The organism is Terriglobus roseus DSM 18391 (assembly GCF_000265425.1).
Taxonomy (GTDB): Bacteria; Acidobacteriota; Terriglobia; order Terriglobales; family Acidobacteriaceae; genus Terriglobus; species Terriglobus roseus.
On the sequence record NC_018014.1, the window covers coordinates 287,522 to 344,854 of the forward strand.

The window sequence follows — 57,333 nt, forward strand, 5'->3', positions numbered from 1 at the left end:
CTGATTGATGGGGTGCAGCAGGTCCGGCGTGTCGACGATCTCAAAGCCAGCTACGCCAGCGATGCCATTGATAACACTGGTCGTGTACAGTCGGCGCTTCCGCTCAGGATGCAGCGCCATGCAGTCGTTGCCGGGGAGCTTTGCGGCCATCTCCGGCTGCGAGAAGGCGCCTGTCTTGGGATCGAAGTAGGTGGAGAAGATGCCCTGCGCCTCTTTGCCGGTGCTGCCGACGAAGGCGCGTTGCGTGCCCAGCGTGGGCGGCGTCATCTGGCTGAAGGATGTGCGCGCCAGAAGCGCGGCGGCGGGCAGCGTGGCAAGGAAGCTTCGACGATCAAGCATGAGCACTCCGCGGAACGCTGACCAGCATACTCCACGGTGCCGACCCGGGCTTAGCCCTCGGCCGGCAGGTGTCCCGCGTACTCTTCGGGCTTGACGTCGTTATTGATGACCGGCAGGGGAGGCAGGTTGAGCGTGCTGCCCGCCTGATCGACTACGGCCTTCACGTTCGTCAGAACCTCTTCAACGGTCATGGTGTACATCTCGCGGCCGTTGTCATAGCCGTTCTCGACGATGGTCTTCAGGTAGCGTCCGGCGGCCTGCGCTGCGGAGTAGTCGGTGATGACGTAGCCGGTGGAGCGCTTCATCTGTACCCACGCGACGTTCGGCATGGCGATCCACATGGGGCGGCCGTTCACGTCGAACCGGATATCCGTGGCGTCGGCGTGACGCGTTGCAATGGCGACGATGGTCGCCTTCCAAACGCAGTGCAACTGCTCGCCGGTCCATTTGTCGACTACGCGAAAGTCCTCATACATGCCTGTGCCCATCCTTCAACGGTGCTGTCTTCAGAGTATGGTTTCGCGGAACGATGGGCAAGCGGAGGGGGCTGAGGGCGTTCCTTTTGCCCCTCCCGGACGCCGCTGCTAGACTTACGGGTGGCGCACGTATCTGCGGATTCCGCATCTGCGCCGGCTCATCTGCGGCCATTCGCGCCGCCAAAGGATTCATGACCGTGGATACACCCACCCGCACCAAGCCGCTCGCCATCCGTGAAGACGGCCCGCTCGCCGTCAACACCAACAGCAGCAGCACCGCATTCGCCGACCGTATTCAGAACAACCGGCCGCTCGCCATCCGCCTGGCGGTTGCCGTGGTTGTGCTGATCGTCATCGCCGGTGTCTTCGCGTTCCTCAGCAGCCACCGGTCTGAGGCTGCCAGCAATGCCCTGGCCGAGGCAATGCAGACCTACGACGCGCCCATCGCGACGCCCCAGCAGCCTGTGCCCGCGGGCACTCGCAGCTTCAGCAGTGTGGAAGAGCGCGCCAAGGCAGCGAACGTACAGTTTGCTGCCGTTGCCGACAAGTACAGCAGCACCGACGCGGGCCGTAACGCTCTCTATCTGCAGGGCGTAACAGCCATGCAGACCGGCCAGAATGAGACTGCGGAGAAGCTGCTGAAGAAGTCTGCCGATAGCTGGAACCACGACGTCAGCACGCTGGCAGAGATGGCACTTGCAGGTCTGTATCGCGGCACCGCGCGTGAGTCGCTGGCCGTCGAGCAGTACAACAAGGTCATTGCAAAGCCCAGCACGCTGGTGCCTGCGGGCCTGGCACAGCTTGAGTTGGCCGATATGTACGAGGCCAATGGTAAGCAGGCTGAGGCAAAGAAGATCTATGCGCAGATCAAGGACAAAGATCCGAAGAGCGCATCGGCTGAGATCGCAACGCAGAAGCTGAGCGGACCTGCCGCGCGGTAACGCAGAAGGGCTTCGCAGACACCATGGCGGCTCCGGAAAACCCACCAGCATCGCTCGCTCAGTTGATCCGGCGCAGAGCAGCGACTGGCAGGTCCTCCGGGCCGCCATCGTCGCTCAAGCCGAAGCCTGACCGGCTTGGACAGTTCGGCCTGCTCTTCTCAGAACCCGAGGTTGCTGCGGACGATTCTGCTGTCACCATCGCGGATGTGATCGCCGAGCGCGAACGCATCGAGGCGCCTGCATCGCCGCCACTGGTGCCGCAACAGCGCAAGCTGTGGGCGGTCGCGGAGCTGGTGAGTGCGCTGCGCGGCAAGGTGGAACGCGAGTACAGCGATGTGTGGGTAGAGGGTGAGATCTCCAACTGCCGCCCCGCACCCAGCGGCCACCTGTACTTCACATTGAAAGATGGCAACGCACAACTGCTTGTCGTGCTCTTCCGGCGCGAGGCAGCTCTGCTGCGCTTCAAGCCGACCGATGGACTTGCAGTGCTGGCGCGTGGTCGCGTGTCGGTCTTTGAGAGTCGCGGACAGCTGCAACTGATCGCGGAAACACTGGAGCCGCGCGGCGCCGGTGCGCTGCAGCTTGCGTTCGAACAACTGAAGGCAAAGCTCCGTGCCGAGGGTCTGTTTGAGCTGGAACGCAAGCGGCCGTTGCCTGCCTTCCCGCGCACTGTCGGCGTCATCACATCGACGAAGGGCGCGGTGTTGCGGGACATCGTCACCGTGATTCGTCGTCGTCATGCCTGCCTGGACATTCTTGTCTTTCCTGCGGCCATGCAGGGCGTGACATGCGCCGGCGACGTGGCACGTGGGCTGCGTTACTTCAACGCGAATCCGCAGCACAACGTGGACGTCATCGTGATCGCGCGCGGTGGTGGATCGGCTGAGGATCTTGCAGGCTTCAACGATGAGGCTCTTGCGCGCACCATCGCCGACAGCGAACTGCCGGTGGTCTCGGCCGTCGGGCATGAGACGGATTTCACCATTGCGGATTTTGTTGCGGACCTTCGCGCGCCCACACCGTCTGCCGCTGCAGAACTGGTCACGGCTGCGCAGCATCGTGTGGAAGAGCGTGTGCAATCGCTTGCGGCCAGGCTCTTCCGCGCCATGCGCTATCAGCAGATGCATGCGCAGCAGCGCTTCACGCGTGTCTCGGCTGCCAGTGCATTTGCGCGTATACGCGACAGTATCGGTCGTCGCCAGCAGCGCGTGGATCAGGATCGCTTTCGTCTTGAGGCTGCGACCGAGGCGCTGTTGCGTGAGCGTGCTGCGCGGCTGCGCATGTTGACGGAACGTTTGCAGCGGCAGGATGTGCATCGCAGTGTGCTGCGTGCGCAGGCGAAGAATGAGCGGCTGCGTGAGCGTTTGTTGCGTACCGGTTCGTCGTTGCTTCGGACGCCAGCGCAGCGCGTGACGCGTGCGGAGACACGGCTGCAGGCGTTGTCACCCACTGCTGTCTTGCAGCGTGGCTATGCGCTTGTCTTCAACGCGGAAGGTAAGTTACTGCGCAGTGCCGATGATGTAACGGCGGGCGATGAGATTCGCACCAGGCTGGGCCAAGGCGAGCTGCGTTCGCGTGTGCTCAGCAAGAACGAGAACGATACTGCAGGACCAACGGGGACAGACACCGCATGAGAAAGCTCTTTGGAACGGACGGCATTCGCGCCGTCGCCGGCGAAGCACCACTCGATCGCAAGACCATCTTCGCGGTTGGCGTCGCACTGGCGCACCATGTTGCCAGGGCCGGTGAGCAGCCGCGCGTGATCCTGGGTATGGACACACGTGAGTCGAGCGAGTGGATCGCCGCGACGATCACGGCGGGTCTGCGCAAGGGCGGCGCAAGCGTTGAGAGTGCGGGTGTCATCACGACGCCGGCCATTGCGTATCTCACGCGTTCCCACGGATTCAGCGCGGGTATTGTGATCAGCGCATCGCACAATCCATGGCAGGACAACGGCATCAAGGTCTTCGGTCCCGACGGCTACAAGCTGCCGGATGCGACCGAGCTTGCCATTGAAGACGAGATCTTCAAGCAGCTTGCGAACAATCACATTGAGACTGCAGATGATGAAGCTGCGCCTGCAGTGGAAGAGAGCGATCGTGCGGAGTATGTGCGGTCTCTGCTGGCTGCTGTGGATGGTTTGAGCCTTGATGGCAAGCGCATCGTGATCGACTGCGCGAATGGTGCTGCATCGTCTGTTGCGCCGCAGCTTTTTGCGGGTCTTGGTGGTGAGGTTCGCATTCGGAATGCAAGCCCCGATGGCCGCAACATCAATGTTGACTGTGGTGCGACGAAGCCTGAGGTGGTTGCGAAGTATGTGATCGAGGACAAGGCTGACATCGGCATCACGTTCGATGGCGATGCGGATCGCGCGATGTTCGCCGATGAGAATGGCCGTGTGATCAATGGGGACGCGGTGATGCTGCTGGCCGCACGCGATCTGCAGGAGCGCGGGCTGTTGCATGACAACACAGTTGTGGCTACAACGATGTCGAACATGGGGCTTGAGGCTGCGTTGAAACGCAGCGGAATCCGCATGTTGCGGGCGCCGGTGGGTGACAAGTATGTGTTGCAGCAGATGCAGGAGACGAAGGCTTCGCTGGGCGGTGAGCAGAGCGGACACATCCTGTTTACGGGCCGCAGCACGACGGGTGACGGGCTTTTGACGGCGCTGTTGCTGCTCGACATTGTGCATCGCAGCGGCAAGTCTCTGGCGGAGTTGACGGCGGATTTGAAGACGTTTCCGCAGGTGATTGTGAACGTCAAGGTGCGCGAGAAGGTGCCACTTGAATCGATTCAGTCGATCGTTTCGACGATCCGTGACGCAGAGACCGCCCTGCTCGATAGCGGACGTGTCGTGATCCGCTACAGCGGCACGGAAGCGCTCGCTCGCGTGATGATCGAGGCTGAGGATGAGTCTGCTATGCGACACCACGCGGACGCGATCGCCTCCGCGATCCGTTCTGAGCTTGGTGTCTAGTCTGGGGCCGGGATGGTCAGGTAAAGATTGCCTGCGGCCCGGCCATTCTCTGTGTCCGCTGAGTGGCATATGATCGATCCACCGCGAGGACTCCTCTTTCGGGATGAGGAGCAGCATGGAATCGTTTGAGGCTCCGGCCCATGGATATCGCAACAAGATCCTGCAGCGACTTTCGGCGGAGAGCATTAGCCGCCTGAAGTTGCGGCCGGTGGAGCTGGCTGTCGAGCGGCCGCTGGAGCAGTCGCAGCAGGCGATCGGGCACCTCTACTTCATCGAGTCGGGAGTGGGGTCGATGACGACCACCTTCAAGGACGGCGGGCAGGTGGAAGTTGGCCTGTTCGGGAATGAGTCGGTCATCGGAGTCTCCGGCTTCATGGGCGTGAAGCGCAGCCTGAACCGCATTTACATGCAGATGCCGGGCAGCGGGTATGCGTGCCGGATGGATCTGGCCGAAGCGGAGTTCCATCGCGGCGATGAGTTCCAGAGGCTGGCGCTGCGGTATGTGCAGATGCAACTTACGCAGGCGACGCAGTCGGCCGGATGCAATGCGGTCCACGAAATCACGCAACGGCTGGCGCGATGGATCCTGCTGTGTTCGGACCGGTCAGGACTGAACGAGATGGCGCTGTCGCAGGAGTTTCTGGCGATGATGCTGGGCGTGCGGCGCACGACCGTCTCCGCAATGATGAGTTCGTTCAAGGAGCGCGGTCTGCTGACGTATACGCGCAGCAACATCCGCCTGCTGGACCGTCCGGCGCTGGAGGCGCAGGCGTGCGAGTGCTACGCCGTGCTGCGCGATCATCTGGAGAACTATCTCGAGTTTGACACCGGCTTCTCCGTCTAAGCGAGGCCGTTACGGAACGACGATGCGTGGGACGCGGTCGCTGATGCCGCACAGGATCTCGTAGGCACTGGTGCCGGCGGTTCTTGCGTGGTCGTCTGCGCCGATGCGATTGCCATTGGATTCGCCGAGGAGGATGGCTTCGTCGCCGATGTTGACTTGGGGGACGGCGGTGACGTCGACGATGGTGAGATCCATGGAGACGCGGCCTACGATGGGTGCGCGCCTGCCGTGGAGCAGCACGGATCCGCCTGGCTGTGTATTGGAGGCGGAGAGGCTGCGGCGGAAGCCGTCGGCGTAGCCCACGGGTAACAGAGCGAGCCGCATGGTCACCGGTGCGACGAAGGTGGCGTTATAGCCGATGGTGTCGCCGCACTGGACTTCACGCAGGCTGACGATGCGGGTCTTCCACGTCATGACCGGCTTGAGCTTTGGGGACAGGCGCGGGCTTAGAAAGTCTTCGGTATGTGCGTGGACGTGGGACACCCGGTTTTGAGGCTCTACGGATTCGAGTGGAAGGGCGTAGCCGTAGAGGGCGAGGCCGGCTCGGGTCATGGCCTGTGCGCCGAGGCTGGCGGCGAGTGCGGGCAGGTCCTGCGGCATGTAGCCGCTGTCGGTTGAGGAGGTGTTGCCGGCGTGGACGTAGTCGGGGCGCAGGCCCGCTGCGGCCACCTGCTGGAGTGCCGTGGCGAAGGCGATCATCTGGACCTGGTTCTGCGGGTCGTCGCCGATCTCGGTCGATGCGAGGTGGGTCATCACGCCTTCGAGCTTCAGGGGCGAATCGGGTGCGAAGCGCTGGAGCAGACGGTCGAGCAGCGGGCCGGGTGCGACACCCTGGCGGGCCATGCCGGTGTCGATCTCGGCGTGGACGGCGACGGATTGCGGCGGCAGGTTGCGGCGGCGGGCTTCGGCTTCGAGCAGGTCGAGGTGGTAGGGCTCCCAGACGACGGGCGTGAGGCCGCGGTCGAGGATGCCGGCTTCTTCACCGGGCCACAGGCCGCACATGACGAGGATGCGCGGAGCCGTCATGCCCTGCGGCAGGATGGCGAGTGATGCGCGGACGGCGAGGCCTTCTTCTGCCGAGGTGACGCCGAGCCACTGGGCGCCTGCTGCGGCGAGGATCGGTGCGCACTCGGTGGCGCTGTGGCCGTAGGCGTCGGCTTTGACGACGGCGAGCACCTGAACCTGCGTGCCTGCGGCTGCCTGCAGGGCGTGGAAGTTATCGCGCAGGCGTGAGGCCGAGATCTCAGCCCAGATGGGACGTGTGTGGTTGGGAGGGGTGGGACGCATGTTGCCTTTCAGATGCGGTGGGTGCCTGTAATCAGTTTGTCATCCCGCGGCGTAGGGGTGCGCGCCAGCACTTCCACCCCAGTGGGCTTGTTGGTGGCTGGTTCGCGCTTTGCGCGGACGGATGTACGTCTTTGCCCGCTGACATGGGATTGACGCACCGGCTTACATGCAGATCCCTCCGCTTCGCTACGGGATGACAGTCGCTCAAGGGAACAAGCTTCCGAGCAAACACAAGCTCAGAAGCTAGTAGTCGCCGGCCTTGTTGCTGACGATCTCTTTGCCGCCGCCTTCGGCGATGACGTAGGTCTTGCCGGGCAGTTTGGGTAGCTTGGCCGGGTCGGTCCACAGGAAGATGCGCTGCGGTCCCAGCCAGCGTTCGCGCATGGCGAGGTCGGTTTCGAAGATGCCGGGTGCGTCGGTGAAGAAGGAGCCGTACCAGAGGTTGGCGGAGTGGCCGTGCCAGATGTGAATGTCGCTGCGCTTGAGGTAGAAGCCGAGCGTGGATCCGGCCTCGTATTCGTCGTTGATGCAGATCATGTTATTGGGCTTGACCAGCGGAGCGATAGCGCGGGCGAGCTTCGCAGAGGAGAGGACCGGCGCGAAGATCGTCAGGCCCATGTGTGCGGCGAGGAGGAAGAGGAGCGTGCCAGCGGCGAGTGCGATGTTGGCTTCGTGCGGGCGGAAGCTGCGGCGGAACCACCAACTGCCGAGGGTGCCGCCGAAGAGGGCGATGACGGTGAAGGTGAGCGGCCGGCGGAAGGCGCCCATGGCGGTGCCGTTGAGGTCCAGGAAGTGGCCGAAGGAGAGGGCGTAGTCGCCGGGGTTCTGCTGCAGCAGGGAGGCCAGGTCCACGTTGGGTGGCGGCGCTTGCGTATGCAAGAGGAAGAAGACGCATGCGAGTGAGGCGATGGTGCCGCCAACGAGCAGCACGACGGAGATGCGCTGGCCTGCGCGGGTGAGCACGGGCGGCACCGTCATGGTCTCGGCTTCGGTGGCTTCGCGGTCGAGCCAGCGGGCGATGAGGATAGCGAAGAAGGGCAGCGAGGGCAGGACGTAGTACTCCTGCCGTGTGGAGAAGGAGAAGAAGACGAGCGGCAGCAGGCCGGCGATGGCGAAGAGCAGAAGGGTGCGGGCTTCGCCGTTGAGCTTTGTCGCTGTTGCGCGGCTGCGGAGTGCGCGCCAAGGGGCTGCGGCGACGGCCTTGAAGAGGAAGCCGCTCCACGGCATCATCCACACGAGAACGAGGCCCCAGAAGAGCAGCAGCGGCACCGTGTCATAGTCGCGCGGGACGCGCAGGTTCAGATAGCGCAGCAGGTGCTCGTTCATGAAGTAGAACCAGGTCCAGCCGTGAACGCTGCCCACCTCGGGCGAGCCGACCTGCCAGCCCTTCCAGAAGATCCAGGCGTGGCCGGTGTGGGTCAGGCCTGCGGGATGGCCCTCGGTAGGGTTCGCGAGACCGGCGAGGATGTGCCATGGCGCTGCGATGGCGAGGAAGGCGAGCGCTGCGAAGAGGGGATTGAGCTGGCCGATGCGGCGCAGCGTTCCCCGAAGGCCGCGGGTGGCAATCAGGTAGAGCAGCACCGTGCCGATGGGGAAGACGAGGCCGATGAGTCCCTTGGTGAGGATGTTCATGGCGCATGCCGCGGCGAAGCCGAGGCAGGGCAGAACGGGGGCGTGGCCTTCTCCGTGGCGCTCGGTCAGCCAGAAACAGAAGATGGCGGCGGTGAGCCACAGGCAGACGATGGCATCGGGGATGAGGATGCGCGTGAAGATGAAGAGGCCGAAGCTGAGCATGAGGCCGACGCCTGCGTAGAGGCCGGTGCGTGCGCTGCCGAAGGCACGACGGGCAAAGCTCTCCGTGAGCAGGAAGAGCAGGAGCGCGAAGATGGCGAGGGGCAGCCGTGCCTGGGGTGTGCCGACGCCGAAGACACGCATGCTGGCGGCCATGGACCAGTAGAGGACGGGCGCCTTTTCGAGATAGCGGATGCCGTTGGCGTAGAGGGTGACGGGGTCGTGGCGCTGGATCATCTCGCGCGCGACTTCGGCGTGGACGGAGTCGGCGTCGTCGAGGAGCGGCGGGGAGAGCAGGGCGAAGGAGGCGTAGAGAAAGAACCACAGCGCTGCGAGGATGAGGCGGTTGCGGCGGGGGGTGAAGGCTTCAGGCATGCTGACGTAAGCCTATCGTGGGTGGTTTTGTTGTTCTTTGGGAATTGGGTGGTGCGACGTTAGAGCGGTTCGCGCTCTGCGCGAATAACCCACCCTTTCGCGATGAAGCTGCGAAAGAATGGGGCACCCGGCTGAGCTGAGCCCTTCCGATCAAGCTACATCCTGGACCAAAAGAGAAACCCCACATCCCTTCAGGATGTGGGGCGCTCGATCAGTGTACCGATCCTTTGCCTGGCTTAGTAGGCGCGGGGGTACATGCGGGAGATGCGGTCGTGCCAGCCGAGTTTTTCTTCGTCCATGCAGGCCCATACGAGGCCGAGGCCGATGGGTGCGCTGGCGAGGAGCAGGGCGAGGATGCGGCGGCGCATCTCAGAGCGGGTTGGGTTCTCGTCGTTGAAGGTGCAGAAGGCGATGCGGGCGTAGCGCATGCCGGGCGTGATGCCGGAGAGCGAGAAGAAGAGCATCAGGTACATCAGCGCGAAGGCGAAGAGCGAGCCAGCGGCGGCGATGGCTGCGGTGATGCCGGTGGGGAGTGCGGGCGATGCGTAGGCCGCGGCGGCGACTGCCATCAGGAAGCCCGTGGCGATGCAGCAGGCGTCGACGGTACCGGCCATGATGCGCTGAGAGACGGGCGCGACGTAGAGCGGGATGGCGAAGGAGATCTGCGAGTCGGGATCTTCCGCGGTGAAGGTCTGCGGCGTCTCGAGCCGGATGGTGCTCCATTCGGGCAGGACGCTCTCGGTCATGGGCTCGATGGAGACGGAGCTTGCTTCAACCTCAAAGATGCGGAGCTGTGCGCGTTCGGGCGAGTTATCGGCTTCGTCGCGCAGCGGACCTTCGGCGAGGCGTGGGCGGGCGCGGCGTGCGGCGACGAGCTGGCGCGGGAACTCGATGAGGTTGGCGTGCAGGCCAACGGATGGCTCGACCGGCTCCGGGACGTACTCTTCGGCGGTGCCGTCGCCGATGGATGCGACGTAGACGGTGCGGACGGCGGAGGGTGCTGCATCAGCGAAGGCGCCGGTGAAGCTGCCGGAAACGGTCGTGGCAGTGGAGGCCGGTGCGCTGAAGGTCGTTTCGGAGGCGTGGAGTTCTGCTTCGATGCGGAGAGCGTCGGCGACTTCACTGCGCAGGGCGAAGGTCGCCTCGCTGCGGAGTTCGATGGGAGCTTCGCTGCGCAGCGGTGAGGAAGCTTCTTCCGCGGTGCCGGAGAAGGTGATGACCTCGGCCGGGCCTGTGGGCGTGGCGCTGGGTTCGGGGTGCCACTGTTCAATCTCGTCGAGCAGTTGCTGTTGCGCGGCGGTAATGGCTTCGGCGCTGCGGCGTGCGACTTCGGCGGCGGCTTCTGCCTGGCGGATGGCCTGTTCGGCCTCCTGCTGCAGGAAGTCGCGGTAGGAGACGGTGCGTGCGAAGCGTGCGGCGACCTGGTCTGCGACGCGGTGGCGCGAGAGGGAGACGTTCTCAGGCGGGAGCGCGGGCTGTGAGTCCTGGGTGCGCGGACGGCGCTGGCGATGCTCGGCGAGGCGGCTGGCGACCTGCTGTTTGAGGGCGCGGGCTTCGTCTTCGGAGAGGGTGGACGTCGGCAACGGCTGCAGTGGGAGAGGGCTGGCGGTGCTCAAGGCGTCTCGCTTTCGTAGAATAGAAACTTCAGTGGTCAACAGAGGCACATTCGGTCGAGTTACGCGGGTGGAACGTACACGCCGAGGGGGCCGGAGCATGGTCCTGGGGCAGTTTGCGTTCGCTCGCCCAGAAGCCTGTATCTGCTGGTGTATCACGGTGGGCATGGCACTTGTAGCGCCGGCACACGCGCAGCAGGTAACGACTTCGGCACCCGTCGTACACGTCAGCGCAAACGCGCCGGCCGTGGGGGATGGTACGGCCTCTTCGGGTGTGGACCGGACGCGTGCGGACGAGGCTGCCGGGCTGCCGGATTCGCCCGGTGCAGACCTGTATCCGGTGGCCGTGCCTGTGCCGGAACCGGCCGGAACGAAGGTCGTGATCGAGAGCATCTCGCAAAAAAGCAGTGGCGACAACCTGCTGTTGGAGGGCAATGTCGCCATCACGTATGGCGATTATCGGGTCGAGGCAGACCGCATCGCTTATAACCAGGCGACGGGCGACCTGGAGGCGACGGGCCACATCGTGGTGACGGGGTCCAATCGCAGCGAGAATATCCAGGCATCGCGCGCGACGCTGAACATCAAGAGTGAGACGGGCAAGTTCTACGACGTGAGTGGATCGGTGGGTGTGCGTTTTGCGACGCCCAGGAACAATGCCCCGATGAGCAGTGTCTTGGGCAGCACAGCGGGCGACCTGATGAGCGGTCCGAACGTGCGTGGCACGGTGTACACGACGAGCAATCCGTTCCTGTTTACGGGACGGATGGTGGTGAAGAACGGACCGGCGGAGTTCGATATTTATGACGGCACGGTGACGACGTGCCAGTTGCCGAGGCCTGACTGGCAGTTGTCTGCGGGTCACTTCAGTGTGCGCGATGGACAGGCTCGCGCATCGAAGACGGTCTTTCGATTGTTGAATGTGCCGGTGTTCTTTCTGCCCTATGCAACGCACCCTACGGGCGAAGGTCAGCGGCAGAGCGGCTTTATGATTCCGGTGATCGGCAACTCGACGTTGAAGGGTATTGTGATCGGCGAGCAGATCTACTTTGCGATGAGCCGGTCGTCGGAGCTGACGGTGGGCGCGCAGTACTATTCGCGGCGCGGCTGGGAGCAGTCTGCGACGTTTCGGATGCGCGGGCGCGGGTTGGACTTTATCCAGAGCCACTACTCGGGGCTGCTGGATCGTGGGTTCTACCAGAACCAGACGACCACGGACGCGAGCGGTGTGACTACGACGAAGAATGTCTACGTGAACCAGGGCGGCGAAGACATGACGCTGAGCGGGCGCAGGGATATTGGCGAACACACGCGCGTTGCGGCGAATGTGGAGTACCTGAGCAGCTACATCTATCGGCAGGCGTTTACGGATACGTTCAACCAGGCGGTGTCGTCCGACATTACGTCGTACGCGTATGGCACGCATGCGCGGAACGGGTATGTGGCTTCGCTGGAGGCAGATCGTTATCAGGGCTTGAAGATTGTGAGCACGGGCGAGCAGATCCGCATCTTCCACGCGCCGGTACTGCAGGGCGAGGTGATGGAACGGCATGTGGCGAATACGCCGTTTGTGTGGAGTGCGACGGCGCAGTTTGCGGATCTGAAGCGGACGCAGGGAACGCCGCTGGCACAGACGGGGTTTGCTTCAGACTTTACGGGCCGGCTGGATCTGCATCCGCGGCTGTCGCTGCCGTTTGCGCTGGCGGGCTTCCACTTCCGGCCAACGGTTGGTGTGCGCGACACGCTGTATCAGCACTCGCGTGCGACGTCTCCGCTGCCGGGGCCTGCGCCTTCGGAACGAGCGACTGCGCTGAACCGCACGGTGACTGAGGCGGAGATGGAGGTGCGCCTGCCGGTGCTGGAGCGCACGTTCAATACCGGCGCCTTCAGCAAGCTGCTGGGGCGCGAGGCGAAGCACACGATTGAGCCGGAGCTGAACTATCGGTATGCGAGCGGTGTGGAGGACTTCTCACGCACGCTTCGCTTTGACGATACGGATGTGGTCGCGAACAAGAACGAGCTGGAGTATGGGTTTACGCAGCGGCTGTTTTTGCGGCCGACGAAGACGCGTGCGTGCGAGACGGGCGAGACGCCTCCGGAGACGGATGCAAGCTGCGGCGGAACGCGCGAGACGATTCGCTGGAAGCTGCTGCAGCGGCACTACTTCGATGAGAGCTTTGGCGGGTACCTGACGCCGACGACGCCGAATGGTGTGCTGGTGCTGAATCGGCGCAACGTTCTGGATAGCACGCTGGACCTGAGCGGCGTGGCGTTCTTAACGGATCGCCGCAGCGCTTCGCCGATCGTGAGCCAGATGAAGCTGAGCGCGACGGACCATGTCGACATCGAGTGGGACATGAACTACGACCTGCATGCGAATGCGCTGCGGCAGAGCAATGTGTTCGTGGATGTCCACCAGGGCAGCTTCTTTGGTGGGCTGAGCCACGCGCGGCTGTACGCGCCGGGGCGCTTCACAACGGACACCGGGACGGGCACGACTGCGACGTCGCTGATTTCGGACTTCAGCCAGTTGCGCGTGCTGCTGGGTTATGGGAATCCGACGAAGCCGGGTTTGAGCATTGCGGCGAATGCCGGCATCGATCTGAAGCTGTCCCAGGTGCAGTATGCGACGGGGCAGTTCAGCTACAACTGGAACTGCTGCGGCTTCAGCGCGGAGTATCGCAAGTATGAGCTGGGCAGCGTGCGTAACGAGAATGCGTACCGGTTCAATTTCTCGCTGGCGAATATCGGGACTGCGGGAAATCTGCGTCGGGCTGAGCGGCTGTTCTAGCTTTCTTGGCGGTTGCAAAAGCAAAAGCCCGGCGCGAGGCCGGGCTTCTCCAATCTTGATCGCTGCAAGAACATGTGAAGCGTCGAGAACGCCACGAAGTGGTCAGACGGTCATCAGTTCCTTTTCCTTCACCTTGAACATGTCGTCCAGTGTCTTGATCTGGGCGTCGGTCATCTGCTGGGTCTCTTCGGTGGCGCGCTTTTCGTCGTCGGCACTGATGAGCTTGTCCTTGGTGGCCTTCTTGATGGTGTCGTTGCCGTCGCGGCGGATGTTGCGGATGGTGGTCTTGTGGTCTTCGAGGATGCCGGCGAGCTGCTTGACGGCTTCCTTGCGACGCTCTTCGGTCATGGGCGGAATGGGCACGCGGATGGTCTTGCCGTCGTGCATGGGGTTGAAGCCCTGACCGCTGGTGCGGATGGCCTTTTCGATGAGGCCGACGACGCCGATGTCGAAGGGCTGTACGACGATCTGCTGCGGCTCCGGTGCGGAGACCTGCGCGAGCTGATTGATGGGCATCTCGCTGCCGTAGTAGTCGACGCGGATGTTATCGAGCATGTGGACGCTGGCGCGGCCTGTGCGTACCGCGATCAGGTTCGCGCGGAAGTCCTCGACGGTCTTCGTCATGCGTGCCGTCAGCTGGCCCTGCAGGTCCTTCAGGGCGGGGATGTTTGCCATCTGTGATGCCATTGGTGCTTCCCTCAAGCGCGTTTGCGCGACTTGTCGATTCTATCGGATGGGGCGGCGTGCGCCATGGCGTACCTGCAGGATCGTCACCTTTCCTGCCGTGTCATTCACCACATAGATGACTTTGTACACGTGCGGTTTCGATCCGTAGAAGAGCTGCCGTCGACCTGATTTTCCCGCCACGAGAGAACCCCGTTTGGGAAGATGCCGCAGGCTGAGGATCGTATCCGTCAGGCCTACGAACCAGTCACTCGCAGCCTGGTGCAATTGCACTTCAACAAATTTCGCGATGTGGGCCAGATCACGCTCGGCGCGCCGAGTCAGTTCTATCGGAAAAGCCATGGCGCTGACGTATCTCCTTGAAGACTTCCTCTGCTGGTCTGGTGCGTCCGTTCTTCAGATCGTCAAGCGCTTGCCGCAGCCCTTCTTCTTCACTGGCTTCCGATGCAAGGTCGAGCAGTCGCTCGTAGTCCTCAATGGTTTGAATCACTGCCTGCGGCCTGCCGCTCACAGTTAACACGACGGCGCGCTTTGTCTTCTTCATCTGGCGCAGCATCTCGGCGGAGTTATTGCGGAACGTGGTCAGCGGCTGGATATCTTCGGAAAGCTTGATTCTTGGCGGCATGCCCGATACCTCTGGAGGTACTTTATCGTACCTCCACCCGGTTTAGTGCTTCGATCTGTCGAAACGATTGCCGCTGCTGCGGCTGCTGTACCGGGTCGTGGTGTCGCGGACGGAACGCGTCGGGAGCCTGTTGTTAGCGGGAAGGGCGAGTTAGATTGTCTGGACGCTGCCGACAGTGCCGGATGGCCAGGACCTCGACGTATCGGTCCTCATCGTTTACACGGTATGTGATCCGGCACGTATAGGAACGCCTGCCATAAAGAATGGAACGTATGTTGGGCTCTCGGTAAAGACGTCCACGATTTGGCATCCACTGCAACCCTCGAATAGCAGAGTCGAGACCGTCATACCACCGCGATCCGTGCGGACTGTAGTCTGCCTGAACGTAGCCACGGAGCCCGCGCAGGCTTGCAAGCGCTGACGCGCTCAGGCTGACAGTGTACTTATCCGGCAATGCGATAGGTCCGACGGGCTTCGGCGAGCGCTTCTTCCAGCGGAAATACACGACCCATTCGAATGTCCTCATCGGCAGCAGCGATGTCGGCGTCCAATTCGGCCATTTCCTCCGGCGTCATCTCGTAATCCTGGTCCGGGTAGACGTGATCAGGTTTGGTCGGCTCCAAGTCAGCGGGATCAATCTCAGGATGCATGCGCTCACCCTCCTTTTCGGAATTCTAGCGAAGAACTAGTGCTTCGATCTCTCGAATCGGTTGCCGTTGCCGCGGCTGCTGTACTGGGTCTTGGTGTCGCGGACGAAGACCGTGTTGTCGTTGCCTTCGACGGGGATGATGGTGAAGCGGTCGACCCATACGAAATTGCGATTGCCCCGGATGCGGACGGCGCCGCAGTCTCCGTGCACCTGCACTTCGTTGTGCTGGCCTTCGACGTAGACGGAGTTGCCGTTGGTGCAGGTCACGTCCTTTGCCAGGTCGTTGCCGCCGATGACGATGTCATTCGGCGTGGACTTCACGAAGTCTGTCGGTGTGATTTCGCGCTGGGCGTGAGCGATGGCTGTTGTGAGGAAGAGCGATGCGGCGACAAGAAGTTGAGACGACTTCGTCATCGGGTGGAGACTCCCAGAGATTCGGACTTACCGCAGGCCTGTCGACTGTGCCTGTTCGTGCGCGTGGTAGCTGCTGCGGACGAGAGGGCCGCTCTCCACGTGGCGGAAGCCCATGCGCAGCGCTTCGATCTTCAGGAACTCGAACTCTTCCGGCGTGTAGTAGCGCTTCATCGGGATGTGATCCTTGGATGGGCGCAAGTACTGGCCGATGGTGAGGATGTCGACCTTGATGGCGGCGAGATCGCGGAAGACGTCGAGCAGTTCGTGCGTCTCTTCGCCCATGCCGACGATGATGCCGGTCTTGGTCACCTGGTTCGGGTTCAGGTCCTTGGCGAGCTTCAGGTAGCCAATGGACCGCTCGTAACGGCCGCCGGACTTGGCGACGCGGTAGAGCCGCGGCACGGTTTCAATGTTGTGGTTCAGGATCTCGGGCTTGGCGGCGACGACGAGGCGGATCGCCTCTTCGGTGCCCTGGAAGTCGGGGGTGAGCACTTCTACCTGGCAGCCGGGCGCCTGTGCGCGGATCTCGCGGATGACTTCGACGAAGGCGCGGGCGGCGCCGGTATTGTCGTCGTCGCGGTTCACGCTGGTGATGACGGCATGCTGCAGGCCAAGCTTGGCGACGGCATAGGCGACGCGGCGCGGTTCATCGAAGTCGATGGGGTCGGGCTTGCCGCTGGGTACGGCGCAGAAGCCGCAGCGGCGGGTGCAGCTGTTGCCCAGCATCATGAAGGTGGCGGTCTTGTGGTTCCAGCACTCGCCGATGTTGGGGCAGTGCGCGCTTTCGCAGACGGTATGCAGGCCCAGTTCGCGGGTGAGCGCCTTCAGTGCGTGGAAGGTCTCGCCCATGGGGGCGCGCGCCTTCAACCATTCCGGCTTGCGCTCGGGCTTTTTGGGCGACAGATCGATCTGGATCAACTCGGCTGCGGCGGCTGGTGTCACGCTTTCTATTGTAAGCTTCGGCGACGGCTGACTGGTTCCTTGTCTGGCGGGCGAGCGCTCTGTGACTTGCCGATAGCAGGGCAATCGTGATTTGATTTCGCCCACGAACTAAATCGTACCGATTCGCGCTGTCTGAGGAGATGATGCCCATGAGGCCAAACCGCCGCACCTTTTTGCTTGCCACGGGCATGTCTGCTCTTGCTTCGCGCTCGGCCTTTGGAGCCAATGAGCGACTTCGCCTTGGCATCATCGGTGCGGGCGGCCGTATGCGTTCGCTGGTGGGTGCTGCGGAGAAGACGGGCGTCGACTTTGAGGTCGCTGCCGTCAGCGATGTCTATGCGCCGCATCGGGAGCAGGTGAAGACGCGCCCCTGCGCCACGAACGCCACGCTGCACAACGACTTCCATGAGCTGCTGGACAACAAGTCGATCGACGCGATTCTGATTGCGACGCCGGATCACTGGCATGTGCGGGCTGCGGTTGCGGCGCTGGCTGCGGGTAAGGATGTGTACCTGGAGAAGCCGGTCAATCACACGATGGAAGAGGGCGTGACGCTGAAGAAGGCAGTTCGCTCAAGCAAGCAGGTGTTGCAGTGTGGGATGCAGCAGCGTAGCTGGGCACACTTTCGCGATGCGGTGAACCTGATCCAGAGCGGTGCGATCGGCCGTGTGACGCAGATCCGCACGTACTGGTGGCAGAACTACAACACCACGTGGATTCCGGAGAATATCGACACATCCAAGCTCGATTGGAAGATGTGGCTGGGCGGCGCGCCGGATCAGCCGTTCGACACGGAGAAGTACAACCGCTGGCGCTGGTACTGGAGCTTTGGCAGCGGCGCGATGACCGACCTGTTTGCGCACTGGGTTGATGTGGCGCACTGGGCGATGAAGGAGAATGAGCCGACGACCGCGTTCATGCTGGGCGACAAATTTGTGCAGCAGAAGTGGGAGTGCCCAGACACGCAGCAGGCCGCGCTGCGCTACCCCAGCTATGACGTGGTCTATGAGGGATCGCTCAATTCGTCGATTGATGACGGCGGGCTGGAGTTCCGCGGCTTCGACGCGACGTTGAAGCTGACGCGCAGCGGCATGACCGTCTATCGCGAGCGTGTGAAGAAGGAGCAGAACCCTGTGCTGAAGGCGGACAGCTTCCAGGACGGGACCGTGGATCACATGCAGAACTTCTTCGATTGCATGCGGTCACGCAAGGAGCCGAACGCTCCGGTGGAGGCTGGTGTCGCTTGTGCGAATGCGGGGCATATTGCCAACCTGGCTTATCGGCAGGGTGGTATGTGGACACCGAAGCACGCCAGCTAGTTGAGTCGGCGGGCACCCCATTCTCCGTGCCGCGAAGGGTGGGGACGCGTTTCGTCCCTGATTTCTCTGAGCCCCGCAAACCCACCCTTTTGCTTCGCAAAAGAATGGGGCAGCCGGCTGGAGCCGGTCGTCCTAGTGGACGCGTTCGCGGATCTCGGTGCGGACGAGGTAGAGAAAGAAGACCATGCTGAAGGCGGCGGGCAGCAGGTAGCCCGGGGCACGTGTCTGCGCGAAGAGTACGACGTTGCCGAGCGAGTAGAAGAAGCAGCCGCCGAGCAGGAGTGCCCATCCCCAACGGCGCAGGCGCAGAAAGCCGAAGACGCCGAGCACGATCATCGTGGAGACGAAGAGGATGGCATAGGTGGCGCTGGGCCGCGTGGTGGCGCGGTGCGCGATCACGTTGACCGAGTTGGCCAGTGCGATGAAGAGCATGAAGATGGCAATCATGGCCATGCCGGGCAGCATGCGCGGGCCTTCGAAGGTGTTCGGCGGCGGCACGGAGCCGGGGGGCAGCTTGATGCGTTTTGGTTCGGGTGTGGGTTCGGTGCTCATGCTTGTCCCAATCGTATCGGAGTAGCCGGTGGCTACAGGGTTTTCAGGTAGGCGAGGATGTCTGCGATGTCGTCGCGGCCCACCTGTGCGCCGAGTGAGGGCATGTTGCCGCGGCCAAACATGATGGTGTGGGTGATGTGGTCGTCGCTTACGGGCGCGCCGCTGGGCAGGTAGTCCTTCTTGTAAGTGCCGAGCAGCGATGGGCCGTGCAGCGAGCCGTTCTGGCGGTCGTAGTGGCAGGCGCCGCAGTTGGTGGCGAAGGCGACGCGGCCGGCCTGCTCCTGCTGCGTGAGCTGGTCGATGGGCTTGGGCGGCGGGAGCGTTTTGCAACCGGTGAGGGCGATTACGGTCGCGGCCAGGAGCGAACGGCAGATCAGCGATGGGACGGAGTTTTTCATGCGGTACGCTCTCGCATTTTCTTGTAGGCGCGGTGGATGAAGGAGCCGAGGTACCAGCCGTCAATGAACTTGAAGGGGGATTCGCCGGTGGTGTAGTGGCCGCAGGGCAGGATGCGGCTTTCAAAGTTGACGCCACGCGCTTTGAAATTGGCGAGGACGTCGAGCGAGAGCGCCCGTGGGAAGGTGAGATCCCAGGGTGCGTAGATGACGAGGGACTGCCGCGTCTTGTCTGCGGCGAAGCGGTCCATGACGCTGCTGGGGCTATTGGCCATGAAGATGGCGCGGACCTGGTCCTGCGTGATGCCGGCACGTTCAAAGGCGGCCTGTACGTGGCGGGTGCTCTGGCCCTGCCACAGGACGTCGCCGAAGTTGGTGGACGCGTGATTGAAGGCGCAGACCTGCAGGCGTGGGTCGAAAGCCGCAGCCATGAAGGCGTAGCAGGAGCCGAGTGAGGTGCCCATGACGCCGAACTGTTCGTAGCCCTGCGTCTGCAGCCAGTCGACGCAGGCGCGGATGTCATGGACGGCCTGGCGGCACGCGGCGATGGTGCGGCCCACGTTGCTGCTGACGGCGTAGTCACTGCGTTCCAGCTCGGCGGGGCGGCGGATGTCGTGGTACGGCTTCGAGAGGCGCAGGGCGGCCACTCCGAACCTGTTGTAGATGCTGCAGAGCGCGTTGTGGCTGAAGGCGTCGGCATTCCACTGGGGCATGACGATGATGGCCTGCTTCTTGCGTTTCGGATCTTTATGGGGTGTTTCGGGGTACCAGCGCGCGTTGACGATGTCGTTTTCGGGGTACTTCGTCCGCACGGGCGAGGTGAAGCGCAGGAACTGTGCCGGGCCGAGCTTGCCGCTGACGGCGTCTTCGCGGACCTGCTGCGCCTGGGCGAGGGTCTCGGGACGGACGTTGGTGGGGAAGAGTTCGGGGTGGCGGTCTTCGAGGCGGAAGTCGGTCGGTGTGGTGTAGCCGTAGAACTCTTCGCCGCGCGCGACGATGTCGTGGTTGATTTCGATCATGCGCGCCAGGGCGTCGGGGCTGTCCTCACGTGACTCGGCTGCGAGCGGGCTGAAGTCAGCCAGCCAGTCGAAACCCCACTCGAGCGGACGCACCACGCGATTGGTATCGCGCGTCGTCAGCTCTGTTTCCCAGCGGATCATCCAGTCCGCATACCACTTTGCAAGCATCGATTCAGGATACCGCGACGGGGATGCCGCGGCCTGCCAATGGCGCGGCGGGCCTGAAGATTCAAGGAGTTACGCGCGCGGGCCAGCGTCTTAGAAAGCGAGATGTGAGGCACCGGACATTGGTCGCGGCGGGGCGACTATCCTTGTGGGATGGGCATTGCGTCATTTGTCTCCGTTAAGCGTGCCGGTTTTGTTGCGGCATTGTTGTGTGTTCCCTCCGCTCTCCTGGTGCCCGGTGTGACCGTTGCGGCCATGCAGGCACCTGCGGCCGTGTCTTCGCCGGCTAGCACCACGAGCGCTGCGGCAACGACCGTCGCGGCAGCACCGGCGGTGGCGGCGGCAGTGAAGACGCCGGTCGGGGCTACGGCGGTTGCGGGTTCTGCGACGACGACGGCTGCGGCGACTGCGGCACCTGCGAGAAGTGCGCAGGCCGCGCCGACGACGTTGCTGCAGCAGATCTCGGCCTTGCCGCCGTTGGACAGTGCCGGTACGGACGTGCCGAAGCGCAGTGCGGAGATCCTGGCGCATCTGAACGCAGTTTTGCGCTTCTACCGGGGCGCGCAGACGCCGGTGCAGAAGATCGGCGAGCCAAGCGACGTGCTGTACAGCGAGCAGCTGCGGCAGCAGACGACGCAGATTGCGCAGCTTGCCTTCCAGTCCGCGGGGAACGTGGCTGCGCTGCTGGCGAAGATGCCCAGCGGTAGTACGCCTACGACGCCAGCGGCGAATGCCGACGACAGCGATGAACCGCCGGCACCCACGCAGGCGCAGCGCATTGCTGCGGTGCGCGCCACGGCGCAGGCCCGGCTGACGGATCTGGCGGCGCAGGATGCGGCGCTGGATAAGCAGATCCAGACGGCGAAGGCGAAGGAGTTGCCGGCTCTGCGCCAGAAGGACGAGCAGATCGAGGGCCAGGTGGAGCTGCAGAAGGCCATGCTGGAGGCGCTGGGCAAAGTCGCCTCGATGGCGCAGGCGCAGACCAGTACGGGACTTGCAGGGGATATTCAGCGGCTGCTGCGCGCTGCTCCCGAACTGGCCACGGCGAATGGGAAGCCGGTCGCACCGCTGCCGATTGAGAGTCTGTCGTCCGAGCGCGACAGCGGTGTCTCAACGCAGGCTATCAACCTGTTCCAGTTGCTGGGTTCTCGCAAGAGCATCGACGACATGACGGCGGAGATCGATGCGCTGACCAAGCAGGCGACCAGCATGCGCGAGCCGGTGGTGAACCTGCTGAAGGCGACGATTGCGCAGGGCGACGCGGCGATGCAGGCGGCGCCGGATACCAAGGCGACCGACGCGCAGACATTGACGGCGACGCGGAAGCACTATGACACACTGGCCTCGACCTTCCGTGTGTTGTCCACCGCGGCGATTCCGATCACGCAGGAGGTTGTGCTGCTGGAGCAAGCTCGCAGCAACCTGCAGAGCTGGCGCGCGGCGGTGGATGCGGAGTACAGCTCGGTGCTGCGGTCGCTGCTGCTGCGGGTGCTGACGATCGCCGTCGCGCTGCTGGTGCTGGTGATCGCCAGCGCTGTCTGGAAGCGGCTGACCGTGAAGTACATCAGCGACCTGCGCCGCCGTCGGCAGATCATGCTGATCCGGCGCACGGTGCTTGGCTTCCTGGGCGGGTTGGTGGTGATCTTCGGCTTTGTGACGCAGTTCAGTTCGCTGGCGACGTTTGCGGGGTTCATCACGGCGGGCATCGCGGTTGGATTGCAAACGATCCTGCTGTCCGTGGCGGCTTACTTTTTCATCATCGGCCGGTATGGTGTGCGCGTTGGCGACCGGATCTCGGTGGCGGGCGTGACGGGCGATGTGGTGGAGGTTGGCCTGGTCCGCTTCTACATGATGGAACTTACGGGCACCGGAACGGAGTTGCATCCGACGGGGCGTGTCGCTGTATTTGCGAACTCCATCCTCTTTCAGGCCGGCACCCCGCTGTACAAGCAGATGCCCGGTACCGAGTACGCCTGGCATGAGCTGACGATCCGGCTGAAGCCCGATACGGACTACCGCCCGGCGACCGAAGCCGTCCTGCAGGCAGTGCAGACCACCTACGATGGCTACCGCGCGTCGATCGAACGGCAGCACCACACGGTGGAGACGTGGATGGACACTGCGCTGGAAGCGCCGCACATTGAGCCGCGCCTGCAACTCGGGGAGAATGGCCTGCAGTACGCCGTGTTGTTCCCGGTTGAGATCAAGGATGCCTCGACGACCGACGAGAAGATCGTGCACATACTGCTGGATGCCATGGCGAGCAATGAGGCCGTGAAGAACGCCATTGCGGCGCCGCCGACGGTGAAGGCAGTCATCAAGGGATAGGCGGGGTGTGGCTTTGGCCATGCGAGCCAGGCGCGAAGAAGCCCAGCCCCTCCCCAACTAGCCTCTTACGAATCTGATCGACAGAAGCGGTTCTTGAAACGAAGATGGACGCATGGGACTGCGCACCAAGCTCTGCTTTCTTACCGCAGCCTTGCTCTTCGCTGCCTTCGGCTTGGGCATCTCCGAAAGAGGGCAGCGTCTCTTGATCGGCACACCTGCAGCGGACCATTGGCAGCGAGACGATCAGTACATGGGAGCGGGACTTGCGCCTTTCGCTTACTGCTTAGCACCGGGGATCGTTCTCGCCTTACTGGGGATCAAGTTCTACATTAAAGAACGCTAGCTCGCGGGGCCTTTGCCGGATGGCTGTCCCTGCTCGTTTGATGTGCAAAGAAATCCCTTTGCATGGTGAGCGAGGGGCCGGTCGCTGGTTGCGATGGGCTAACCGTGGGAAAAGGTCAGGCTGTGCGGCCGGCGACCCAGTCCACCATGGCGGGGAGCAGGGAACCCATGCGCGATTCTGTCGCGGGTTGCGGCAGGAGACGGAGCAGGTGCTGCGTGCGTTCGTACTCCACCTGCTTGGCGGAGGGTTCGCCGGTGCCGTCATCGTCCAGCTCGTCATCGCGGTGCTGGTAGAGGCGGCCGAGGGCTTCGCCGAAGCCACGGAACTGCTCGGCGACTTCAACCGACTGGCCGGCGCAGATGGCGGCTGCTTCGCAGCAGAAGCCCATCAGCGGCGCTGTTTTTTGCGCGTTTGCCGTGACGGCGCCGGCGAGGTCCAGAAACTGGCCGCCTGCCAGACCGGCTGCGCCGCAGCTTTCTGCGAAGCGAAGGGTCAGTTGCGAGCGGCGTTCTGCGTCGATGCCGGATGTGGGCGATGACAGCAGGTGAACCGCACGCAGGACGAGAGAGAGACCCGCGAGGACGGCGGTCGCTTCGTCGGTGGCGCGGTAGAGCGAGGGTGCCGAGCGGCGAACTTCGGAGGCGTCCATGCAGGGCAGGTCGTCGAAGACGAGCGAGGCGGCGTGCGCCATCTCTGCCGCGGCGCCGACGGTACGCGCCTGTTCCTCGGGCAGACCCAGCAGGTCAAAGCAGGCGGCGACCAGGAAAGGCCGAAAGCGCTTGGCGCTGCCGAAGAGGGCGTAATGCTCCGCGCGGCTGAGTTCCGGCGGGCCGTCCCCCTGCAGCAGGCTGGCGAGACTGGCTTCCGTCTCATCGGCGAAGGCGCGAAGCCGTTGCTCCACGGGCGACTCGCCCGGTGTGGCGGACGTCACCGGTTCCGCGACTTTGTGTACAGAGGCCAAACAGCTTCCAATCCCGGCCGATCTCTCGGCCAGTTCGATCTGGAGTCACAGGCTGCTAGCCGCGACGTTCCGCAGCTACGCGAATGCTCACCGCTAGAATACCCGCCAGCGGACCGAGTCGGAATTACCGACCGGGAGATCGTGGCCGGTAAGATCTTCCAAACCCGAGCCGGCTGAGGTCTCCAGGGGGTCGCGGCGGGTCCTGGCAACGATTCCCATCCGCCGCTTCCCGTTGAGAATATGCGGTTTGCCGTCTGTCGGATCGTCTGATTCTGCTACGCCCGGCGGGCCGCGGCGTAAATATTGGCGATGTGCTGCATATCGCGCAGGCCCTCTTCGCCGTTGGGACCGGGTTCCTTGTCCTCCAAAATGCAGCGGGAGAAGTAGTCGCTTTCGACGGCGAACTGTGCGGGATCCTTGCTGTTGTCGGCCTGCGTCTCTTCCTGGCGGCCGGGGCCGGCGGGCAGCCTGTGCGTCACCGTCATGTGGATGCCTTCGTAGTTGAAGCCGAAGATCTCCATGGTGCCCTTGCTGCCGTGGATGCGCGTGACGCCCTCCATGTTGGCGCCGTAGGTGGTGTTGCAGACGGCGATGACGCCGGAGGGGAACTTCATCGTCCAGCCCAGTGTCTCTTCGACGCCCTTGAAGCGCGGGTCCTGCGGGTCCGTGTACATGTAGGCGGAGATCTCTTTGGGTTCTTCGCCCAGGAGGAAGCGGCAGCCGTTGAGCGAGTAGATGCCCACATCCATCAGCGGACCGCCGCCGGCGAACTTGGCATCGCTGCGCCACTCGTTGGGGCCGATGTTGAAGCCGTTCGTGCTCTCCATGGCGTGAACCTTGCCGATGACGCCGTTCTTGATCATCGCCTTCGCCTGCAGGAAGGTGGATTGCAACTGGCAGCGGTAGGCGATCATCAGCTTGCGATTGGCCTTTTTACAGGCGGCGATCATGGCTTCGCAGTCCTTGGGTGTGTTCGCCATGGGCTTCTCGCAGAGCACGTGTTTGCCGGCCTGGGCGGCGCGGATGGTGTACTCCGCGTGCATGTTGTTTGGCAGGCCGATGTAGACGGCGTCGATCTCGGGATTGTTCTTGATGTTGTCGAAGTTTTCGTAGGTGTAGATGTTGCCTTCCGGGACGCCGTACTCCGCGGCGTACTTGTGCGCCTTGTCCGGGTGGCCGCTGACGAGACCGGTGATGGTGCCGAGTTGGCTCATCCGGGTGCCGGGCATGAAGTGCTGCAGCGAGATGCGGCCAAGGCCGATGGCGGCGTAGCGAATCTTCTTCGTGGGCGCGGCGGCCTGCGCCAGGAGCGATGCGGGCAGCGTGGTGGCAGCGGCGGTTGCGGCGGCAAGACGGGCAAAGTCACGGCGATTCAGCATGGCGAAAGGGATCTCCCTGAGGTGCGCACCAGTCTAGCGCAGGGTTTCTTCGACTCGCAAAGTAATGCGTGGCCCGGCGGGTTAGTAGTGCGGTGGTTTTTCGTTGCCGCGGTCGAGCGTGGGGTCGTCGGCGTCGGCCTGCGCACTGGGGTTTGCGAGCGGGTTCAGCGTGAGATTGAAGATGAGGCCGAAGGGATCGCGCAGGTAGCAGCGCGGGATGGTGGGGTCTTCCAGGATGAGGGTGCAGCCGTGGTCGAGCAGATCGCGGCGTGTGGTGTCGAAGTCGTCCGTGAGGAATTCAAGGACGGGGCCGAGCGGGTCGGCGTCTTCCAGGAAGAGGCGGAAGCTGCCGGCTTCCAGGCCGACGAGCGCGGGCGTGTTGAGGAAGACCTCAAGGCCGAGGACGTCGCGGTAGAAGTCTGTGGCCTGTTGCAGATGCGGCGTCTGCAGAAGGATGTCGCGGGTGGTGGCCATAGAACCAATCTTACTTGCGCGGGTTTGGCGAAAGTGGCGACTGCTCGTGGACCGGAAGGGCACAGCTTTAGCTGTGCCAATGGACCTTGTTATCGAAGGAGCGGCTTTAGCCGCTGAGGTTTAGCTTTTCCTCGCATTCGTACCGCGCATCGGCAAGAGCTAAACCTTAGGGGCTAAAGCCCAACCATAGGTTGAGGCGTTATTGGCACAGCTAAAGCTGTGCCCTTCCGATCAATCCGAATTTGTGGCGTCATTAGTTTCCTGCGGGCGGCGTTGCCGCCGGCGCACTCGGCACCGCTGCCGCAGGCGGTGCCACGACCTTCAGCGCAAGCCGCGGGAAGATGAAGGAGCCCGAAGCATCATCGATCACGTTGACCTGGCAGATGTAGGTGCCGGGTTTGAGCTGGGCGAGAGGCACGTCGAAGTTGAAGGCGACGGCGCCGCGGTCGGGTTCGTTGAGCACGTCGGTAGAGACGATGGGTGTTTCGAGGACTTTTGCGCCGTTCTGCAGGAACTCGATGGAGGTAAGTACGCGGATGCCGCCGGCCGCTGGGCGCGCCTTCAGACCGCTCTGTTGGGCGGCTGCCTGCGTGTTCGCCTGCGCTGCCGCTGCGGCGGTCTCTTTCGCCGGATCGTAGAGTTCGTAGAGCAGGTAGAGGTGCGCGTCCTGGCGGAAGACGTGCGGCACGTTGGGAACGAACTGCTGGCCGTCCTGGATGAGCGGGTTCACCGGCTGCTGCATGCCCGGGGGCATGGGGCCGGGACGGCGTGGCTGCTGTGCGGCGGGTGTGCGCTGCGAACTGACGACGACGCTGGAGAGCTTCATAGGCTGCTTCTTCTGGTCCGGGACGACCAGGTCGGTTTCGAAGGAGCCCATGTTGCCCGTCTCGTTCTCGCGGGCGACAAACTTCACGTGATAGTGGCCGGGTGCGAGTGAGAAGCCGGTGCTGTATTGGATGTTGCGGCGGGCCGCGCCAACGTTGCCGTCGACGGCGAGCTTGAGCGTGTCGCGTACATTGCCCACGGCGATGCCCTGCGCGTTCTTGACCTGTGCGATGACGTCGAGCGTGGCCTTGTCCTGATCCTTCGCCTTGACGAAGGGGATCTGCGAGCCGGGCACGATGAGCGACATGGGCACGTAGTACAGGTTCGGATTCTCGCGGAAGTAGAAGGCTTCGAGATACATGGAGATGTCGACGGCGGGCAGGTCGCTCTTGAGCTGCTCGTTCAGCGCGAGTTCGCGGTCTTCGGTCTTCTGGTGCTGGAAGTCTGCGGGGGCGTAGTAGCCGGGGCGGAACTCCAGCCTGGCGTCCTGCCGGTTCAGCTTCACGGTCAGGTGACGGAAGGTGCCGTCGCGTTTGGTGTCGGTAGAGCGGAAACCGAGGATGTAATAGGCCTCGGTGTCGTGCTGGATGGCCTGAAAGGCGGGGCCGAAGTCGTTGCTGTCCGAGAAGAACTTGCCGCCGGTATCGGAGGCGAGCGTGCCCAGCGTCTCCTGCGATGCGAAGTTGGAGTCGAGACGTGACTGCATGGCGCGGCCGCTGTAGGCAGAGGTGCCACGCAGCGATCCAGAGGAGGCGTCGCCGAGTGGCGAGAGCGCTTCGAGGCCGCGCGTGTCGACCGTGTAAATGGCCATGTTGGCCTTCACCGCTTCGTTGGTCGCCGCGCGCATGCTGGCCTGGTTCTCAATACCGTTGCGTGCTAGTCCGCCGGAGAAGTAGAGCATGCTCTTGCGCTGGTCGAGCCGTTCGAGCGACTTCGCGATGGACTGGATGGCGTAGAGCTGGCGATCAGTGTTGAGGTTGTTGTATTCGGTATCGTCCGCGCTGAAGCCGGTGGTGTCTTCACTGGTCACATCCGTGGTGGATGTTGCGCCCGCGGCGAAGGCTCCGGCTTCATTGCTGCCGTTGTACTTGTCTACGGCGCGGAGCAGATCGGCCTTATTCGCGGTGAAGTCGTGGTCGAGCGTGAGTGCCGTGCTGAGGCTGGCGACTGCGACAAGGTCTGCGGGGGCCATCTTGTTCTTGATGTAGTCCTGCGCGGCAGCGACGGCGCGGTCGATGTCCTCGTCCTGCATGCTGGAGAGGTCGAAGAAGAGCACGATGAGGCGGTGGTCGCGTAACTGTTTCGCGTCGGCGCCCATGCTGCGGTCGAGGATCTGCGCGATGGTGGGTGAGGTGCCGCTGACGGTGGTTTCGTTGAGGCGTGCGGCGGCATCGACGGTCTGGAAGTCGAACGAAGTGATCTTCTGCGGCTTGTTGTTTTCAAGGATGGTGAAGTCCGTGGCCTTGAGGTCGCGGATGACGTTGCCGGTCTTCTTGTCACGCACGACGACGTTGGTGAGGACGAGCTGCGTGTTGACGCGCAGGGTGAAGCTGTTCGACGTGGTGTTGCCCACCTGCTGGATGGTGGTGCCGGTGGATGCGGGCGCGCCGGGAGCGGGTGTGGGTGCCTGTTGCATGGGCGTGTTCAGTTGCACGGGCGGTTGCGTCGTCTGTTGCGCGGGCTGTTGTTGCGCATAGCTCTGCGGAGCTGCCATCAGGGCGCAAAGAGCGAGCGCGCACGCGCGAGAGGATCGGGAGAAAAAAGAACGGGAGAAAGCAGTGGGCTTCAGCCCACTGAAACTGGCCGCCGTTCGAGCGCCCTTTAGGGCCGGAGATTGTTGCGAGGAAAGACCAGGGCTAAAGCCCCTCTTCCGGCATGGCTGATTCAGCGGGCTAAAGCCCGCTGCCTTCTCCGGGCAAGATCCGCGCTCAAACTGTGCCAGGCCTTCTGCGGTCGCTGCGGCGTTACGCGCTTGAGGCTCTTTAGAAGTTTTCATTAGAACCTGTACCTCGCCTGGAAGCTGAGTTTGCGCGGTGCGGCGGCGCCGGTGATCTGGCCGAAGGTGGACGAGTTGAGCACGGTGTTTACACCGCTGTACTGCACGGTGTTGAAGACGTTTGACGCGGTGACGCGCGCCTCGAAGTTGCGCAGATCACCCAGCGCAATTGATCGCGAGAGCGACATGTCGTTGCTGATGGTGCCGGGCAGTTCGATGCTGTTGCGTGAGGCTGTGCCGAAGACGGCTGCGGCCGATGGCGACGCGAAGGCCGCCGTGTTAAACCAGCTCCGCAGATTGCCTGCGCCCGCGATGGGCTGCGAGAAGACACGGTCCGGGCGCAGTGTGTAGTTGTTGCCGGTGGCGGCCTGTGCGATGGAGTTCTGGTACTGCGGCGTGGCGTAGGTGCCGGTGGCAAAGGTGAAGTTGCCGCTGATGCTGAAGCCGTCCATCACGCGCGACAGTCTGCCGCCGTTGCTCAGGAAGGCGCGATTGGGACCGAAGGGCAGCTCGAAGACGTAGTTGCCGGTGACCTTGTGGCGCACGTCGAAGGTGCTGTTGCCAAACTCAAGATCGATGCGCGCATCGTTCTGCACGATGGTGTTGTTGCCTGCGCCGCCGATAGAACTGGCGTTGTCGATGGAGTGGCCGTACTGGTACGTCGCCTGGAGCGAGACACCCTTCTGCAGCCGCTTGCGCAGGTTGACGCTGAGCGAATGAAAGCGCGATTCGCCAATGGAGTCTTCATAGACGATCGACTGTGCGTTGCTGAGGACGGTGGTGGCGCTGCGGTTGGGTGCGCGGCGCAGATCGAGGCTGCTGCCGAAGGAGCCGTTGTAGCCAACGTTGGCGACGATGCCCAAGGGCAGCGTGCGCTGGATGTCCATGTTGATGGCCTGCACGCGACCCAGGCGGTAGGCGCGATTGATGGCGAAGGTGTTCTGCAGCACGGTGCTGCTGGTGCAGTTGAAGGCGTTGGTCAGCGTGAAGTTATTCGCAACGGTGGTGCCGGTCGTCGTCAGCGTGCCGCAGCCCTGCGTTGCGGCGACGTTGTTCTGCGTGACGGCAAAGGGCTGCTGGTACGCCAGCGAGTTGGCGAAGCTGCTGTACTGGCCCGTGTTGAAGTTAATGCCGTAGCCCGCGCGGATGACGGTGTTCTTCGTCCACTTGGGGCGCCATGCAATTCCCAGGCGCGGCGAAAGGAGCGAGCGGTCCGGCTGCACGAGTGAGCGGGGAAACGCGCCGCTGTAGGTGCCGGGAACGCCGGGTGTGACGCGGGAGAAGGCGGTGAAGTCGGCGTTGTGGTCGAGGTTGACGAGGCGGTTGTTCTGCTCGACGTAGGGCGAGAAATACTCATACCGCAGGCCGGCGTTCAGCGTGATGTTGCTGGAGACGCGGAAGTCGTCGTTGGCGTAGCCGTCATAGACCCACTCGCGCAGGTAGATCTTCTGCGCGCCGGTCTGGATGTTGGAGTTCTGCGGCGCGCCCAGCAGGAAGTCGGCGAAGGACGATCCGCTGACGGCGGCGCTGGTGCTGCTGCCCGCTGCAGGATTCTTTGTGGCGTAGCCCGTGAAGGTGAACTGGCCCAGGCTGTTGCTGCCGGAGATCAGGTCGTTGTGCGCGCGGCGCAGATCGAAGCCGAAACGGAAGTTATGTTTGCCCTTGCGCCAGCTCACCACGTCGCTAAGGCTGAAGGTCTGCTGCAGGCGGTTGGCGGGTTGCGTGTCCGTTACGGAGGTGAAGTTGTTGAGCGTGATGCTCGGCACACCGTTGTACAGGCCTGCCTGTGCCGGGATCGGCTTGGGAATGTTGATGCCGGCGGCCAGCGCAGGGTCGACCTGTCCGTAGGTGAAGTTGTTGGTGGTGATCGCGTGCGCGCGGTTCCAGCCAAGGGTGAAGCTGTTGCTCAGGCGGCCGTAGCTCAGCTGATATCCAGCGGTAAGGTTGTAGCCGTTGCTCTGCGTCTTGCCGTCGAGTGCGGACATCAGGCCACGCAGGTCGCTGGCGGAGTGCGAGTACGAGTAGTTCGCGCTCATGTTCTGGCGCAGGACTTTTACAGTCTGCTGGCCTTGACCGCGCTGGCCGCCACCGCCGCGACCTCCACCACCACGTCCACCACCGCCACCAAAGCCCTGGCCCGCGGACGCTCCAAAGGCACGCGTGAAGCGAGCGGAGATCTGGGTGTTGTTCGATCCGGCCGTGGTGATGCGCTGGTAGTTGTAGTTCTCGGCGGTGCTGCCGGTACCCGTGTTGGGCGTGGGGATGTACTGCAGCAGCGCCTGCGCCTGTGCGCTGAGTGGCGTCGTGATGACGTTGCAGCCGGGGTTCAAGTAACTGGAGCAGTCGCCATAGGTGGTGCCGGTTGCCGGGTTGTAGAGCAGCACAGGGGCGACGGCGCCATTGGTCGTCTGTGTCAGGCCGTTGAAGTTGCCGGTGCGCTGCTGCAGCGTGGGTACCGTTGCGTAGATGTTGACGGGATTGTCGTTGCGCTGGCCGGTCCAGTTCAGGAAGAGATTCTGCTTGGTGTTGGGTTTGGTGAGGCCCGGGATGAAGGGGGAGCCGTTCAGCGCGATGCCGTAGCGGTTGGTGCTGTAACCCGGCTTCAGGGCATTGCCGGTGAGCGAGAATTGCGTGGCGTCCAGCGCACCGTTGCCGGCCATGTAGTAGACGTTGCCGTGGATCGCCGAGGGGTTGAAGTTACGAAAGCCACCTCCACCGCGCCCACCAAAACCACCGCCGCCAAAACCCCCAAAGCCACCGGGCCCACCCCCGAAACCTCCGGGCCCTCCCGGACCGCCTCCCGGTCCACCGAAGCCGCCGGGACCGCCCGTAGCCATCCCGCCGATGAGGCTGACGATGGAGTTGGCGACGTCCGCCTGTGCGCCGCCGTTGCGTTGCGCGTCGGCGATGGCGGACTGGATGCGATTGCGCAGATCGTCTTCGTTGAAGCCGGCGAGGCCGTTGATCTGGCCGCCCTGGCCGCTGATGGCGACCGAGTCCGATCCGCTGCTGTCTGCGCCACCGAGAGAAGCCATGGTGGGCAGTGCGGTAGTCTCCGCGCCCGCGCCGCTCGATGCGTCGCTGGTGTTGGCATCGCCGCCGGCACTGGCGCGCAGAGCCTGCAGGCCTCGACCGAGCGTCTGTGCGCTGATGCCTGCGAGAGCCGTATCAGCGCTGCCGGAAGCCGCGGCGCGTGCGGCTGCGCGAGAGGCCAGCTCCAGTGCAAACTCTGCCTTGCCTTCGTGCTGCGAGGCGTTCAGCAGAACCTCTGCGGTGGCGGGCGCGAAGGCAGCGAACTCTGCCCGCAATACGTAGCGGCCATTGCGCGGGATGGTCATGCGGAAGTTGCCGGCGACGTCTGTTGCTGCGGTGTACTTCTTACCGGTAAGTGTGTTGGTCGCGGTGATCGTGACGCCCGGCAGCGGTGTGCCTGCGGGCTTCTTGCCGCTGTTGTCTGCGGCGGTCATGCTGGCCACGGTTCCGGTAATCGTGCCGCCCTGGACCTCAGCGGGTGCAGGCGTTGCAGTGGCAACCGGCGCTGCGTCAGTGGGTGGCGTGGCCTGCGCGTGCAGCATCGTCGCGGAGAAGATGGCGCCACCCATCAGGGGGGCCGACAGAGAAAGACGCTGCCATGTACGGCGTGCGCGCAAAAGGGAACCTCACAGGAATTTGGAGCCGTGCCGTTTTCTGTAGAGTACAGACGCGGGCGACATCGTGTTTGTTTCGGTAGAAATGGTTAAGAGAAGTAACTGCCTTTTACGTAAACGACACTTACAAAATCCCGTCCTAGGAAATTCATCTTGGATCGTGCAAAGAAGCTGCCGCCCATCTTCCTGCTGGGCCTGACGAACTCGACTTACGGCATGTGCGGCAGTTTTGCCTGCGTCGTATTGCCAGAGATGCTGGCGGCGCAGGGTGTCTCCGGCGGCCGCATCGGCGCCATTGTGGCGTGGATCCTGCTTGCACTGGTATGGAGCTTCTTTCTTTCGCCCATGCTGGATGTCCGGTTCAGCCGCAGAAGTTATGCGCTGGCGTGCGCGGTCGTTGCCTCCGGCGGCGTTGCACTTACGGTCATGCACCATGGCAATCCGTTGTTTGCCGAGGCGGTGATGGTGGTAAGTTACGCCGCTGCCAGTCTGTTGCAGGCGGCCGTGGGCGGATGGATGGGATCACTGATCCCCAAGAAGGACGAAGCAAAACTGGGCGCATGGTTTGCCATTGGGAACACGGGCGCAGGCGGCGTGATGATCCTGCTGGGTGGCGACCTTGTCTTTCGACTGCGGCCTGCGGCAGCCGCGGCAGCACTGGCCGGCATGATGATGCTGCCAACTCTCATTTACCTGATCGTGCCTGCACCAGGACCGGATCGACGGCTGGCGAGTGAGAGCTTCCGGCAGTTCTTCGCGGAGATCTTCGCACTGCTTCGCCGCCGTACGGTGCTGATTGTGCTGGTGCTCTTGTTCATGCCTGCGGCATCGTTTGCGCTGTGCAACATTCTTGCGGGAGTGGGCGGGGACTTTCACGCGAGCCCCAGTTTGATCAACTTCTCCTGCGGCATTGGCCTGATGCTGGCGGGACTTGCGGGCAGCCTGGCCGTGCCGGTGATCGCGCGGCGTCTGCCGCTGAAGTGGCTCTACCTTGCCATTGGCGTTGTGGGTGCCATCTTCACGGTGGGCGTGTGGGCATTGCCGCGATTGCCGTGGGTCTTTGCTGTTGCGATGATTGGCGAGAACGTCTTTCAGGCCGCCGCCTTCTCCGTTGAGGCAGGCATCGCGTTCGAGAGCATCGGTCGAGATAATCCGCTGGCGAGTACGCAATTCTCGTTACTGATGGCAGCCAGCGGTTTGCCCATTACTTACATGGGTTTGATTGATTCGCATATCTACGATCTGCATGGTCTGAACGGCGCCATGCTGGCGGATGCCGGGATCAGTGTTGCGGTGTGCGTGGCGCTGGGGGCCTGGCTGGTGTGGCTGCGCGGACGGTCACGAACGATCGCGTAAAGCCTACGTCTCAGAAGCAAGACGTGGGGCACCCGCTTTTCTGATCGACTTACTGCGGAGGCGCTCCGGCAGGTCCGCCTGGGCCGCGACGCTGTCCGAAGGGACGATCCTGCACGCGCAGATCGGTCGGCACAAAGACGCCACCCTTGATCGAACCGATACCCACAATGCTGTCGCCAACCTTCACATCGGCCAGTGTGATGGCTTCGCCGCCCTCTACGGGTGGAGCGCCTGCGGGTGGCGCGCCAGCGCCCTGGCCGCCGCGACGACCGCCGCCTCCCATGCCCATACCGCCGCCCATCATGCCGGCGTCCACACCCATGGCGCGCATGGCGTCCGGGTTCATGCGACCGCCCTTGTGCAGCGAAGTCGTCTCGTCCAGGTTGATGGTCTGCGAGATCTTGTCCGTGCGCATGACGGTGACCTTCGTATCGTCGATGGAAACAACGCGACCGATGATGTACGTCCTGCCCATGTCGGCCCTGGCCTTGGCGACGTCGGCTGCGCTGACGTCCATGACCACGACAGCGTGCAGTTCGTGCTTTTCAGCGTCGGGCAGGCCCATGGCAATGAGTTCATCGCCGGCCTGCACGCTGCCGATGGGTGTGACCTGCTGCGACCGCATGACGCGTGTGTTGTCCGTAGTGATGACGGTCCAGGTGGTGCCGCTCTCGTCCTTGATGGTGACGCTCGTGCCGCTGACCGCCGTGACGGTGCCTCGCAGACCGGTTCCGCGGCGTTGTCCGCCGGGACCACCCGGGCCGCGACGCTGCGCACTGGTCTGTGCGTCGTCCTGCGGCTGCTGATCGCCGCCACTGGTTGCGTTCTGCGCCAGCAGCGGCAGCGTGGCAGGGGACAGCAGGGCACAGCACAGAACGGCAGACTTCCAGAGGTTGCGGCTCATGGGACTTATCCTTTCGCGTATCAACGCGTGCTAGTTCAGACGCACTTTTCCGCGTAAAGACGCGCCGCGCGATCCGGAATTGATAAAACATTCCAACGCGCGACGCAGGGCCGGCGCGGAGGCATGCGGGCCGCTGATACACTCGCTCCACTTGCGCCCGCGTGGCGCAGGAATGTCGATACACCGAGTGAATCCGAACGATGGCCACAACCAGCGCACCACCGCCACAGACCCCAGCCTTTCGACCGTTTGTTCCCGCGCAGGAATCGCGGCCGGAACTTACGGTGCGCGCCGTCCTGATTGGCGCGCTCTTCGGCATCCTGTTTGGAGCGGTGACGGTTTACGTGGGCCTGAAGGCCGGCCTGACGGTGGCGGCGTCCATCCCGATCTCCGTGCTGTCGATCTCGATCCTGCGCGTGCTGGGTCGGTCGTCGATCCTGGAAAACAACATCGTGCAGACGACCGGCAATGCCGGCCAGTCGATCGCCAGCGGCGTCATCTTCACGCTGCCCGCCTTGATCTTCCTGGGGTTTGACCTGGAGTATGCGCGCATCTTTGCGCTGGCGCTCTTTGGCGGATGGATCGGTGTGCTGTTCATGATTCCACTGCGACGACAGTTAATCGTCGAAGAGCATGGGACGCTGCTGTATCCCGAAGGCACAGCGTGCGCGGATGTTCTGATCGCGGGCGAGCGTGGCGGATCGTTTGCTTCACGAATCTTCCTGGGCATGGGCCTTGGATCGCTCTACACACTCTTTCAGAATGAGAACCTCTTCAAGCTGTGGCCGGGTACGCCCACGAAGAACTTCGACATCGGCGAGCAGCACCTGTTGAAGGGCGGTTCGATTCGCGTCGACGCGACGTCGGAGTACCTGGGCGTGGGTTACATCATTGGACCGAAGATCGCGGGCATCATGCTGGCGGGCGGCGTCTTTAGCTGGCTGGTGCTGATGCCTGCGATTTACTTCTTCGGGTCGCACCTGAGTGCGCCGCTCTATCCCGGCACCGTTCCGATTCATGACATGAGCCCGAGCGATCTCTGGCGCACGTACATCCGTCCCATGGGAGCGGGCGCTGTCGCTGCTGCGGGCTGCCTGACACTGCTGCGCACGCTGCCGACGATCGTAAGCGCGGTGACCGGATCGCTGCGCGCGAAAAAGAATGCGGCGACCACTACCGGCAATACAACCGATAAGGTCGCGCGCACCGCGCATGATCTGCCGAACAGCTTTGTCTACGGCGGGTCGGTGCTGATCGTCATCATCATGTGGGCCTTCCTCTACTTCAAGCCGGTGCCCGGTGCGCAGGTGGGAGCGCTGGCGAATCTCGCCGCAGCACTGCTGATCGTTGTCTTTGGCTTCCTCTTCGTCACCGTCAGCGCACGCATCGTGGGCATTGTGGGTTCGTCCGCGTCGCCGGTCAGCGGCATGACCATTGCAACGCTGATGGCGACGGCCGCGATCTTCCTGGTGCAGGGCTGGACGGCGCCTGCATTCGGTGCGCTGGCCATCACAATTGGCGGCGTGGTCTGCATTGCAGCAAGTAACGCGGGCGATACCGCGCAGGATCTGAAGACGGGTTACATCATCGGCGCAACGCCGTGGAAGACACAGCTCGCCGTGATGATTGGCGTAGTGGTCTCGACCTTCGTCATCGGCCTTACGCTGAGCGCGATGAACAAGGCCTTCGAGAGCTTCCGGCCCATGCCCACGTCCGCGACGTACAGCTTGTCGGCATTGCCCGAGGGGCTGCAGGATAAGGGAGTCTTCACACGTCCTCACATCAGCGTGGTCGATCCGAAGGACAGCACCAACAAGCAGGAGATTACCGACGCCACACGGTACGAACTGATCAACGCCATCGGCTCGTCCCAGTTGGAAGATGGAAAGTACCTGCTGAACCGGCAGACGGGCAAGCTTGAGATCCAGTGGGTGCAGGGCATTGGCAGCGAGAAGGTGGCGGCGCCACAGGGCCGCCTGATGGCGACGGTCATCAACGGCATCCTGTCGCGTAAGCTGCCTTGGTCGCTGGTGCTGCTTGGCGTGGCGCTGGTGCTGGCAGTGGAACTGATGGGCGTGCGTTCGCTGACGCTGGCCGTGGGCGCGTACCTGTCCGTCGCGACGACGCTGGCGATCTTCGTCGGCAGCGTGATTCGTTGGATGGCCGATGCAGCCGTTGCAAAGGCCCGTGCACGCGACCGCGCCATACGCACGCAGCTAGCCTCAGAGGCCCTGGCACAGGCACCGCCGGGAGCGGTGGTTGCGGTGCTGAGCGAAGAGGAGTTACTCCGTGGTGATGCGTCGGGTCTGCTGCAGGGCGGAGGATTCACGAACGATGGGGCGCAGGCGGCGCTGACCAACAACGACCCACTCACCGACCTGGACAACGACGAGATCAGCCCCGGCTCGCTCTTCGCCAGCGGCTTGATCGCGGCAGGTGGCATCACCGGCCTGCTGGGCGTCGCGGTCGCAGCGATGGAGAGTATCTCGGAAGAACGCGGCGGCCACTGGCTCTTCCCACGCTTCAGCGATCACAACCCGCTCTATCACGATCCAATTGCGATCGGCATGTTCGCTCTGTTGGCGTTCTCGCTGTACTACTTCGCGCGCAAGCCGCTTGATCAATAGGGAAGACTCATTGTTCGCAACCCCGCGAAACACATCCGGAAGTCGCGTTCCATTTTGAACGGTGACGGGATGTGGCGCGGCGCCTGCTTATGAATTGTCTTTGACAGGCGGGGCGCGCCGCATACACTGCCGGTGCGGAGGGCTGCGGAATGTTGCGTCGTGTTCTGTTCGGACTGTTCTTGATTAGCTTTGCAGTGCCTGTTGTTCGGGCCGAAGCGCAGACGGTGCATGCTCCGGACGGCGGCTCGTTCGAACGTTTGCAGAGCATTGATGTCCCCGAGAAGCCAGGCGCACCCTTCCGCGCGACCGTCATTACGTCTTGGAAGCGGCGGCTGGAAGATGGTACTGAGTTCACGGTTTACAACCGGAGAACCATCGCTCGAGACAGCGTGGGGCACGTCTTTCAGGAGCGTCGCTACCTGAAGCCGAACGGCAACACGCAGACGACACCGGTAACGTCCTTGGAGTACTACGATCCTGTGCGGAATGAGATGACCCAATGCACGCCCGTTGCGGCGCGTTGCGTTGTGCAGCCGTGGCGAATGGACTCAGGCGGTGCGGCTTCGCTACCGGCCGTCACAGCGTTTGCCACGGGCGGCAAGATCACGCGCGAAAGCCTGGGCGAGAAGAGCATCGAAAACTTGCAGGTGACGGGATCGCGCGAGATTTCGACCATTCGTATGGGCCAGAGCGAGCCGACCATTAAGGAGTTTTGGTACGCGCCGCTGCTGGGTATCAACGTTGTCGTAAAGCGGTTTGAGCCGCGTGGTGGCGCGGAGAACTTTAGTGTGGAGCAGATAGACCGCAACGAACCGGATCCCAGACTTTTCCAGCCGCCGCAAGGATTTCAGATCGTGAACATGCCGGCTTCGACGCGTTACGTGATGTCGGGAGAGGTGACACCGACCACTGCGCGCTAGCGTGTCTGGACTCCATCGAAAAGGGCCTCGCCTCACCGACGAGGCCCTCTTCGTTTAGCGCGCTGCGAGCCAGTCTGCGAAGTGTGTCGTGCCCAGCATCGGGTTGCTGCGTGCTGGTACGAGTGACGTGTCGTCGACCGCTGCTCCGAAGTATGTCGCGCTCGCATCGGCCACGACAGTGCGAGTGTCGCCCTTGGACGCGAGCAGTTGTCCTGCGAAGGCGTCCATGGCGATGGCGTCTGGACCGGCGAGTTCGAGGATGGCGTTGGCAGGTTCGCTGAGTGCGATGCGGACGAGCGTTGCGGCCACGTCCTCTGCCGCGATGGGCTGCATCATGGCGTGCGGTAGATGCACTGCGCCGTTGACGGTGCCTCCGTCGGCGATCGCTCCCGCAAACTCAAAAAACTGCGTTGCGCGAACGACGGTATACGGCACGCCCGACGCTGCGATCGCCGCCTCCTGCGCGACCTTTGCGCGCATGTAGCCGCTGTCCGCGAGCTTCTCCGCGCCGACGACGGAGAGTGCCACGTGGTGCTTCACGCCGGTGCGAATCTCAGCGGGCAAGACGTTCCGTGCGGCGTCGAGGAAAAACGCCATCACCGCATCGTCCGCAAACGATGGGGAGTTGGTCACATCCACGACGACAGCAGCGCCCTGCAGTGCAGCCTCCACACCTTCGCCCGTCAGGATGTTCACGCCAGTCGAGGGCGATGCGACGACCGCCTCATGGCCCAACGCCTGCAGCCCCTGTACGACCTTCGACCCGATCAACCCGGTCCCACCCATCACGACAATCTTCATCTGGTTCCCCTTTGCACGTCGCATGAGGCGCAACGTGTTCTCTCTGCAAACGAGGACCGGATAACGATGCGATGTGTGACAGAATCTGCGAAAAGATTTCTTCGAGCCTAGAGCGTCGCTGCCAATGCACGCAGCTTTACGGGGCTCAGCGTGAAGTGGATCTGCTGGATGCCCGCAGTGGTGGCCTCAACGCTGATGAACGCTGCCAGCAAACCATCACGCAGAACGAGTGCCGAGCTTTGTCCGTTGCCCTGGCTCCAGCGGACCTCAGCGCCCACCCAGAAGCGCTCGTGGAATCCAGCGACGACCTGCGCAACGCGGGTGCGGCCAAGCAAGGGAACACGCGCTGCAGTGACGATGCCTCCACCGTCAGAGTAGGAGACAACATCCTCTGCCAGCAGGCGTTCCAGCGCCTCCACTTCGCCGCTCTGCGCTGCTGCGATAAAGCCGTGCAGAAGGCGGTCACGCTCCTCATTGCTGACGCTCGCATGCCGGCCGTTCGCAACGTGCTTCTGTGCGCGGGACGCTAGCTGACGTGCGTTGCCTTCGGTGGTGTCCAGCAGGTCGGCGATCTCTCGGTGCGAGTAGGCGAAGGCCTCGCGCAACACATACGCGGCGCGCTCCACAGGGTTCAGCTTTTCGAGCAGCAGCAGGACGGCGATGCTGAGCGCTTCGCCGCGTTCTGCGCCAAGATACGGATCTGCGCTGGTATCCACCGGCTCCGGCAGCCAGGGGCCGATGTAGGTCTCACGCTGAGCACGGGCGGACTGCGCCACATTCAGCGCGAGGCGTGTGGTCGTCGTGACCAGAAATGCGGTGGGATCTTTTACGGCATTGCGATCAGTCGTCTGCCAGCGAAGCCACGCGTCCTGCACGACATCCTCAGCCTCGGCGGCCGTTCCCAGCACGCGATACGCAACACCGAACAGGCGCGGGCGTGTGCGCTGGAAGACATCGACTGCGTTCTGGAGAGAGGCTTCGTGGCTGTCCACGGCAGACCTAGCGGCGCACCATCAGGAACGCGGCAAGCGCACCGACCATGCCGAGCACGATCAACCCCAGCAGACCGCCGATGTAATACGCCATGTTGCGCTCGCCCTTGGGACCCGGCTGCGTGATGCCGAAGGTGTTGATGAATGCGCGCGCGATCATTAGCAGGAAGCCCATGGGTGTCCCTAGTGTGACACGCTCCCGGCGGAAGCGAAGTTAAACCGGCTGCTTTGCCGCGGCTTCCGGCTTTGCAAGGTCGCAGGCGCGCCACAGGTACCAGCTTGCAACCGAGCACCATGGGTGCCACTTCTTCGCGCGCTTCTCCATCTCGGCGGGCTTGGGCAGATCGCCAGGAGCGACCTTGTCCGTCGGCTTCAGCTTGCCAAAGGTGAGCGCGAAGCCCTTGCGCACACCGTAGTCGCTGGTAGGGAAGACGTCCGGCCGGCCCAGGCGGAAGATCAGCATCATCTCCACGGTCCACCGGCCGATACCGCGCACCTGCGTCAGGTGTTCGATGATGGCCTCGTCCGTCATCCGTCGGATCTTCGGGAGTGACGGCACCGTGCCGTCGATGGTCTTTGCGGCGAGGTCGCGCAGCGCGAGCGTCTTGTTGGCAGAGAGCCCGGCCGCACGCAGTTGCGCTGTGGGGCAATCCAGCAGGTGCTGCGGCGAGGGATGCTCGCCGATGCCGGCGACCTCGGCGAAGCCCTCAATCATGCGCTGGTGAATGGCCGCTGCTGCCTTGCCGTGGAGCTGCTGGTAGATGATCGACTCCGCCAGCGACTCAAAGGGAGAGAGCGACCCGGAGATCCGCAGCCGCAGCGGTCCGGCCCGCTCGATCAGCCGCGCCAGCTTCGGGTCGGCAGCGGAGAGTGCCGCGATGGCCTCTTCGGCGTCGTAGGGCGGCTTGAGGGTGGCGGTGGCACGCGGCATGGTGTCGAGTCTCACACACTGGGGCGACCGAACAGAAGCGTCATCGGCAATTGCGTCGACGAGGTACCGGAACTGCCTCCTCGCCGGCCCGGAAGGCGCGTGACCTAGCCGACATTGCGCGATAAGCGGCGCCTCAGAACTCGGACCAAAGTAGCCGGAATTTACAGGGGTGATCCCCCCGCGAGAAAGTAGATGTTGTGGTGTCCCTCCACCTTCTCCCGCTGATGCGCCAGATGTTGTGCCCGGGCCCACCGATCGCAAGTTCGATTATCGAAGTCGTACCAAGGAAAGTGACTTGGGCAGTAACTGACGCGGCCTTTTGACGTTGTCCGCACTGCTATAGTTTTTCTAGAAATCCGACTTAGACTCCGCCCGTACCGGAAGGTATCGAGGCCAGGACAGGGAGGGCCATCACGGCTCTTCCCGGGGTGTTTTGAAGAATTCTGGACAGCGTTCCCCGCCGGGCGAACGATTCCGGACGGACTAGAGGAAGCAGGACGCACTCATGGCGCAAGTTTTTGACCGCAGTTCGAACGCTCTGGCCCGCGCCGCACTGGTGCTTACGGGCCTGATCGTGGTCGCACTGGGCGTGGCGTTGAACCAGTTGCAGCGCTCCCCTTGGGTTACCAAGCAGGGACAGCGCGCCGACCAGCCGGTGCCGTTTTCGCACCGCCACCACGTTGAGGGTCTTGGCATTCAGTGCCAGTACTGTCACGTCTCGGTGGAGAAGTCGGCCTACGCGGGTATCCCGCCGACCAAGACCTGCATGAACTGCCACGCAGAGATCTGGACCAATGCGCAGATGCTGGAGCCGGTTCGCAAGAGTTGGGCAACGGGCGAGTCGATCAAGTGGATCCGCATCCACGATCTGCCGGACTACGTGTACTTCAACCACGAGATTCACGTGAACAAGGGCATCGGTTGCGCAAGCTGCCATGGCCGTGTCGACGAGATGCCCATCATGTACGCGGAGAACTCGCTACAGATGGAGTGGTGCCTCAACTGCCATCGTGACCCGGTGAAGAACCTGCGTCCGACCAGCGAGATCTACAATATGGCGTGGTCTGGTGCTTCCAGCAACAAGCCGGTATGGTGCGCAGAAACGGGCAAGCTGGCTCCCACGGCACAGGCTGTCACCTGCACCACCAAGGATCCGGGCGCGGCAAATCCGCAACTGGCCTTCCTGCAGACGGGTGCCTCCCAGGAGCGTACGTCGCTGGGTGGAGCGCAGACAGGTATGTCGGGAGCCGGTATCTCGGGTTCGTCTGACAATCAGGCAGCGGGCGCTTCGGGCGTTCAGCTGCAGCCGCATGCACAGAACGGCGGCGGTCAGACCGTCTCCGACGTACCGCCCATGGCAATCCTGCCAGCCAGCTATCACAAGTTCACCTCGCAACAGGCGCTGGGAACCTACCTGGCGGATAAGTACCGCATTCGTACCCCGAATGAGCTGCAGAGCTGCGAGGTCTGCCACCGATGAGCACCTCGTACACGGAAAAGAACGGAAACGGAATGGCTGAGTCAGTAAATCCCGACGCAACCGCCCTTACGACCGCCAGCCCCACGGTAGTGACGACGATCCAGTCGGCGAAGCTGACCCTGGCTGACGTGCGCAAGCGGCTGGACGGCAAGAACGGCAAGCGCTTCTGGCAGAGCATGAACGAGCTCTCCGACGCGCCTGGCTTTGAAGACATGCTGCACGAGGAGTTTCCCCGTCAGGCATCGGAGCTGACCGACGGCGTAAGCCGCCGCGGCTTCATGAAGGTGATGGGCGCGTCGCTGGCACTTGCTGCGACCACCGGTTGCACCAAGCAGCCGGATGAGCCAATCTTCGCGTATGTGAAGTCGCCAGAGGACCTGGTCCTCGGTAAGCCCAACTACTTCGCAACCGCCTACCCGTTCCCCACCGGCGCGGTTCCCGTGCTGGTCAAGAGCGAGGCGTACCGTCCCATCAAGATCGACGGCAACCCCGAGCACCCGGTTTCGAAGGGGCGTTCGGACGTCTTCACCCAGGCGACCCTGCTGGACCTGTATGACCCGGATCGCTCGGCTCACGTCATCAAGCACGTCGGTGGCGCCACGCTGAACTCGGACTTCGGAGCGTTCTCGGATGCTCTCCGCGGCGCACTGCAGATGAGCGGTGGCGGCCAGGGCGTGTACGTCCTGAGCGAGCCGATCGTCTCGCCGTCGCTGGCAGCACAGTGGAAGCAGCTCTCTGCGAAGTACCCCAGTGCGAAGCTGGTGCAGTGGTCCCCGGTCAACAATGACTCGGCCCGCATCGCATCGAAGGCCGCCCTCGGTGACTACTACGACGCCCAGTACAAGCTGGAAAATGCTGACGTCATCCTGTCGCTCGATGCTGACTTCCTCTCGTCCAACGCCTTCCCGGGCTTCCTGCCCATGTCGGCCGCGTACGCAGAGCGTCATCGCTACGAGACCGGCAAGGTCATGAACCGCCTTTACGTCGTCGAGAGCATGCCGACGGTGACCGGTGGCAAGGCAGAACATCGCCTGGGCCTGAAGCCCAGCGACATCGAGAAGTTTGCAGCAGCGCTGGTATCGGGTTCCAGCTTCTCGGGTAGCGAGTGGGCACAGAAGTTCCTTAAGGAAGTGGTTGCTGACCTCAAGAAGGCCGGCAGCAAGGCAGTCGTGGTCGCCGGTGAGCAGAGCTCGCCCGCGGTGCAGGCTGCAGCACACGCCCTGAACGCACAGCTTGGCGCCATTGGATCGACCGTCGTATACACCGAGACGGTGCAGGCTCTGCCATCGGTTGGCGGACAGGATCTGAAGGCACTCGTCAGCGCCATGAACGCAGGCCAGGTTCGCGTCCTTGTCATGCTGGGTGCGAACCCAGCGTACAACGCACCCGCTGACCTTCGCTTTGGCGATGCCATGACCAAGGTGCCGTTCGTCGCGCACCACGGCCTGTATCTGGATGAGACCGCACAGCGCGCCCACTGGCACGTGAATGCGGCTCACTATCTTGAGAGCTGGTCGGACGCCCGGGCGTATGACGGTACGATCTCCGTCATTCAGCCGATGATCGATCCGCTCTATGGCGGCAAGACGGCGCACGACGTTCTGCAGACCGTTCTGGACAATCCGCAGATGACCTCGTATGAGGTTGTGCAGGCGAACTTCAAGACCTACGCCAAGGGCGGCGGCGACGCCACCGCATGGCAGAAGGCACTGCATGACGGCTGGGTCGAAGGCACAGCGTTCGAGCCGAAGTCCGGCATCAGCGGTAAGGGCGGCAGCATCACGCCGACCATGACCGCAGCCGCACCCGGAACCTACGAGATCGCCTTCAAGGCCGATCCGTCGATCTATGACGGCCGCTTTGCCAACAACGGCTGGCTGCAGGAGCTGCCGAAGCAGGTTACCCGTCTGGCCTGGGACAATGCCGCCCTGATGGGCATTGAGACCATGGCTGCACTGAAGGTCGAAGAGCGCGATTTGATCGAGCTCGAAATCAACGGTCAGAAGGTTGTGTTCCCGCCCTTCGCTATGCCGGGACACCCGGAAGGCGTCATCACCGTGCACCTGGGCGGTGGACGCTGGTTTGGTCGCGTGGCTCAGTACGTTGGATCGGATGCGAACAAGCTCCGCTCGATCGATGCACAGTGGGCACAGGGCGGTCTCAAGGTCAAGCCTGCTGAAGGCAAGTATGACCTCTGCGTAACCCAGGTCCACGATCTTGATCACCGCGGCAAGCTGGCGCAGAGCGATCTCGCGGTCAAGACTGATCCGAATGCTGCCATCTCGGAGCCCGGTCACGAAGCCATGGAGCGCGGTGTCATTCGTACCGCAACCCTGGCAGAGGCACAGAAGAACCCGGCCTTCGCACATGAGGGTAACCTCCTGTACGAGACCCCGAAGAAGGACGACAGCTTCTTCCCGGATGCCTGGAAGTACGACAACGTCGACAAGTCCACGGGCCAGATGCAGAATGCCTGGGGCATGTCGATCGACCTGAACTCCTGCATCGGCTGCAACGCTTGCGTGGTCAGCTGCTATGCGGAGAACAACATCCCCGTCGTCGGCCGCGAGCAGGTCAAGGTCGGCCGCAAGATGGACTGGATCCGCATCGATACGTACTTCGAAGGCGATCTACACGCACCCAAGGCGCACTTCCAGCCCATGCTCTGCCAGCATTGCGAGAACGCAGGCTGCGAGCAGGTCTGCCCGGTCGGTGCAACGGTTCACACGCCGGAAGGCCTGAACACCATGGTGTACAACCGTTGCGTGGGCACACGCTATTGCTCGAATAACTGCCCATACAAGGTTCGTCGCTTCAACTTCCTGCTGTACTCGGACTACGACACGGAGAGCCTGAAGTTCATGCGCAATCCTGACGTCAGCGTGCGTTCGCGCGGCGTGATGGAAAAGTGCACGTACTGCACCCAGCGCATCCAGGCCGTCAAGATCGAGGCTGACAAGGAAGGCCGCGCAATTCGCGACGGCGAGATCGTCACAGCATGCCAGCAGGCCTGCCCGACCGACGCAATCGTCTTCGGCAACATCAACGACAAGGGCAGCCGGGTATCTCGGCGCAAGGCAGAGGAGCGGAACTACCAGGTTCTCGCTGACCTCAACTACCGTCCGCGGACCAGCTACACCGCAGGCGTGTCCAACCCGAACCCTGAGCTGGAGATGGCGTAATGGCGACCAAACCTGTCATTGATCCGTACCGCCACCCGGTGAACGACCCCATGATTGATCCGATCACGGGTGAGTTCGCGGTACTCGCGCCGGGCCACAACTTTACGAGTGTTACGCGGAAGATCGCGAACGTCGTTCTCACCTCGCACACGCCACTCGGCTGGTTCTTCGGCCTCATCGTGGCCGGTGGTGTGGCTTCGCTGGCGCTCATCGCCATCACGTGGCTGGTGCTTAAGGGCGTCGGTATCTGGGGTGTCACCATCCCCGGCGCGTGGGGTTTCGCCATCGTCAACTTCGTCTGGTGGATCGGTATCGGCCACGCCGGTACGCTGATCTCGGCGATTCTGTTGCTCTTCAAGCAGAGCTGGCGTAACTCGATCAACCGTTTCGCAGAAGCCATGACGATCTTCGCCGTGGTCTGCGCCGGTATCTTCCCGGTCCTGCACATCGGCCGTCCGTGGCTGGGCTACTGGCTTCTGCCGCTGCCCAACACCATGAACATCTGGCCGCAGTTCCGTTCGCCGCTCTGCTGGGACGTCTTCGCTGTGTCCACCTACGCGACCATCTCGGTTGTGTTCTGGTACATCGGCATGATCCCTGACTTCGGCACACTGCGGGACAAGGCACAGCTGCCGTTTGCCAAGTGGGCGTACGGTCTGCTCTCGCTCGGCTGGCGCGGATCCACACGTCACTGGATGCGGTATGAGACGGCTTCGCTGCTGCTCGCTGGCCTATCCACGCCGCTCGTGCTCTCCGTGCACACCGTCATTAGCTTCGACTTCGCGGTCGCTGCTCTGCCGGGCTGGCACACGACAGTCTTCCCGCCGTACTTCGTTGCGGGCGCTATCTACTCTGGCTTTGCCATGGTGCTCACACTGGCCATTCCGATCCGGAAGTTCTACCACATGGAAGACCTTGTGACGATGCGTCACCTGGACAACATGGGCAAGGTCATGCTGGGCACCGGCTTGATCGTGGCGTACGGCTATGGCCTGGAAGTCTTCATGGCCTGGTACTCCGCGAGTCACTGGGAGTTCTTCATGATGTGGAACCGCATGTTTGGACCGATGGGCTGGGGCTACTGGCTGCTCATCCTCTTCAACATCGCGTTGCCGCTGGGCACACTGTGGTGGCGCAAGCTGCGCACCAACGTCGCCTACCTGTTCACTATCTCCATTGTGATCAACATCGGTATGTGGTTTGAGCGCTTCGTAATCGTCGTGACGTCGCTGTACCGCGACTTCCTGCCGAGCTCGTGGGGCACCTACCGCGCTACCAAGTGGGATTACCTCCTGTACATCGGCACCATGGGCATCTTCACCAGCCTGTTCCTGCTGTTCGTTCGGTTCGCTCCGATGATCCCGATGAACGAAATCAAGATGATGCTGCCGCAGACCAAGTTTGCGGGCGGCATGGATGCGGAAGAAACCGTCGAGGAGACTGTCTAATGCCAGTCGAAGAGGGAGTCTACGGCCTCCTGGCCGAATTCAATACGCCGCAGGCGATGGTGAAAGCCACCATCGCAGCGCGGGAAGCGGGTTTCCGTCGGATGGAGTGCTACACACCCTATCCTGTAGAAGAAGCCGCTACTGCGCTGGATGTGCACCGCAACCGCGTGCCGCTGATGACACTGCTGGGCGGCCTGATGGGCCTAACCACCGCGTTCACCATGCAGACGTGGATGTCCGCAATCTCGTACCCGCAGAACATTGCAGGACGTCCCCTGTTCTCGTGGCCGGCATTCATCATCCCGGCGTACGAGTGGACGATTCTGTTCGCCGGCCTCTCCGCAGCGTTCTCCATGCTCGCGCTGAATGGCCTGCCGCAGCCGTACCATCCGCTCTTCAACGCGCCCAACTTCCGCGTTGGCGCAACGGATGACAAATTCTTTCTGTGCCTGGAAGCGACCGATCCCCAGTTCGATATGGGCAAGACGCGGCAGTTCCTGGAACAGTTCCGCGCCGTCAGCGTGGTGGAGGTAGATCTGTAATGCAGGCTCTGGGGATCAAGAAACAAGCACGACTGTCCCAGCCTGAAGTACAGGCGACCGGGAACAGGGCAAAGGGGACGGGGTTCCAGCGCATCGCCGCTGCCACCATCGCCTGCGCCAGCATGTTGGGTCTGGCGGGTTGCCGCCAGGACATGCACAACCAGCCGAAGTTCTATCCGCAGCGCGGAACCAGCTTCTATGCAGACGGCCGTTCGGCTCGTCCGCAGGTATTGGGAACGATTGCACGCGGCCAGGAAGATTCTGGATCGTACTTCCGTACCGGCATGGTGAATGGCGCCGAGGGTGACGGACTTCCCGTACCCCTGAACGCTGACCTCATCGCGCGCGGCCAGGAGCGGTACAACATTTATTGCACCTCTTGCCACTCGCGTACCGGCAACGGCCGCGGCATGATCGTAATGCGTGGCTTCATGGCGGCTGGAAATTTCCACACAGAGCGCCTGCGCTCTGCGCCGCTGGGTCACTTCTATAACGTAATCACCAACGGCTACGGCGCGATGCCTGATTACTCCGGACAGATTGAGCCGGCCGATCGTTGGGCAATCGCAGCTTACGTCCGCGCTCTGCAGCTGAGCCAGCACGCGACCACAGCAGATGCTGGCGGAGCGAAGGTCGAGAAGATGGAAGATGTCGAGGCCAAGGAAGGCTTCGCTCCTGACTTCCTCAAGGACTGGGAGCTGCCCGCGACCTCGGGCCAGATCAAGAGCTCTGCTCCGGCTGCTGCTCCTCTGCCCGCCCCAATGCCCGCTCCCGCTGCAGAAGCAGCGAAGCCGGCACAGGTATCGCAAGCAAACCCTAAGACGGCTCCTCTGGCATCTGCCCTGCCAGCCGGAGCCAAGCCTACCGTTGCCACGGTGGCTGTAGCCAAAACGGAAGCGCGCGCCAGTGCACCATCGGCCGTCGCACCGCACGCGGCTGCAGGTGATGTGGCGAACGGGCAGAAGCTGTACATGGCAAATTGCAGTGTGTGTCACCAGCCCAACCGCGCTGGCATGGCACCCATGATTCCGTCGCTGGTGGGCATTGTCGCCCGCGTAGGAGCGGCACACATTCACGCGCAGGTCGCAAACGGCGCGCAGACGGGCCCGGTGAAGATGCCGGCGTTCCCGCGACTTTCGACGGCGAACGTGGATGACATCATCGCGTTCCTCGCAGCAAGCAAGTAACAGAACCAAGTCCTGAAGGAAATCGAGAAGGCCCGCAACGCATGGCACACGGACACGAACAATTCGCCCACGAAGGAGCCGGAGACCCCGGCGCAGCGGCCCACGCCCTGCACGCCGATCACGGCCCGCGGGTGCTGCCCGCCGACCTGAACGCTCCGCCGGTCGTCGCGGTCTGGAAGACGCGCGCGCTCATCGCCGCCGGTGCCGGCCTCATTCTGTCGGCCATCATCGCCCTCCTGGGCGGACCGCTCGGCTTTGATCATGTGCTGCGCGCTTACCTGCTCGGCTTCATGCTGACGTTCGGCTTCTGCGGAGGCGGTCTCTGCTTCCTCATGCTGCAGTACGTCACGGGCGGCAAGTGGGGACTGATCATGCGTCGGCCCATGGAAGCCATGAGCAACACGCTTCCGGTCATCGTCGTGCTCTTCATCCCGCTGATGATCTTCGCAAAGCGCCTGTGGATGTGGGCCGCCTTCCCGACCCACGAAGCAGTCGAGAAAGCCCTGCACAGCGGCCTGCTCGACGAAGGCCAGGCTCACTCGCTCGACTGGAAGCGAATCATGCTCAGCCCGATGAGCGTCATCATCGAGTTCGTCGTGGTCTTCGGCTTCATGGCACTCTGGGGCGGCATCCTGAGCAAGTGGTCCCTGCAGCGTGACGCGGATCCCGCAGCCGGCACACAGGGATCCTTTGAGTACTGGCGCATCAAGGCCGAGAACCTCTCCGGCATCGGCATCCTGATCTACGTGGCGCTGCTCACCATCGTGGCCATCGATCTCGTCATGTCACTGGACATCACCTGGTACTCCACCATGTACGGCCTGATCTTCCTGGTCGGCCAGGGCTACGGCGTACTCGCGCTGGGCGTCCACACGATCATTCGTCTGTCGAACTTCCAGCCGCTGAAGACCGCTCTCCGCAAGACGGAGCAGTACGATCTCGGCAAGTTCATGCTCGGGTTCGTGATGCTGAATATCTACCTCAGCTTCGCGCAGTTCCTGATCATCTGGTCCGCCAACTCGCCGGAAGAGATTCCCTGGTACCTGAACCGCATCCGTGGCGGCTGGTGGGTTATCTGCTCCCTGGACTTCATCTTCCACTGGGTTGTGCCGTTCTGCCTGCTGCTCAGCCGCCAGTTCAAGTACGACAGCCGCAAGATGCTGGCCCTTACCGGCTGGATGATCTTCGCCCGCTGCTTCGACCTGTTCTGGATGATCGAGCCCAACTTCCCGGACGCAGCCGCGAACCTGCACTTCAGCTTCGGCATCTTCGCCTACATCACCGTGCCGCTCTTCGTAATCGGTGTGTGGCTGTACTTCTACCTGACCAACCTGGCCTCGCGTCCGGTGATCGTTCGCAACGACCCGCACACTGCCGAGGTCCTGGAGCCCGAACATGCCCACTGAGTTCAATGACCGCGATCACGTAGAGAGCGTCAAGGGGCCATCCACCTCGCACGACGAGCATGGCCTTCCCAAGCCGGTTCCTCACCCGTCGGAGAAGTTCGACGCGGAGCATCCGGGCTACGAGACCACCGACGTCAACACCAAGGGTGTTGTGGTCTTCCTTGGCGGCCTGATGGGCTTCCTCATCGTCTTCTTTGTCCTTTGCTACGCCATGGGTAAGGCAATCAACTACGGCCTGCTGAAGCAGGATGTGGATGACGCTTCGAAGTCGGCTCTTGCAGGTGGCAGCCCGGCTGGTATTCAACGCCGTGGTGAAAGCTTGGCAAATAACCCGGTGCAGGAACAGCAGGCCGCGGCGAAGATCGCGCAAAGCTTCCCGACACCGCGCCTGCCAACGGACGACTCGAACCAGGAGACTGCGGACATGCACGCCCGCGAAGATCTCCTGCTGGAGCACTACACCGCTGCCGATCCTGCTGAGGGACCAGCCGGGACGATTCACATCCCGATTGAGAAGGCGATGGAGCTCGTCGTGAAGCGCGGCCTGCCGGCTGCTGCCTCCATGGCAAGCAGCACACAGGGCAAGCTGACGGGCGACAAGCAGTACAGCTCCATAGCGCCTCTGACCAGCGGATTTGCCCGTACCGGCTATGAGCTCGACCAGATGGAAAGCCGCGAACAGAAGATGAGCCTGGGTGAGAACTCAGCGGAAGCAAAGAAGTAACCGCACCGAAGCAGGGAGCAGCACATGCAGCAGCAGAACACAATCCGGAACAAACGTTCGACCAACAGGCTCGGCCTGCTGGCGCTGGCGTTGGGTCTGCTGTGCTCTGCGATGCCGTCGCACGGGCAGGTCTCCAGCTACGGTGACAAGCAAACCGGCGAAGAGTACGGCAACGAACTGCCGGCAGTTCTGAAGGGTGCAGCAATCGACCAGCACCTGAACACGACCCTGCCGAACGTGCCGTTCGTCGACGAGACGGGGAAGCCGGTCAACACGGCCGACTACTTCGGCAAGGACAAGCCGGCCGTTCTTGCGCTCGTGTACTTCAAGTGCCCGATGCTCTGCTCGGAAGAGCTGGATGGGCTGGTGCAGTCCCTGGCCATGGTTCATCTGGATCCGGCAAAGGATTTCAACGTCCTGATCATCAGCATCGATCCTACGGATACGCCTGCTGACGCAGCCAAGAAGAAGGCGCTCTACACCCGTCGTTATGCTCGTCCGGGCACCGAGGGTGGATGGCACTTCCTGACAGGCCAGCAGGCATCGATCGATGCCGTGACCAAGGCAGTTGGCTTCGGCTACGTGAAGATTCCATCCACGGATGGTAAGACGACGCAATTCGCTCACGCGAGTGCGATCCAGTTGCTTACGCCGGATGCGAAGATTTCACAGTACTACCTGGGTGTGGAGTACTCGCCGAAAGACCTGATGCTGGGCCTGGTCGAGTCTTCAGACCACAAGATCGGATCGCCGGTCGCGAACATTTTGACGTATTGCTACCACTACGATCCACACCGGAACAAGCACAGCTTGATCGTCGCGCGTGTGGTGCAGTTTGGCGGCATGATCACGGTCGCGGGCTTGGGTGGATTCATGTTTTTGATGTTTCGGCGTGACCTGAAACTGGGGCGCGACCATGCTTTGACGCGCAAGGACGAAGACAACACTTAGTCCCGGTGAAGTTTGAAACCGCCGCCGAAACAGCAGTACCGCAACGAGAGACCGGACAGGAAGAGATAAAGGCAGACGATGGGAATCAGTCCAGTACTTTGGCAGTTTCTAACCAAGTGGCTCACCACCTCGGCGCTATGGCCGCAGGAGGCCTCCACCATCGCGCCCTGGGCGGATGCGCTGTACATCTTCCTCTGGTTGGTGACGCTCCTGGGCCTGGTGCTGGTGGGCGCCCTCCTACTTGTGTTCAGCATCAAGTACCGCAAGGAAAAGAGCCCGGTCGCGACACAGATCGAAGGCTCAACGCTGCTGGAAGCGACGTGGACCATCATCCCACTCGGCATCTTCCTCTTCGTCTTCGTCTGGGGAGCCTGGCTTTACTTCCGCATCTACAATCCGCCAGCCGACGCTATGCAGGTTTATATCGTTGGCAAGCAGTGGATGTGGAAGGCCGAGCATCCCGGCGGTCAGCATGAAATCAATGCTCTGCACGTCCCGATCGGACGTCCGGTGCAGTTGACCATGATCTCGCAGGACGTATTCCACTCGTACTCGATCCCCGCCTTCCGCGTAAAGCGCGAGGTCATCCCGGGTCGTTATACGACGGTGTGGTTCAACGCCACCAAGGAAGGTACGTATCACCTGTTCTGCACCCAGTATTGCGGTACGCTGCACTCCGGCATGATCGGTGACATCGTCGCCATGGCGCCGGAAGACTATCAGCGTTGGACAGAAGAGTCGACCAGCGGTATGAGCCTGGCTCAGAACGGCGAACGCCTCTTTGCGTCCATGGGCTGCAATAGCTGCCATAACGGCAACGCCACGGCAGCGGGTCCCAACCTGGCCGGCGTGTCCGGGTCTAAAATCAGGATGGATGACGGTACCGTTCAGGTAGCCACCGATGGCTGGCTGCGCGATACCATCCTCAATCCGTCGCAGCACGTCCCTCTGGGCTACAAGCCGATTATGCCGACCTACCAGGGTCAGATCAGTGAAGAAGGTCTGATCGATCTGGTGGAGTACATCAAGGGCCTGAAGACCAACTACCGTGTGCAGCAGACGCTGGACACTTCCAAGTCAAACGACGCGGCGCCCATGGTGCCCGAAAAGGTGACGCAATGAGTACCATCGTCTCCCTGCCTGACCAGGCGACGGCCGTTGTGCCGAAGAAGAACTACATCACCGCTGAGCATGGCCTGCTGAGCTGGCTGCTGACTGCCGATCACAAGCGGATCGCGATGCTGTATCTCTTCAGCATCACGTTCTTCTTCTTCATCGGCGGCTTCTTCGCCGGCATGGTACGCCTGGAACTGCTGACGCCCGCCGGCGATCTGATGGCGGCCGACACCTACAACAAGATGTTCACGATGCACGGTATCGTGATGATCTTCCTGTTCCTGGTGCCGTCTGTCCCGGCGACGCTCGGCAACTTCTTCATCCCGATCATGATCGGTGCGAAGGATCTGGCGTTCCCGAAGATCAACCTGCTGAGCTGGTATCTGTACATGGCCGGCGGCATCTTCGTCCTGACCACGCTCGTTCTGGGTGGCGTTGATACCGGCTGGACATTCACCACGCCGCTGTCGACGCACTACCTGAACACGCACGTCGTCACGACCGCGACCGCCATCTTCATCGCAGGCTTCTCGTCGATCTTCACGGGCCTCAATTTCATCGTGACCGTGCACCGCATGCGCGCGCCGGGCATGACATGGTTCCGCCTGCCGCTCTTCGTGTGGTCGAACTATGCTGCCTCGGTCCTCATGGTCCTCGGCACGCCGGTTCTCGCAATCGCGATCGTTCTCGTCGCGCTCGAGCGCACGCTCGGTCTGGGTGTCTTTGACCCGGCCAAGGGTGGCGATCCGCTACTCTTCCAGCACTTGTTCTGGTTCTACTCGCATCCGGCCGTGTACATCATGATTCTGCCGGGCTTTGGTGTCATCTCTGAGGTGATCTCGACCTTCAGCCGCAAGCGCGTCTTCGGCTATACGGCAGTCGCGTTCTCCTCAGTCGCCATCGCGGTCTTCGGCTTCTTCGTGTGGGCTCACCACATGTTCATCATGGGTGTGTCGAACTACTCGGCACTCGTGTTCTCCCTGCTGACAATGCTGGTCGCCGTACCCTCGGCCATCAAGATCTTCAACTGGGCGTTCACGCTGCAGAAGGGTTCCATCACCTTCGAGACGCCGATGCTCTACGCCTTCGGTTTCATCGGTCTGTTCACCATCGGTGGTCTGACCGGTGTCTTCCTCGGATCGCTCGGTATGGACGTTCATCTCACCGAGACCTACTTCATCGTGGCCCACTTCCACTTCGTCATGGTGGGCGGCATGTTGATGGCGTTCCTCGCGGGTATCCACTTCTGGTGGCCCAAGATGACCGGCCGTATGTATCCGGAAGGCATGTCGAAGTTCGCCGCCGTGGTCACATTTATTGGCTTCATCCTCACCTTCTTCCCCCAGTTCATCGTGGGTTACCTAGGCATGCCGCGTCGCTACGCTGCGTATCCTGCCGAGTTCCAGGTGCTGAACGTCCTCTCGACCGCAGGTGCCACAGTGCTCGGTGTTGGCTACATGCTGCCAATCTTCTACCTGGCCTGGTCGCTGAAGTACGGTGCCATCGCCGGTAACAACCCGTGGCAGGCAACCGGCCTTGAGTGGCAGATCCAGTCGCCGCCGCTGACCGAGAACTTCCTCGAGACGCCGATCGTCGACCACGAGGCCTACGACTACGAGTGGCTTGAGCGTAAGACGCAGCGCGAGTTGCAGCACGTCGGCTAAAGCATAATCGGTGGACCCGGCAGGGTGCCGGGTCCATCGGGTTCCAAACGACTTACGTAAGAAACGAACTACGCTGTTCCTGAGAGGGTTTTGCATGTCGATCGCTTCGACCATCACGCATCCGCCGGAGCCCGAGATCCACGCGTCACACGACGTGCACGAGCACCCGTTCTACCAGAAGCACCACTTCGAGACGGCGGAACAGCAGCGCGAGGCTGCCAGCTTCGGCATGTGGCTCTTCCTGCTCACGGAAATCATGTTCTTCGGCGGGCTGTTCTTCGCCTACCTGCTCTACCGCAACTGGTACTACGACGCATTCGTCGCGGCCTCGAACTCGATCAGCATGCCGCTCGGCCTGATCAATACGGTCGTCCTGATCAGCTCGTCGTTCACCATGGCCATGGGTGTGTGGTCGGCAGAAGTCCGGAACAAGAAGTTTCTGGAGTGGTCGCTCATCGCAACCATCGTCCTGGGCTTTGTCTTCCTTGGCATTAAGTCCGTCGAATACGCGCAGAAGTTTGAAGAGCACCACGTGCCGGGCGCTTCCTTCGACATCCGTGACTTCGTGCATCCGCCGGCTGACAGCAAGGAAAAGCCGCTCACCGTCGACATGGCGAACCACACCCAGATCTACTTCTCGCTGTACTTCGCGATGACGGGCGTGCACGCACTTCACATGATCATCGGTATCGCCATTCTGTTCGTCCTGCTGGTGAAGGCAAGGACGGGCTTGTACACCACGGGGTACGTCCAACCGATTGAGAACTTCGGCCTCTACTGGCACTTTGTCGATATCGTCTGGATTTTTCTGTTCCCGTTCCTGTACCTGATCAACCGACATTGATGCCGGTCCGTGCAGCAGAATTCGCCGCCACCGCAACACCATACTTTGAGGAAGCAGCATGAGCGAACCGGTCACATCGCACAATCTGGCGCCAGTCGATAACGAGCAGCACAATATCGACTTTCACGACCCGGCTAACATCACGAACCCGGAGCACGTAGCGCATCACATCGTCAGCCCGGCCGTCTACGGCATGATCTTCGGCGTGCTGATGATCGGCACTCTGGCGACCGTCGGCGCGTCGATGCTGCCGCTCGGCATCTTCAACGCACCGATCGCGATCGCCATCGCCTGCACCAAGGCTGTCTTCGTCGTGCTCTTCTTCATGCACGTCAAGTACAGCTCGCGCCTGGTCAAGCTGACAGTCTCCGCCGGCTTCTTCACCTTCTTCGTGCTGGTGATGATGTGCATGCTGGACTACTTCACGCGCGCCTGGGGTCAGTGGTAGAACTCCGGTCGTATGAATACGCAGTAACCGAAAATGAAGGGCGCCTCTCAGAGGCGCCCTTCTTCATTTGCTGGAGGCTGTTGCTACGTCCCGGTCGGTATTTGGATACGATCCAGGACGACGTCTGACGGCTGCGCAGTCACGGGATCAAGGCGAAGACCGAGCTCGCGCCTCATGGTCTCTGCAAGATCTTTCCCGGCAACCGGAGCACTCTTGGCATACCTGCCGGAGTATTCGCTCGGAGCCGGTGCCCAACTCAACTCAAAATCCCACCGCCCCTTGATACCCGTCTCATCCACCACGGGCCGGTCAAGTACAGCTCTCTGCAACATCGTAGCGAAATCTGCGAGCGTGGCATTGTGTACTGTCAGCGTTCCAGGCTTCGGCATGGCAAGCGCTGGTAAAGACCCCGGCATTGCCATACTCCCGGCCAGTTTGGGCCCCGCCGGTTCCACGTGGATCGCGTAACCCGGAAGGCTCTCCCCACCGCTGTGGGCGACCAGTCCAAAGCGTTCGGTCAACGCCTGCTTCAGCATCGCTTTGCACGCGGCATCATCCGGCGAGCCGCCACCGCGATAGTGCATCTTCAAATCAAACAGAGTCTGTCCAGCCCAAGCAGGCGCATTCACGATCCGCTTGGGATGGACGTTGTACGCAAACGCGATAATGTCGATCAGCGTGGTGTTTACCGCTTCCAGATTATTGTTTGGCCGTACGCGAAAGCCGCTACCTTCGGTCGCAGGGTCCGATCGCAAGACGCTGATGGAGTCGTATAGATTAGTCCGCGAGGCTGGCTCGACCGTTGTCTGGCTGCAGGACGTGGAAGGCAGTGCGACAAGTGCCAACAGCGCTGCCAGTGAAAGGGTGTATCGCTTCGTCAAGCCGTGCATGCTCACTCCGCGTATCAGATTGTGGGTTGGGTTCTAACCATCAGACGTAGCCTCTAATCAATAAGTCGCGCCATGACCGCATCATGATGCGTTGTCGCACCCACAGTAAAGTAACGCTCGCCAATCTGCGTAAAGCCAGCCTTCTCATAAAACCGAATCGCCGCATGGTTCTTCCCATAGACACCCAGCAACAGGCGAGTGCGACCCAGCTCGCGTGCGTACGCGACGGCCTGATCCATCAGCGCCTTGCCAATTCCGAGCCCCTGAAAGCGGTGCAGCATGTAGATGCGCCGCAGCTCGTAATCTTCAGGAGTCAGTTCCACCGGCAGATCCGGCTCGCAGCAAACGATGTAGCCCACAGGCCCGTCGCCCGGCGGCACCTCCGCAATGGCCGCGCGCCCCGTCGGCATCGCCAGGTACTTTGCATAACTCTCGATTGAGTGGTTCTTATGGAAGTGCGCCAGGATGTCGTCGCCATTCAGGATGTCGGCAAAGGCCTCCAGAAAGCTCGCGCCGCCCACCAGTTGCAGGCGAGCCTCATCGCCGGCAGCGCAGCGGCGCAGGGTAAATGCTGTCGATTCGCTCATGCGTTCCAGCATATCGCCGCACTACTTCGTCGCGGCAGAATCGTCGCCGCCCAGCGCTTTCCGAACAGCATGCCAGCTCTTGCCCAGCGCGTGTCCCGTGCTCTGCGCCGCCGTGCCCAGCGCATTGCTACTCTGCTCGCCTGCAATCGAGATCGCCCGCCCGGTCGAGTCGCCACCCA

At 62.5% G+C, this 57,333-nt stretch carries 50 protein-coding genes (2 of these 50 only partly in view); 22 read left to right on the top strand and 28 right to left on the bottom strand.

Annotation, left to right across the window (positions count from 1 at the left end):
- Together TERRO_RS01210 and TERRO_RS01215 are read right to left on the bottom strand one after the other, a co-directional pair.
- On the bottom strand, positions 1-339 hold the 5' portion of the coding sequence (locus tag TERRO_RS01210; protein WP_014784164.1) for a lactonase family protein. It extends 804 nt beyond the left edge of the window; only the first 339 of its 1,143 coding nucleotides appear in the window; it begins with the start codon at positions 337-339; the stop codon falls past the left edge of the window.
- 50 nt (positions 340-389) lie between these two features.
- Entirely contained in the window at positions 390-815 is a 426-nt protein-coding gene (locus TERRO_RS01215; RefSeq protein WP_014784165.1) for a hypothetical protein, read from the bottom strand.
- A gap of 191 nt (positions 816-1,006) precedes the next feature.
- On the opposite strand from TERRO_RS01215, the gene TERRO_RS01220 reads away from it, so the two are divergent.
- The 4 genes from TERRO_RS01220 (at position 1,007) to TERRO_RS01235 (ending at position 5,580) form a co-directional block, all read left to right on the top strand.
- Positions 1,007-1,756 carry a coatomer subunit epsilon gene (locus TERRO_RS01220; RefSeq protein ID WP_425358497.1) on the top strand — a complete coding sequence of 250 codons (750 nt, stop codon included), beginning with the start codon at positions 1,007-1,009 and terminating at the stop codon, positions 1,754-1,756.
- Positions 1,757-1,779: 23 nt separating this feature from the next.
- Positions 1,780-3,390: an exodeoxyribonuclease VII large subunit gene (xseA, locus tag TERRO_RS01225; RefSeq protein ID WP_014784167.1), complete on the top strand. Its 1,611-nt coding sequence runs from the start codon at positions 1,780-1,782 to the stop codon at positions 3,388-3,390.
- Positions 3,387-4,736, top strand: a complete 1,350-nt coding sequence (gene glmM, locus TERRO_RS01230) for a phosphoglucosamine mutase (protein ID WP_014784168.1) — start codon at positions 3,387-3,389, stop codon at positions 4,734-4,736. Before xseA ends, glmM begins: the two co-directional genes overlap by 4 nt.
- 115 nt (positions 4,737-4,851) lie before the next feature.
- A complete protein-coding gene (locus TERRO_RS01235) occupies positions 4,852-5,580 on the top strand; it encodes a Crp/Fnr family transcriptional regulator (RefSeq protein ID WP_014784169.1) in 729 nt (242 codons plus the stop codon).
- Between the two features lie 9 nt (positions 5,581-5,589).
- Here TERRO_RS01235 and alr read toward each other — a convergent pair whose 3' ends face one another.
- From alr to TERRO_RS01250, 3 genes are all read right to left on the bottom strand, one after another.
- A complete protein-coding gene (gene alr, locus TERRO_RS01240) occupies positions 5,590-6,867 on the bottom strand; it encodes an alanine racemase (RefSeq protein WP_014784170.1) in 1,278 nt (425 codons plus the stop codon).
- Between the two features lie 243 nt (positions 6,868-7,110).
- Positions 7,111-9,033 (bottom strand): ArnT family glycosyltransferase, encoded by a 1,923-nt coding sequence (locus tag TERRO_RS01245; protein WP_014784171.1) that lies wholly within the window; start codon positions 9,031-9,033, stop codon positions 7,111-7,113.
- A gap of 236 nt (positions 9,034-9,269) precedes the next feature.
- Positions 9,270-10,616, bottom strand: coding sequence for an RDD family protein (locus tag TERRO_RS01250; protein ID WP_157178217.1), 1,347 nt, complete (start codon positions 10,614-10,616; stop codon positions 9,270-9,272).
- A gap of 196 nt (positions 10,617-10,812) precedes the next feature.
- Between TERRO_RS01250 and TERRO_RS01255 the strand changes: the two genes are divergently transcribed.
- Entirely contained in the window at positions 10,813-13,437 is a 2,625-nt protein-coding gene (locus TERRO_RS01255) for an LPS-assembly protein LptD (RefSeq protein WP_157178218.1), read from the top strand.
- 102 nt (positions 13,438-13,539) lie between these two features.
- Here TERRO_RS01255 and frr read toward each other — a convergent pair whose 3' ends face one another.
- The 7 genes from frr to lipA all read right to left on the bottom strand — a co-directional run bounded on the left by frr (position 13,540) and on the right by lipA (position 16,751).
- Positions 13,540-14,124 carry a ribosome recycling factor gene (gene frr, locus TERRO_RS01260; RefSeq protein WP_014784174.1) on the bottom strand — a complete coding sequence of 195 codons (585 nt, stop codon included), beginning with the start codon at positions 14,122-14,124 and terminating at the stop codon, positions 13,540-13,542.
- Positions 14,125-14,163: 39 nt separating this feature from the next.
- A complete protein-coding gene (locus TERRO_RS01265; RefSeq protein WP_014784175.1) occupies positions 14,164-14,463 on the bottom strand; it encodes a type II toxin-antitoxin system RelE/ParE family toxin in 300 nt (99 codons plus the stop codon).
- The gene (locus tag TERRO_RS01270) at positions 14,423-14,746 is read right to left on the bottom strand and encodes a type II toxin-antitoxin system Phd/YefM family antitoxin (RefSeq protein ID WP_014784176.1); all 324 of its coding nucleotides are present in this window, start codon (positions 14,744-14,746) and stop codon (positions 14,423-14,425) included. Before TERRO_RS01270 ends, TERRO_RS01265 begins: the two co-directional genes overlap by 41 nt.
- Before the next feature lie 133 nt (positions 14,747-14,879).
- On the bottom strand, positions 14,880-15,272 hold the full coding sequence (locus tag TERRO_RS23890; protein ID WP_081490566.1) for a type II toxin-antitoxin system RelE/ParE family toxin: 393 nt from the start codon (positions 15,270-15,272) through the stop codon (positions 14,880-14,882).
- Positions 15,190-15,396 (bottom strand): hypothetical protein, encoded by a 207-nt coding sequence (locus TERRO_RS22990; RefSeq protein WP_014784178.1) that lies wholly within the window; start codon positions 15,394-15,396, stop codon positions 15,190-15,192. The genes TERRO_RS23890 and TERRO_RS22990 overlap by 83 nt, the downstream gene beginning before the upstream one ends.
- A gap of 35 nt (positions 15,397-15,431) precedes the next feature.
- A complete protein-coding gene (locus tag TERRO_RS01280) occupies positions 15,432-15,809 on the bottom strand; it encodes a DUF3060 domain-containing protein (RefSeq protein WP_014784179.1) in 378 nt (125 codons plus the stop codon).
- 27 nt (positions 15,810-15,836) lie between these two features.
- Positions 15,837-16,751: a lipoyl synthase gene (gene lipA / locus TERRO_RS01285; RefSeq protein ID WP_014784180.1), complete on the bottom strand. Its 915-nt coding sequence runs from the start codon at positions 16,749-16,751 to the stop codon at positions 15,837-15,839.
- A gap of 149 nt (positions 16,752-16,900) precedes the next feature.
- On the opposite strand from lipA, the gene TERRO_RS01290 reads away from it, so the two are divergent.
- Complete coding sequence (locus TERRO_RS01290; RefSeq protein WP_014784181.1) at positions 16,901-18,070, top strand: Gfo/Idh/MocA family protein; 1,170 nt, start codon at positions 16,901-16,903, stop codon at positions 18,068-18,070.
- A gap of 132 nt (positions 18,071-18,202) precedes the next feature.
- Here the strand turns inward: TERRO_RS01290 and TERRO_RS01295 are convergent, their stop codons facing one another.
- The 3 genes from TERRO_RS01295 to TERRO_RS01305 are packed head-to-tail and all read right to left on the bottom strand — an operon-like array spanning position 18,203 to position 20,204.
- A complete protein-coding gene (locus TERRO_RS01295) occupies positions 18,203-18,622 on the bottom strand; it encodes a hypothetical protein (protein WP_014784182.1) in 420 nt (139 codons plus the stop codon).
- Between the two features lie 32 nt (positions 18,623-18,654).
- Positions 18,655-19,020, bottom strand: coding sequence for a c-type cytochrome (locus tag TERRO_RS01300; RefSeq protein ID WP_014784183.1), 366 nt, complete (start codon positions 19,018-19,020; stop codon positions 18,655-18,657).
- Positions 19,017-20,204 carry an alpha/beta hydrolase family protein gene (locus TERRO_RS01305; RefSeq protein ID WP_014784184.1) on the bottom strand — a complete coding sequence of 396 codons (1,188 nt, stop codon included), beginning with the start codon at positions 20,202-20,204 and terminating at the stop codon, positions 19,017-19,019. The genes TERRO_RS01300 and TERRO_RS01305 overlap by 4 nt, the downstream gene beginning before the upstream one ends.
- A gap of 150 nt (positions 20,205-20,354) precedes the next feature.
- Here TERRO_RS01305 and TERRO_RS01315 point away from each other — a divergent pair, with 150 nt between their 5' ends.
- The gene (locus tag TERRO_RS01315; protein WP_014784185.1) at positions 20,355-22,529 is read left to right on the top strand and encodes a mechanosensitive ion channel family protein; all 2,175 of its coding nucleotides are present in this window, start codon (positions 20,355-20,357) and stop codon (positions 22,527-22,529) included.
- 458 nt (positions 22,530-22,987) lie between these two features.
- Here the strand turns inward: TERRO_RS01315 and TERRO_RS01325 are convergent, their stop codons facing one another.
- The 5 genes from TERRO_RS01325 to TERRO_RS01345 form a co-directional block, all read right to left on the bottom strand.
- Positions 22,988-23,833, bottom strand: a complete 846-nt coding sequence (locus TERRO_RS01325; protein WP_014784187.1) for a polyprenyl synthetase family protein — start codon at positions 23,831-23,833, stop codon at positions 22,988-22,990.
- Positions 23,834-24,108: 275 nt separating this feature from the next.
- Positions 24,109-25,212 carry a Gfo/Idh/MocA family protein gene (locus TERRO_RS01330; RefSeq protein WP_014784189.1) on the bottom strand — a complete coding sequence of 368 codons (1,104 nt, stop codon included), beginning with the start codon at positions 25,210-25,212 and terminating at the stop codon, positions 24,109-24,111.
- An 81-nt stretch (positions 25,213-25,293) separates the two neighbouring features.
- Positions 25,294-25,686, bottom strand: a complete 393-nt coding sequence (locus TERRO_RS01335; RefSeq protein WP_014784190.1) for a VOC family protein — start codon at positions 25,684-25,686, stop codon at positions 25,294-25,296.
- Between the two features lie 253 nt (positions 25,687-25,939).
- Entirely contained in the window at positions 25,940-28,225 is a 2,286-nt protein-coding gene (locus tag TERRO_RS01340; protein WP_245536183.1) for a VWA domain-containing protein, read from the bottom strand.
- Positions 28,226-28,506: 281 nt separating this feature from the next.
- The gene (locus tag TERRO_RS01345; RefSeq protein WP_014784192.1) at positions 28,507-32,157 is read right to left on the bottom strand and encodes a TonB-dependent receptor; all 3,651 of its coding nucleotides are present in this window, start codon (positions 32,155-32,157) and stop codon (positions 28,507-28,509) included.
- A gap of 150 nt (positions 32,158-32,307) precedes the next feature.
- Between TERRO_RS01345 and TERRO_RS01350 the strand changes: the two genes are divergently transcribed.
- Positions 32,308-33,510 (top strand): MFS transporter, encoded by a 1,203-nt coding sequence (locus TERRO_RS01350; RefSeq protein ID WP_014784193.1) that lies wholly within the window; start codon positions 32,308-32,310, stop codon positions 33,508-33,510.
- A 49-nt stretch (positions 33,511-33,559) separates the two neighbouring features.
- Here the strand turns inward: TERRO_RS01350 and TERRO_RS01355 are convergent, their stop codons facing one another.
- Positions 33,560-34,414 (bottom strand): hypothetical protein, encoded by an 855-nt coding sequence (locus TERRO_RS01355; protein WP_014784194.1) that lies wholly within the window; start codon positions 34,412-34,414, stop codon positions 33,560-33,562.
- A 200-nt stretch (positions 34,415-34,614) separates the two neighbouring features.
- Between TERRO_RS01355 and TERRO_RS01360 the strand changes: the two genes are divergently transcribed.
- Both TERRO_RS01360 and TERRO_RS01365 read left to right on the top strand, forming a co-directional pair.
- Positions 34,615-37,041, top strand: coding sequence for an OPT family oligopeptide transporter (locus TERRO_RS01360; RefSeq protein WP_014784195.1), 2,427 nt, complete (start codon positions 34,615-34,617; stop codon positions 37,039-37,041).
- 149 nt (positions 37,042-37,190) lie between these two features.
- A complete protein-coding gene (locus TERRO_RS01365; protein ID WP_014784196.1) occupies positions 37,191-37,961 on the top strand; it encodes a hypothetical protein in 771 nt (256 codons plus the stop codon).
- A gap of 54 nt (positions 37,962-38,015) precedes the next feature.
- Here TERRO_RS01365 and TERRO_RS01370 read toward each other — a convergent pair whose 3' ends face one another.
- The 4 genes from TERRO_RS01370 to TERRO_RS01380 all read right to left on the bottom strand — a co-directional run bounded on the left by TERRO_RS01370 (position 38,016) and on the right by TERRO_RS01380 (position 40,685).
- Entirely contained in the window at positions 38,016-38,762 is a 747-nt protein-coding gene (locus tag TERRO_RS01370; protein ID WP_014784197.1) for an SDR family oxidoreductase, read from the bottom strand.
- Positions 38,763-38,869: 107 nt separating this feature from the next.
- Complete coding sequence (locus TERRO_RS01375) at positions 38,870-39,754, bottom strand: RNA polymerase sigma-70 factor (RefSeq protein ID WP_014784198.1); 885 nt, start codon at positions 39,752-39,754, stop codon at positions 38,870-38,872.
- Positions 39,755-39,761: 7 nt separating this feature from the next.
- On the bottom strand, positions 39,762-39,929 hold the full coding sequence (locus TERRO_RS22995; protein WP_014784199.1) for a hypothetical protein: 168 nt from the start codon (positions 39,927-39,929) through the stop codon (positions 39,762-39,764).
- Positions 39,930-39,968: 39 nt separating this feature from the next.
- Positions 39,969-40,685 carry a DNA-3-methyladenine glycosylase family protein gene (locus TERRO_RS01380; protein ID WP_014784200.1) on the bottom strand — a complete coding sequence of 239 codons (717 nt, stop codon included), beginning with the start codon at positions 40,683-40,685 and terminating at the stop codon, positions 39,969-39,971.
- Between the two features lie 505 nt (positions 40,686-41,190).
- On the opposite strand from TERRO_RS01380, the gene TERRO_RS01385 reads away from it, so the two are divergent.
- From TERRO_RS01385 to TERRO_RS01440, 12 genes are all read left to right on the top strand, one after another.
- Entirely contained in the window at positions 41,191-42,165 is a 975-nt protein-coding gene (locus tag TERRO_RS01385) for a cytochrome c3 family protein (RefSeq protein ID WP_014784201.1), read from the top strand.
- Between the two features lie 32 nt (positions 42,166-42,197).
- Positions 42,198-45,347, top strand: a complete 3,150-nt coding sequence (locus TERRO_RS01390; protein ID WP_245536184.1) for a TAT-variant-translocated molybdopterin oxidoreductase — start codon at positions 42,198-42,200, stop codon at positions 45,345-45,347.
- The gene (gene nrfD, locus TERRO_RS01395; RefSeq protein ID WP_014784203.1) at positions 45,347-46,795 is read left to right on the top strand and encodes an NrfD/PsrC family molybdoenzyme membrane anchor subunit; all 1,449 of its coding nucleotides are present in this window, start codon (positions 45,347-45,349) and stop codon (positions 46,793-46,795) included. Before TERRO_RS01390 ends, nrfD begins: the two co-directional genes overlap by 1 nt.
- The gene (locus tag TERRO_RS01400) at positions 46,795-47,337 is read left to right on the top strand and encodes a DUF3341 domain-containing protein (RefSeq protein WP_014784204.1); all 543 of its coding nucleotides are present in this window, start codon (positions 46,795-46,797) and stop codon (positions 47,335-47,337) included. Before nrfD ends, TERRO_RS01400 begins: the two co-directional genes overlap by 1 nt.
- Positions 47,337-48,524: a c-type cytochrome gene (locus TERRO_RS22560; RefSeq protein WP_014784205.1), complete on the top strand. Its 1,188-nt coding sequence runs from the start codon at positions 47,337-47,339 to the stop codon at positions 48,522-48,524. The genes TERRO_RS01400 and TERRO_RS22560 overlap by 1 nt, the downstream gene beginning before the upstream one ends.
- A gap of 41 nt (positions 48,525-48,565) precedes the next feature.
- Complete coding sequence (locus TERRO_RS01410) at positions 48,566-49,930, top strand: hypothetical protein (protein ID WP_014784206.1); 1,365 nt, start codon at positions 48,566-48,568, stop codon at positions 49,928-49,930.
- Positions 49,920-50,654 (top strand): hypothetical protein, encoded by a 735-nt coding sequence (locus tag TERRO_RS01415; RefSeq protein ID WP_014784207.1) that lies wholly within the window; start codon positions 49,920-49,922, stop codon positions 50,652-50,654. The genes TERRO_RS01410 and TERRO_RS01415 overlap by 11 nt, the downstream gene beginning before the upstream one ends.
- Positions 50,655-50,678: 24 nt before the next feature.
- Positions 50,679-51,605, top strand: a complete 927-nt coding sequence (locus TERRO_RS01420) for an SCO family protein (RefSeq protein WP_014784208.1) — start codon at positions 50,679-50,681, stop codon at positions 51,603-51,605.
- A 78-nt stretch (positions 51,606-51,683) separates the two neighbouring features.
- On the top strand, positions 51,684-52,727 hold the full coding sequence (gene coxB, locus TERRO_RS01425) for a cytochrome c oxidase subunit II (RefSeq protein ID WP_014784209.1): 1,044 nt from the start codon (positions 51,684-51,686) through the stop codon (positions 52,725-52,727).
- Positions 52,724-54,385: a cytochrome c oxidase subunit I gene (locus tag TERRO_RS01430; protein WP_014784210.1), complete on the top strand. Its 1,662-nt coding sequence runs from the start codon at positions 52,724-52,726 to the stop codon at positions 54,383-54,385. The genes coxB and TERRO_RS01430 overlap by 4 nt, the downstream gene beginning before the upstream one ends.
- Positions 54,386-54,479: 94 nt before the next feature.
- Positions 54,480-55,229, top strand: a complete 750-nt coding sequence (locus TERRO_RS01435) for a cytochrome c oxidase subunit 3 family protein (protein ID WP_014784211.1) — start codon at positions 54,480-54,482, stop codon at positions 55,227-55,229.
- A 58-nt stretch (positions 55,230-55,287) separates the two neighbouring features.
- Positions 55,288-55,677, top strand: a complete 390-nt coding sequence (locus TERRO_RS01440) for a cytochrome C oxidase subunit IV family protein (RefSeq protein WP_014784212.1) — start codon at positions 55,288-55,290, stop codon at positions 55,675-55,677.
- 83 nt (positions 55,678-55,760) lie between these two features.
- Here TERRO_RS01440 and TERRO_RS01445 read toward each other — a convergent pair whose 3' ends face one another.
- The 3 genes in view from TERRO_RS01445 to TERRO_RS01455 are tightly spaced (at most 53 nt apart) and all read right to left on the bottom strand, a layout consistent with a single transcriptional unit that may run on beyond the window.
- Positions 55,761-56,567 (bottom strand): TIGR03435 family protein, encoded by an 807-nt coding sequence (locus TERRO_RS01445; RefSeq protein WP_014784213.1) that lies wholly within the window; start codon positions 56,565-56,567, stop codon positions 55,761-55,763.
- 53 nt (positions 56,568-56,620) lie between these two features.
- Complete coding sequence (locus TERRO_RS01450) at positions 56,621-57,154, bottom strand: GNAT family N-acetyltransferase (protein ID WP_041592841.1); 534 nt, start codon at positions 57,152-57,154, stop codon at positions 56,621-56,623.
- A gap of 21 nt (positions 57,155-57,175) precedes the next feature.
- A protein-coding gene (locus TERRO_RS01455) for a hypothetical protein (protein WP_014784215.1) crosses the window boundary here: on the bottom strand, positions 57,176-57,333 show its end. Its footprint extends 832 nt past the window's final position; only the last 158 of its 990 coding nucleotides appear in the window; its start codon lies off the right edge, out of view; its stop codon occupies positions 57,176-57,178.

Excerpts from the sequence above, each read along its gene's own strand:
- TERRO_RS01215 (WP_014784165.1), bottom strand. The coding sequence starts at position 815 with ATGTATGAGGACTTTCGCGTAGTCGACAAATGGACCGGCGAGCAGTTG.
- TERRO_RS01220 (WP_425358497.1), top strand. The coding sequence starts at position 1,007 with ATGACCGTGGATACACCCACCCGCACCAAGCCGCTCGCCATCCGTGAA.
- xseA (WP_014784167.1), top strand. The coding sequence starts at position 1,780 with ATGGCGGCTCCGGAAAACCCACCAGCATCGCTCGCTCAGTTGATCCGG.
- glmM (WP_014784168.1), top strand. The coding sequence starts at position 3,387 with ATGAGAAAGCTCTTTGGAACGGACGGCATTCGCGCCGTCGCCGGCGAA.
- TERRO_RS01235 (WP_014784169.1), top strand. The coding sequence starts at position 4,852 with ATGGAATCGTTTGAGGCTCCGGCCCATGGATATCGCAACAAGATCCTG.
- alr (WP_014784170.1), bottom strand. The coding sequence starts at position 6,867 with ATGCGTCCCACCCCTCCCAACCACACACGTCCCATCTGGGCTGAGATC.
- TERRO_RS01245 (WP_014784171.1), bottom strand. The coding sequence starts at position 9,033 with ATGCCTGAAGCCTTCACCCCCCGCCGCAACCGCCTCATCCTCGCAGCG.
- TERRO_RS01255 (WP_157178218.1), top strand. The coding sequence starts at position 10,813 with ATGGCACTTGTAGCGCCGGCACACGCGCAGCAGGTAACGACTTCGGCA.
- frr (WP_014784174.1), bottom strand. The coding sequence starts at position 14,124 with ATGGCATCACAGATGGCAAACATCCCCGCCCTGAAGGACCTGCAGGGC.
- TERRO_RS01265 (WP_014784175.1), bottom strand. The coding sequence starts at position 14,463 with ATGGCTTTTCCGATAGAACTGACTCGGCGCGCCGAGCGTGATCTGGCC.
- TERRO_RS01270 (WP_014784176.1), bottom strand. The coding sequence starts at position 14,746 with ATGCCGCCAAGAATCAAGCTTTCCGAAGATATCCAGCCGCTGACCACG.
- TERRO_RS23890 (WP_081490566.1), bottom strand. The coding sequence starts at position 15,272 with ATGAGGACATTCGAATGGGTCGTGTATTTCCGCTGGAAGAAGCGCTCG.
- TERRO_RS22990 (WP_014784178.1), bottom strand. The coding sequence starts at position 15,396 with ATGCATCCTGAGATTGATCCCGCTGACTTGGAGCCGACCAAACCTGAT.
- TERRO_RS01280 (WP_014784179.1), bottom strand. The coding sequence starts at position 15,809 with ATGACGAAGTCGTCTCAACTTCTTGTCGCCGCATCGCTCTTCCTCACA.
- TERRO_RS01290 (WP_014784181.1), top strand. The coding sequence starts at position 16,901 with ATGAGGCCAAACCGCCGCACCTTTTTGCTTGCCACGGGCATGTCTGCT.
- TERRO_RS01295 (WP_014784182.1), bottom strand. The coding sequence starts at position 18,622 with ATGAGCACCGAACCCACACCCGAACCAAAACGCATCAAGCTGCCCCCC.
- TERRO_RS01300 (WP_014784183.1), bottom strand. The coding sequence starts at position 19,020 with ATGAAAAACTCCGTCCCATCGCTGATCTGCCGTTCGCTCCTGGCCGCG.
- TERRO_RS01305 (WP_014784184.1), bottom strand. The coding sequence starts at position 20,204 with ATGCTTGCAAAGTGGTATGCGGACTGGATGATCCGCTGGGAAACAGAG.
- TERRO_RS01315 (WP_014784185.1), top strand. The coding sequence starts at position 20,355 with ATGGGCATTGCGTCATTTGTCTCCGTTAAGCGTGCCGGTTTTGTTGCG.
- TERRO_RS01330 (WP_014784189.1), bottom strand. The coding sequence starts at position 25,212 with ATGCTGAATCGCCGTGACTTTGCCCGTCTTGCCGCCGCAACCGCCGCT.
- TERRO_RS01335 (WP_014784190.1), bottom strand. The coding sequence starts at position 25,686 with ATGGCCACCACCCGCGACATCCTTCTGCAGACGCCGCATCTGCAACAG.
- TERRO_RS01340 (WP_245536183.1), bottom strand. The coding sequence starts at position 28,225 with ATGGCAGCTCCGCAGAGCTATGCGCAACAACAGCCCGCGCAACAGACG.
- TERRO_RS01355 (WP_014784194.1), bottom strand. The coding sequence starts at position 34,414 with ATGAGCCGCAACCTCTGGAAGTCTGCCGTTCTGTGCTGTGCCCTGCTG.
- TERRO_RS01360 (WP_014784195.1), top strand. The coding sequence starts at position 34,615 with ATGGCCACAACCAGCGCACCACCGCCACAGACCCCAGCCTTTCGACCG.
- TERRO_RS01365 (WP_014784196.1), top strand. The coding sequence starts at position 37,191 with ATGTTGCGTCGTGTTCTGTTCGGACTGTTCTTGATTAGCTTTGCAGTG.
- TERRO_RS01370 (WP_014784197.1), bottom strand. The coding sequence starts at position 38,762 with ATGAAGATTGTCGTGATGGGTGGGACCGGGTTGATCGGGTCGAAGGTC.
- TERRO_RS22995 (WP_014784199.1), bottom strand. The coding sequence starts at position 39,929 with ATGGGCTTCCTGCTAATGATCGCGCGCGCATTCATCAACACCTTCGGC.
- TERRO_RS01380 (WP_014784200.1), bottom strand. The coding sequence starts at position 40,685 with ATGCCGCGTGCCACCGCCACCCTCAAGCCGCCCTACGACGCCGAAGAG.
- TERRO_RS01385 (WP_014784201.1), top strand. The coding sequence starts at position 41,191 with ATGGCGCAAGTTTTTGACCGCAGTTCGAACGCTCTGGCCCGCGCCGCA.
- TERRO_RS01390 (WP_245536184.1), top strand. The coding sequence starts at position 42,198 with ATGGCTGAGTCAGTAAATCCCGACGCAACCGCCCTTACGACCGCCAGC.
- nrfD (WP_014784203.1), top strand. The coding sequence starts at position 45,347 with ATGGCGACCAAACCTGTCATTGATCCGTACCGCCACCCGGTGAACGAC.
- TERRO_RS01400 (WP_014784204.1), top strand. The coding sequence starts at position 46,795 with ATGCCAGTCGAAGAGGGAGTCTACGGCCTCCTGGCCGAATTCAATACG.
- TERRO_RS22560 (WP_014784205.1), top strand. The coding sequence starts at position 47,337 with ATGCAGGCTCTGGGGATCAAGAAACAAGCACGACTGTCCCAGCCTGAA.
- TERRO_RS01410 (WP_014784206.1), top strand. The coding sequence starts at position 48,566 with ATGGCACACGGACACGAACAATTCGCCCACGAAGGAGCCGGAGACCCC.
- TERRO_RS01415 (WP_014784207.1), top strand. The coding sequence starts at position 49,920 with ATGCCCACTGAGTTCAATGACCGCGATCACGTAGAGAGCGTCAAGGGG.
- TERRO_RS01420 (WP_014784208.1), top strand. The coding sequence starts at position 50,679 with ATGCAGCAGCAGAACACAATCCGGAACAAACGTTCGACCAACAGGCTC.
- coxB (WP_014784209.1), top strand. The coding sequence starts at position 51,684 with ATGGGAATCAGTCCAGTACTTTGGCAGTTTCTAACCAAGTGGCTCACC.
- TERRO_RS01430 (WP_014784210.1), top strand. The coding sequence starts at position 52,724 with ATGAGTACCATCGTCTCCCTGCCTGACCAGGCGACGGCCGTTGTGCCG.
- TERRO_RS01435 (WP_014784211.1), top strand. The coding sequence starts at position 54,480 with ATGTCGATCGCTTCGACCATCACGCATCCGCCGGAGCCCGAGATCCAC.
- TERRO_RS01440 (WP_014784212.1), top strand. The coding sequence starts at position 55,288 with ATGAGCGAACCGGTCACATCGCACAATCTGGCGCCAGTCGATAACGAG.
- TERRO_RS01445 (WP_014784213.1), bottom strand. The coding sequence starts at position 56,567 with ATGCACGGCTTGACGAAGCGATACACCCTTTCACTGGCAGCGCTGTTG.
- TERRO_RS01450 (WP_041592841.1), bottom strand. The coding sequence starts at position 57,154 with ATGAGCGAATCGACAGCATTTACCCTGCGCCGCTGCGCTGCCGGCGAT.